Raw genomic sequence first — 57,157 nt, forward strand, 5'->3', positions numbered from 1 at the left:
ACGGCGCTGATCGCCGCCCTGCCCACGCGCCAGGACGGCGTGACCGTGCAGGCGGACTGGGACGCCTTCGGCCAGCGCCAGACGGACAGCGGCAATGTCCACTTTGAAGGAGTCGCCCTGCCGCGCGAGCTGGTGCTGCAGGCGCCCGCGCAGGCCGCCACGCCGCAAGCCACCGTGCGCTCGCAGATCGCGCAGCTGATCATGGCGAATCTCTACCTGGGCATCGCCGAAGGCGCGTTCGAGGCGGCGCGCCGCTACACGGGCGAGCAGGCGAAAGCCTGGTTTGCCTCGGGCGTGGCGCAAGCGACGGATGACCCTTTGATACAGCACCGCTACGGCCAGCTGTGGCTCTTGCTGCGCCCCGCGCAAGTGCTGGCCGACGCGGCGGCACAGGAACTGGAAAAGGTCTTCCGCAAGGGCGCGCTGGTGACGGCGCGCGAACGGGGCTTGCTGGCCGTGGCCGTGGCCGAAGCCAAATGCCTGTCGCACAAGGCGGGACTCGAGATCAGCAGCCAGATGTTCGAACTGACGGGCGCCCGTTCCACCTCGGCCCAATATGGTTTCGACCGCTACTGGCGCAACGTGCGCGTGCATACCCTGCATGACCCCATCGACTACAAGCTGCGCGACCTGGGACGCTTTGCCTTGACCGGCACGGTGCCTGAGCCGACGGCATATTCATAATTCACACACCAAGGAGCCACCATGACCATCGCCCGCCGCAGCATCGTCCTCACCGCCCTGGCCCTGGCCTTGACGGCCAGCTTCGCCCACGCCAAGGACCCGAAAGAGATCACCATCGGCACCAGCGCCGGGCCGTACGCGGACCAGATCAAGCTGGGCATCAAGCCTATCCTGGAAAAGCAGGGCTACAAGGTCAAGCTGGTGGAATTCAATGACTACATCCAGCCGAACTTCGCGCTGGCCGAGGGTTCGCTGGACGCCAACGTGTTCCAGCACATCGTCTACCTGAAGAAATTCGCGCAGGAGCACAAGCTGGCCCTGACGGACCTGATCACGATACCCACGGCGCCGATCGCCATCTACAGCAAGAAGCACAAGACCCTGGACGACGTGAAGGAAGGCACGACGGTGGGCTTGCCGAACGATCCGACCAACCAGGCGCGCGCGCTGGTACTGCTGGACCAGCTGGGATGGATCAAGCTGCGCGCCAGCTTCGACCCCGTGCGCGCGTCGGAAAAGGATATCGCCGTCAATACGAAGAAAATCAAGCTGCTGCCGCTGGAAGCGGCGCAGCTGCCACGCTCGCTGGGCGACACCGATTACTCCTTCATCAACGGCAATTACGCGCTGGCGTCGGGGCTGAAATTGACGGACGCGCTGGTGGCCGAGAAGATCTCGCCCAACTACATCAACCTGGTGGCCATCCGCACGGCGGACAAGGACAAGCCGTTCGCCAAGGACCTGGCGGCCGCCTACCGTTCGCGCGAATTCCTCGACATCACGAACAAACACTTTGCCGGCTACTCGAAGCCCGATTACCAGCAAGCCTTGCAGACGGCGGCAAAATAAGCCATGGCCAAGACGATACGCTTCAACGCCTTCCAGATGAATACCGTGGGCCACCAGTCGCCGGGACTGTGGACGCATGCGCGCGACCGCAGCCACCGCTACACGGATCCTGCGCACTGGACGGAACTGGCGCAGCTGCTGGAAGCGGGCCTGTTCGACGCGGTGTTCCTGGCCGACGTGCTGGGCGTGTACGACGTGTACCGGGGCAGCCTCGATGCGGCCCTGGAACACGGCGTGCAGGTACCGCTGAACGACCCGCTGGCCCTCGTGCCCATCATGGCGCAAGCCACCACGCACCTGGGCTTCGGCGTCACCTGCGCCCTCACCTACGAACACCCGTACACGTTTGCGCGGCGCATCTCCACCCTCGACCACCTGACCGACGGGCGCATCGGCTGGAATATCGTCACCGGCTACCTCGACAGCGCGGCGCGCAACCTGGGCTTGCAACAGCAGCTGGGCCACGACGAGCGCTACGACCTGGCCGACGAGTACCTGGACGTCGTCTACAAACTATGGGAAAAGAGCTGGGATGACGACGCCGTCGTCAACGACAAGGCACGCGGCATCTATGCCGATCCGGCCAAGGTCCATCCGATCAACCATGCCGGGCGCCACTACAAGGTGCCCGGCATCCATCTGTGCGAGCCGTCGCCGCAGCGCACGCCGCTGCTGTACCAGGCGGGCACCTCGCCGCGTGGCACGCGTTTCGCGGCGCGCCACGCGGAAGCGACGTTTGTCAGTGGCCCCAGCAAGACGGTGGTGAAGCGCTATGCGGACGACTTGCGCGCCGCCGTGCGGCAAGCGGGGCGCGATGGCGATGCGCTGCTGATCTACGCGCAGGCGCTGGTCATCACGGGCGCCACGGAAGCGGAAGCGCGCGCCAAGCACGCCGACTATCTGCGCCACGTGAACATCGAGGCGGCGCTGGTGCTGCTGTCGGGCTGGACGGGCGTCGATTTCAGCCGCTACCCGCTCGACGCCACCATCGACTACATCGATTCCCCGGCCGGCCGCTCGGCGCTGGCCTCGTTCAGCCAGGCCGACCCGGACCGGCAATGGACGGTGCGCGAGGCAGCCGAATACATCGGCCTGGGCGGGCGCGGCCCCGTCATCGTCGGCGATGCGCGCCAGGTGGCCGACCAGCTGGAAAGCTGGCTGGACGAAACGGACATCGACGGCTTCAACCTCGCCTTCGCCGTGGCCCACGACAGCATGGCCGACGTGGTGGCCCACATCGTGCCGGAACTGCAGCGGCGCGGCCGCTACCGCACCAGCTACGAGGAAGGCAGCCTGCGCCACAAGGTCTTCGGCCAGGGCCCGCGCCTGCCCGCCAGTCACGCAGGCCGCCAGGTCAGCATCGCGCCAGAAGAGGCCACGCTCGCCGCGGCCTGAACGCCGCCCGCGTCCCCGCGGGCATTTGCATCCAGGCCCGTTCCGTGTCAGCATACGCCACCTTGGCAACACGGATAAGGACTGCAATGCCCCCACTCCCCTACGCGCGCTGGCCCTGGGCCTGCTGCTGGCCGGTCATGGTTCACCGGCGCTGGGCACGCCGCCGACGCCTGGCTGCGAAGTCTGCGCCGCCTGGAACGCCGACCAGGCGCCGTTCCGCATCTTCGGCAATACCTATTACGTGGGCGTGAAGGGCCTCAGTTCCGTACTGGTGACGTCACCGCAGGGCCATGTGCTGATCGACGGCGGCTTGCCGGAGTCGGCGCCGAAGATCATCGCCAGTATCGGCGCGCTGGGCTTTCGCATCGAAGACGTGAAACTGATCCTCAATTCGCACGGCCATATCGACCATGCGGGCGGACTGGCCGAGCTGCAGCGGCGCAGCAATGCGCTGGTGGCCGCCAGCCCGTCGGCCGCGCTGGATCTGGCGTCGGGCGAAGTGGGGCCGGACGACCCGCAATACCATGCACTGCCCAAGTACCCGCCCGTGAAGGACATGCGTCTGGCGCGCGACGGCGGCCAGTTCGATGTCGGCCCCATTATAATGACGGCGCACGCCACGCCGGGCCACACGCCCGGAGGCCTGAGCTGGACGTGGCAGTCGTGCGACGGCCCCCGCTGCCTGAACATGGTCTACGCGGACAGCATCAACGCCGTCTCGCGCCCCGGCTTCAGGTTCAGCACCAGCAGCGAGTATCCGAACGCGGTGGCGGACCTGCGCCACAGCTTCGAGACCCTGGAAAAGCTGCCCTGCGACGTGCTCATTTCGGCGCATCCGGAAGCGTCGCAGCTGTGGGAACGCCTGGAAGCGAGCGCCACGGCCGGCAGCGAGGCCTTCGTCGACCCGCAGGCCTGCCGCGCCTACGTAGCGGCGGCGCGCACCCTGCTCGAGGCGCGACTGGAGCAGGAAAAGCAGCCGTGAACTTGTCAACCGTGCACGCCGGCGCGGCGCGTATCTGCTAATCTGGCGCCATTCATTTGAAGAAGGAAATGCCATGTTCAAGATCGCCAGACTGATCCCCCTCGCCGCCATCGTCGCCATCACGGCCGGCTGCGCGCAAACGCCCGTGCGCAGCGATGCTGCCGCCGCCGCGCCAGGCGCCACCTCGCCCGCCAAGCCGGCGCCGAAGCTGACGGGCACGCAGTGGAAACTGAAGGAATTGAAGGGCAAGAAGATCGTGCGCAAGGCGCCCGAGCAGCGCGAAGTCACGCTGCTGCTGGCCGAAGGCCGCGCCGCTGGCCACAGCGGCTGCAACCAGATGATGGGGGGCTATACCAGCGATGGCGTCAGCACCCTGGCCTTCTCGCAGCTGGCCGGCACCATGATGATGTGCCAGCCGCAGGACATGGACCTCGAACGCGAACTCCTGACCACCCTGGGCGAAGTCAATGGCTACCGCTACGCGGACCAGGAATTGCTGCTGCTGAAGGATGGCGTGCCCGTGGCGCGGTATGAAGCGCTGACGGTGAAGTAAGGTTTTTGCAAAGCCAGGCGCCACGCCCGGCTTGAAGAGTGCCCGAAAAACGTTCAGGGCAAGGCGCAGCGCCGCAGGCAGTACGCTAGTACGGCCAGGCGCTGTAACGCCGCCATGGACGTTTTCTCGGCCACTCTTCAATCGTTGCGCATCTGCGCCTGCGATACGTTACTCTCAGGCGGCACGCTCTGCGTCAGCCACACATTCCCCCCGATGGTCGATCCCGCACCGATGGTGATGCGCCCCAGCACGGTCGCGCCCGCGTAAATCACCACGTCGTCCTCGACGATGGGGTGGCGCGGCGTGCCCTTGATCAGCGCGCCGGAAGCGTCCGCAGGAAAGCGCTTGGCGCCCAGGGTGACGGCCTGGTACAGGCGCACCCGCTGGCCGATGATGGCCGTCTCGCCGATCACCACGCCCGTGCCATGGTCGATGAAGAACGATGCGCCGATGTGCGCGCCCGGGTGGATGTCGATGCCCGTCAGGGTGTGCGCGATGTCGGCAATCAGGCGCGCCAGGAACGGCGCACCGAGCGCGTGCAGCTGGTGGGCCAGGCGGTGGTACAAGATGGCGATGGTGCCCGGATAGCACAGCATGATCTCGGCCACCGAGGTGGCGGCCGGGTCGCCCGCATAGGCGGCCTGCACGTCCGACACCAGCAGGGCGCGGATGTCGGGCAGGCTGGCGGCGAAGGCGCGCGTGATGTCGCGCGCCTGCTGCGCCAGGGCCGCGTCGTCGCTGGCGCCCTCGCCCTCATCGCCGGCCGGCACGGCGTGCGCCGGAGCGGAGAACAGCAGTCCGCGCCGCACCTGTTCGCTGAGGCGGTTCAGGGTGGTGTTGAGCGTGTCGCCGACAAAATAGTCGATGCTTTCATCGGTCAGATTCGGACGCCCGTAATGCGTGGGGAACAGGGCCGCCGACAGGCCGTTGACGATGGTGGTGAGCGCTTCGCGCGACGGCAGTTCACGCACCCTGCCGTTATGGCGGATCTTGTGCTTGTCTTCGCGCGAGCTGCGCAAGGCCTGGATCACGGGTCCCAGGTTCCACTGGGCCGTGTCGTCGGCGGGCGCCGCCGGATAAATGCTGTGCATGGCGTATCACTTCCAAAAAAGCGGCAAACAGGCCGGGTCGCCCCAGCCTAACGGTGGCGCAGAACAAAACAAACGAAGGTTTTCGAGCTTGCATATGCGAAAAATGCATATGCAAGGCCAGCAGGGGCGTCGGCAAACCCGATTACGTCCACTAGCGTAAAATGACGGACTAACAAAAACACTCTTCAACATGACTAAATTATTAACCTGGATTTTGGCGGGCCTGGCGATGGTCGGACCGCTTGCAATTGATACCTATCTGCCGTCTTTCCCCGCCATCGCGCAAGATTTGAATGCCAGCCCCCTGCTGGTGCAGCAGACCCTGAGCTTTTTCCTGTTCACGTTCGCCTTCATGATGCTGTTTTACGGCACCCTGTCCGACTCGTTCGGCCGCCGTCCCGTGATTCTGGTCTCGCTGCTGCTGTATGTGATCGCCTCCGTGGGCGCCGCGCTGGCGCCGTCGCTGGGCTGGCTGCTGGCCTGGCGCGTGCTGCAGGGCCTCTCGGCCGGCGCCGGCTCCGTGATCGGCCGCGCCATCGTGCAAGACCGCTATGCGGGCGCCGCCGCGCAGAAAATCCTCTCGCACATCATGATGGTGTTCGCGCTGGCGCCGGCCATCGCCCCCGTGCTGGGCGGCTGGCTGCAGGTCAGCCTGGGCTGGCGGGCGATCTTCTGGTTCCTGACGGCTTTCGGCGTGCTGATGTTCGTCGTCGTCTGGCGCGCGCTGCCGGAAAGCCTGCCGAAGGAGCAGCGCCACGCCTTCCACCTGGGCGACATCGCCGTCAATTACTGGAAAGTGCTGTGCCACCGCCAGTTCCTGCTGCTGTCGACGGCCATCGGCGCCGCGTTTGGCGGCTTCGCCCTGTACATCGGCTCGGCCGCCTACTTCATCATCAACATCCTGCATTTGCCCGAAACGGCGTTTGCCTGGCTGTTCATTCCCCTGATCAGCGGCATGGTGTTCGGTTCGGCGCTGTCGGCGAAGATCGCCCACCGCTACAGCCAGCGCCAGATGATCTGGGCCGGCTTCATCTTGATGCTGGTCGCCGCGCTGGCCAATATCGGCTATAACTACTTCTTTGCCGCCGAAGTGCCGTGGGCCGTGCTGCCGCTGTTCTTCTACTCGTTCGCCCTGTCGATCGCCATGCCGCCGATGACCCTGATGGCCCTGAACTACTTCCCCAACAACAGCGGCCTGGCGTCGTCGATGCAGTCGTTCATCCAGATGCTGCTGTTCGCGCTGGTCTCGGGCCTGGTGGCGCCGCTGCTGTTCGACAGCGCCCTGAATCTGGCGTATGGCGTGATGGCGGGGCTGCTGGTGAGTCTGGTTTGCTGGGTGTTTGCACAGGGCAAAGCAGAAACGTAGGTCGGATTAGCGGGGCCGCCGAGGCGCGCAAGCGCGTAATCCGACTGCATCTGCCAACCATGTTGTCGGATTACGGCCCTTCGGTCCTAATCCGACCTACAACCAAGATAGAGGCACGATGACGGCCAAGGTTACGGCCACGGCGCAGGCGTCACATCCTGGTATTGCGCCCCGCCCTGCTCCGGCTCGGCCTCATCCTTCTGGGACGGCTGGTTCAAGGAACCGGCCGGCGAACGCAAACTCAATATCTCCTTGCGCGTCTCGACGAAGTCGGCGGAACTGAGGGGATGCTGCTGATCGGGCCAGTGGCTGACGGCCCATTCCTGCAAGGCTTCGAAACGCCGCCACAGTTCGGCGATGAATTCGCGGCGCGCCTCTTCCTCCTGCTGCGGCGTCTTTTCGGCGCCTTCCCCGATATGTACTTGCATGGCTGCTCCCTGGCTGATCAATCGTCCTGCCAGCCTACGCAGGGACCAGCCAGGCGTCTGTTCGCGAACGAACAAAGAGCTTATTCAGGCATCTTGCGGAAACCCACGGCCAGGCGGTTCCAGGTATTGATGGAGCCGATGGCCAGGGTGACGTTGACCATTTCCGCCGGCGTCAATTGCTCCGCCAGCGCCGCATACACGTCATCGGGCGCCTGGCTTTGCGGCAGCAGGGTCAGCGCCTCCGTCCAGGCCAGCACGGCCCGCTCGCGCGGCGTGAAGAACGGCGTCTCGCGCCAGACGGACACGGCATACAGGCGGCGCTCCGTTTCGCCCGCCTTGCGCGCATCGCTCGTGTGCATGTCCACGCAAAAGGCGCAGCCATTGATTTGCGACGCGCGCAGGCGGATCAGCTCGAGCAGTGCGTGTTCCACACCCAGTTTGGCGATCGCCGCTTCCAGCGCATACATGGCCTTGACGGCGTCCGGCGAAGCTTGTGTAAAATCGAGTCGTTGCTGTGTCATGATGCATTCCTTGATGTTGAGAGATGCATCATTGTAGAAGCGCGACAACAGCGCGCGGCAGGCCAATCTCCCCGAAAAACAGCAGACCACCAGCAGACACACCATGGAATTACATATCCTGATCGACGGCACGCGCGACCTGGGCGGCCAGCTGTACCGCCAGCTCAGCGAAGCCATCCGCTCGGGCCGGCTGACGGACGGCCAGCAGTTGCCGCCCTCGCGCCTGCTGGCCAGCCAGCTGGGCCTGTCGCGCAAGACGGTGTCCGATGTGTATGACAAGCTGGGCTATGAAAAGCTGCTGGTAGGAAAGATCGGGGTGGGCAGCTTCGTGCAGACGCCGCATGCCTCGCCGCAGCGCCGCCACGCCAGCGCGCCGCTGGCCAGCGCACAGCGCATCGCCCGCTGGGAAGCGACGCCCACGCCCCTGCGCCGCGCCAGCCAGGAAACGCCGGCACGCTACGCCTTCATCGGCGGACGCGCCACGCCCGCGCACTTCCCGCAGGATGAATGGCGCGCCTGCATGCTGCATGCACTGCGCCAGGGCGGTCAGGCGCGGGGACGCTATGGCCCCGCCGAAGGCTTGCCCGCCTTGCGCGCGGCGATCGCCGGCCATGCCGCCTTCAGCCGCGGCATCCATTGCACCGAGGAGCAAGTGCTCGTCACCAGCGGCGCGCAGCAAGCCTTGCACCTGCTCGCGCTGACCCTGCTCGAGCCGGGCGACACGGTTGCCGTGGAAGAACCCGGTTATCCCGTGGCACGCGCCGTGTTCGCCAGCCAGGGCGCGCGCGTGGTGGGCGTCGAAGTGGACGAGGATGGGATCATCGTCGCGCAAATCCCCGACGGCACGCGCTTGATCTATGTCACGCCCGCCCATCAATTTCCGCTCGGCATGCCGATGAGCATGGCGCGCCGCCATGCCCTGCTGGAACGGGCGCAGCAGCTGGGCGCCATCATCATCGAGGACGATTACGACAGCGCCTTCCGCTACGAGGGCCGGCCCGAGGATGCGCTGCAAAGCATGGACCGCTACGGCATCGTCGCGCACGTGGGCAGCTTTTCCAAGATCATGCTGCCGGAATTGCGCCTGGGCTATGTGGTGCTGCCGCAAGCCATCGTGGCCGCCATGCAGACGGTGAAATACCTGAGCGATTGCCATACGGCCAGCCTGGGCCAGCATGCGCTGGCCAAATTCATCGGCGATGGCCATTTGCTGCGCCATATCCGCCGCTGCCACGATATCTATGCGGGGCGGCGCGAGCGGCTGCAGCACTGGTTCAATGGCCCCTTGGCCCCATGGTTCCGCCTGGTGCCGGCCAGCGCCGGCTTCCACGTCGCGGCACTGGCGCAGGCGCCGCTCGATATCGCCGAATTGCTGCGCCGGGCGCGCCTGGCCGACGTCAGCCTGTATGCGCTGGCCAGCTTTTACCATGGCCCCGCCCGCCATGAAGGCCTGTTTCTCGGCTATGGCGCCATCGACAAGCTCGATATCGACACGGCGCTGGCCATCGTGCTGGCGATCCTGCAAGAGATCGCGCCCCTACCCCTCAACGGGGTTGCCAGCGATAGTGTCCCGTGATCGGATAGCTGAATAAAATATTCTCCTCGCGCGCGCCCTCGCCGATGTTGTGGATGATCAGCGGCACGCCGCTCCACGACTGCTTGTCGCTGACGATGCCGATATGGGTCAGGTTGCGCGGCAGGCGCCAGGTGACGATGTCGCCCGCGCGGTAAGCGTTCGCTTCCTTGCTTGGCGGCAAGCTGGTGCCGTGGCGGGCAAAGTAGGTACCCAGGTTCGGCACGCGGCGGTGGTCGATATTGCGGTCCGGCCCCTTCATCTGCCAGCGTCCCTGCTGCTGGTACACCTGCCATGCCTTGCGCATGTCTTCGTGCACCAGCACCTGCAAATCCTGCCCCAGCTGGCGGTAGGCGCGCACGACCACGTCCGTGCACACGCCGCGCTCGAGCGGCACGTCGCCGCCCGGATAGGCGAGGCGTTCGTAGCGCGGGTCGTACTGCAGGGTCACGCCCACCTGGCTGCGGGCGGCGGCGACGAGGGCTTGCGGGCCGGGTGCCGGCGCGGCGTGCAGCGCCAATGGCAACAAGGCAAATAACACAGTGGACAGCAGTTTGAACGGCATGACAGTCAAGTAATTGTGGCAATACAGCAAACTTTACCCTATGCGCGGGAAAAGCGCCGCTTCAGCGCCAGGCAATCGGCTTGGCGCTGAAACGTCAAGCCAGCGAACGCTGCGCCCGCTTGCAGATGCGTGCCGTGGCGGCAACGGGGCTGTCCTGCAGCCATTGCGCGCACAGGCTGCGCACCCAGTCCGGCCGGCTCTTGGCCGCATCGTTGAGCCAGTTGGCCACGGAATCCTGCACGTAGGCGGCCGGGTCGGCGCGCAAGGGCTGCAACAGGGGCAAGGCCAGCTGCGGCTCGGCTTTTAACCGGGCGATATGCGCGCACCACACGCCGCGCGGGCGCAGCGCCTCGCAGGCGAAGCGGCGCACTCTTTCCGACGGGTCCGCCGTCCATGGCGCCAGCAAGGCAATGGCTGCGTCAAGACGCGCCGCCAGATGGGGCCGCAGCGCCAGCCAGGTCCATTCGCGCACGCCGAAGTGGCCATCGTCGGCCAGCGGCCGCATGGCGGCCAGCTGCCGCGGCAAGGGCCAGCCCGCCTGGGCGGCGATGGCAAAGCAGGCCCAGCCCCGCACCGTGTCGGACGGGTGCGCTTGCAGCATCGCCAGGTCGGCGCCGGCTTCCAGCAGCAATTGCGCCGCCAAGGCCATGCGCCCGGTGATGCCGGCGGCGGCCTGGGCCCGCATCCGCTCCAGGCGGGCCACACCGATAGCGGGCACGGCCGCGGCCAGCAGCTGGGCGAAATCGATGGCCAGCCCTTCCGTCAGGGTGGCGCTGGCGACGCTGCCGCCATTCAGCAGGACCAGGCGGGCGGGCGCGATATCGGCGACGCCGCGGCTCATGCAGCCCCCGGTCCGTCTTGCGCCAGGCTTTTTCCAGCAATCCACTCAACAACTGCATCTCGTCCGGCGTGAAATCGGCAAACAGGCTGGCGATCCATTGCGCGTGCTCGTCGACCAGGGTGGCGGCCGCCGCTGCTCCCTTGGCGCTCAGGCGCACCAGCAGTTTGCGCCGGTCGAGCTGGTCCGCGTGGCGTGCCAGGAAGCCGTCGCGCTCGAGACCATCGAGCAAGCCCGTGATGGTGCCGCGCGTCACGCCGGCGCGCTCGGCCAGCTCGTGCGGCGAGAGTCCTTCGGGCACATTGCGCAGCAGGGCCAGCAGCACGAACTTGCCTTCCGACAAGCCATGCCGGCCCAGGCGCGCGGCGCAATCGCCATCGATGGCCGATGCCAGGCCCAGCATTTCAAAGCACAGGCGCAAGCGTCCGACGGATGCCGGCATGTCGGGGCCAAGCGCGCGGCGCTGCACGTCACCGAGCAAGGCCGTGTATTTCTGTTCGAGTTTTATCATATGGCGCAATATAATATGGCGCCATATTAAATGTCAAATGGAAAACCTGGACGGCTTTCCCGTGCGCTTAGAAACGCGCCTTCTCCCTCGCCCACGCGATGATGGCATTCGCATCGACGGCGCCCGGCTGGCGCGCCACTTCCACGCCGCGCAAAAACAGGGCCAGGGTGGGAATGCTGCGGATATTGAAACGGCTGCCCAGGTCCGGCGACGCTTCCGTATTCACCTTGACGACGCGGAACGCGGGCTCCAGCGTCCTGGCCGCTTGCACATAGAATGGCGCCATGCTGCGGCACGGACCGCACCACGGCGCCCAGAAGTCCACCAGCACGGGAATGTCGCTGCGCTCGATATGCTTGAGGAAACGGGCGCTGGCCAGGTCCACGGGCTGGCCCGTGAACAGCTCCTTCTGGCACTTGCCGCAGGTGGGCTGCTCCGTGAGCCGGGCGGCCGGCAGGCGGTTGACGGCGTCGCAATGGGGGCACACAATGTGCAGGGAGTCTGGCGTGGTCGGGGTCATGGCATTCCTGGAAAGCGTAGCGTCAAGTTGACGGACATTTTACGGCGTATCGCGCGGCAGCGCCGGCTCGCTGGCGGCACATTTGCACATACTCGCCTATAGTGCGCTGGAACGGTGCGCATATTGCCCGGCCAGCCAAGGAGAAACATGCCTGATGTCACCATAAACATGGCGCAGAACGCCGAACTGGCTGCCGCCCTGGCCTTGCAGCGCGCCGCCTGTCTGGCCCACCCCGTGCCGCCCCTGGCCGAGCGCAAGCGCGACCTGCAAACCTTGCAGCGCTACCTGCGCGACCACAAACAAGCGCTGTGCGCGGCGATCAGCGCCGACTATGGCAACCGTTCCCACCATGAAACCTTGCTGGCGGAGATATTCCCCGCCATCGACAGCATCGATCACGTACTGAAAAAGTTGAAGAAGTGGATGCAGCCGCAGCGCCGCAGTGTGGACTGGCGCAATTTCCCTGGCGCCCGCAACCGCGTGCTGCCTCAGCCGCTGGGCGTGGTGGGCGTCATCGTGCCGTGGAATTTCCCCGTCAACCTGAGTCTGGTGCCCCTGAGCTACATCTTTGCCGCCGGCAACCGCGCCATGGTCAAGATGAGCGAGAACTCGCGCCACCTGGCCCGGCTGCTGATCGAGACCATGCCCGCCTATTTCCCGCCGGAAAAGCTGCAGTTTGTTGACGAGACGGGCGGCGTAGGTATTGCGTTTTCACAACTGCCGTTCGACCACCTGCTGTTTACGGGGTCCGGCCAGACGGGCCGGGCCGTCATGGCGGCCGCCGCACAGAATCTGTGCCCCGTCACCCTGGAACTGGGCGGCAAGGCTCCCGCCATCGTCTGCGCCGATTTCGACCTGCGCACGGCTGCCGAGCGCATCCTGTTCGTCAAATACCTGAACGCGGGCCAGATCTGCACCAGCGTCGACCACGCCTGGCTGCCCGAGGCCGGCATCGCCGCCTTCGTCGAGCATGCGCGCCGGATCGTGCCCACGCGCTACCCACGGCTCGATACGCCCGACTATACTTCCATCATCGACGAAGCCGCCTTTGAGCGCCTGCTGCAGGCGCTGGACGAAGCGCGGGAACGGGGCGCGCAAGTCATTTCACTGCTGCCGGGACCCGCGTACGACCGCGCCACGCGCAAGATCGCGCCGCACATCGTGCTCGGCGCGCCCGAAGACAGCCTGCTGCTGACGCGGGAAATCTTCGGTCCCATCCTGCCGCTGCGCGGCTATACGAAGCTGGAGACCGTAGTCGCCAGCATCAACGGCGGGCCGCGCCCGCTGGCCATCTATCCTTTCAGCAACGATACGCAGACCGTGCAGATGCTGATCGACACGGTGATGTCGGGCGGCGTGTCCGTCAACGACGCGCTGTTCCACGTGGGCCAGCACGACCTGCCCTTCGGCGGCGTGGGCGAGTCCGGCATGGGCCACTACCACGGCGTCGAAGGTTTTCACACTTTCAGCAAGCTGCGGCCCGTGTTCTACCAGGCACGCTACAGCCCTTTGACGCTGCTGCGGCCGCCTTACGGCAAACTGGCCAGCCGGGTATTGAATTTCCTGACCCGCTGATTACAGGAACAGCGAGGCGGCGATGGCCCACATGACGAGGGCGATGATGCCGTCGAGCACGCGCCAGGCCATGGGCTTGGCAAACACGGGCGCCAGGTAGCGGGCGCCAAAGCCCAGCAGGAAGAACCACAGGGCCGAGGCCATGATGGCGCCGCCGGCGAAGTAGAAACGTCCCACGCCTTCATGCTGGCCGCCGATCGAGCCGAGCAGGATGACCGTGTCGAGGAAGGCGTGCGGGTTCAGCAGGCTGAACGCGAGCGCCGCGCCGATCACGGCCCAGTAGCCTTCCGGCGCCTTGGCGGCCGACACCGTCATGGCCGTCGGACGCCAGGCCGACTTGGCGGCGCGCAAGCCGTAGGCGATCAGGAAGGTGGCGCCGCCAGCCTTGGCCCACAGCAGGAAATTGGGGTTGTCGGCAATGAAGGTGCCCATGCCGGCCACGCCGGCCGTGATCAAAATCGCGTCGCACACCAGGCAGACCAGGATGCAGGTGAGCACGTAATGGCGCTTCAAGCCCTGCTTGAGCAAGAAGGCGTTTTGCGTGCCGATGGCCACGATCAGGCTCGCCCCGAGCCCCATGCCTTTCAAGAAAATTGCGCTGTCCATACCGATTCCTTTCCATTGCTTTCCATCACGCGCACGGCCGCCCACGCTCTGCCGGCAACGGCAAAGTCATCAGAGGTAGGTGGAGGGTGGTGCGGAACCTGGGGAACCGCGCGGGAGAGTGGAGTTGTTACCCTATTTCAACAGTGTAAAGAAAAAGTAAATATAAGTATAATGAATGATTCTAACCATATATAAGAGAAACTTATGCGCGTCGTCGATTACCGTGGATTGGCCGCCCTCGACGCCGTGATCGGCCTGGGCAGCTTTGAAAAGGCCGCGCAGGCGCTGGCGATCAGCCAGCCGGCCGTGTCGCAGCGCATCCGCACCCTGGAAAACCTGGAAGGCACTTTATTGATCATCCGCAGCCACCCGCCCCTGCCGACGGAAGCGGGCCAGCGCCTGATCGCCCACTACCGGCAAGTCAAGCTGCTCGAAGCGGCGCTCGATGCCCAGCCCGGACCCACGACGCAATTGCCGGCGCTGGCCATCGCCGTCAATGCCGACAGCGCCGCCACCTGGATCCCGGAAGCGCTGGGGCCGCTGCTCTCGCCTCCCTCGTGCCTGCTCGACATCCGCCTCGACGACCAGGACCATACCTTGAGCCAGCTGCGCGAAGGGCGCGTGTTTGCCTGCGTCACCAGCGCCAACGACCTGGTGGCCGGCACCACGGCCACGCCGCTGGGCGGCATGCGCTACCTGTGCGTGGCCTCGCCCGCATTCGCCCGGCAATGGTTTCCCCATGGTTTTACGGTGGAAGCCGTCAGCCAGGCGCCCGCCATCACGTTCGGCAGCAAGGATGCGCTGCACGAACGCTATCTGCAGCACCGCCTCGGCTACACGGGCCGCTATCCGCACCATGTGCTCGGTTCGGCGCGCGACTTCGTGCGTTTCATCGAAGCGGGCTATGCCTATGGCATGGTGCCCCTGCTGCAGGCGGAAACGGCGCTGGCCGCCGGCCGGCTGGTTGACGTGGCGGCCGGGCAAGCGCTCGACGTGCCCCTGACCTGGCATGCCTGGGATATCCAGACGCCGCTCACACGCACCCTGTCGGACGCCGTCATCGCCACGGCGCGCAAATGGCTGTTGCAGGATTGATTGACGCATGCGACAGTTATCTATGATAAAGAGCAACATCCCCATGTGCGCCCTGCCCAGCCTGGCCTACACTGCAAGCATCATCCACAAGAATCAGGAGCCCGCATGACGATCCTGCGCACCACCCTGCTCGGTTTGCTGGCGGCCATCCCGCTCGCTGCCGGCCTGGCCGCCTGCTCGCCCTTGACCGCCATCAATGCCTTGTCATCCGGCAACGCCTCGCACGTGACGCAGGGCCTGGCGTACGGCCCCCTGCCACGGCAAAAGCTCGATGTGTATGCTCCCAAGACCCGCACGGGACCCGTGCCCGTGGTGGTGTTCTTTTACGGCGGCAACTGGACGACGGGCGAGCGCGCCGACTATGCCTTCGTTGGCCACGCGCTCGCCGCGCGCGGCTACCTGGCCGTGATCGCCGACTACCGACTGTATCCGGACGTGCACTACCCCGAAATTTTGCAGGATGCGGCGCGCGCCGTGGCCTGGGCCGCGATGGAATCGAGCCGCCATGGCGGCGACCCCGCGCGTCTGTTCGTCATGGGCCATAGCGCCGGCGCCTACAATGCGGCGATGGTGGCGCTCGACGCCAGCCTGCTGGCGCGCCACGGCATGCGTCCGCAGGACTTGCGGGGCTGGATAGGCCTGGCCGGCCCCTATGATTTCCTGCCCATCGAAAACACTACCACCCGGCCCGTCTTCTTTTATCCGGACACGCCCGCCGCTTCGCAGCCCATCCACCACGTGACGGCCGATGCCCCGCCCGCCCTGCTGATCGCCCCCCAGCCCGGCCAGGACAAGCTGGTCGATCCGCGACGCAACACGGGTGGCCTGGCCAGCGCCTTGCGCGCGCTGCACCGGCCCGTGACGGAAACCTATTTCGACCACGTGGGCCACGCCACCCTGGTCGCCACGCTGGCTGCACCGTTGCGCAGGCTGGCACCCACGCTGGATGCCGTCAGCGCTTTCATCGATGCCAACAGCGGGAGCGGGAGCGGCGACGCCGTCTCGTCCGCGGACTTTTCCGATACGGCCTTGCCGGCAAGCATAGCCTTGCCGCCTCGCGCACCTAGCGCGGCCACACCGGCCCCAGAACTGCACGCATACGACAAAACGCCCGCCCCGTGAAGGGCGGGCGCTCTGCCCAAACCAGCCTGCATGATGCCGCATGACGCTGCTGGCCTTCCCCCGGAGCTCGGCCTCCGGGGTGGGCCATCAGCCGCAAGCAGCCTCGTGCTTACTCTTTACGGCTGGCGCTGCTGCTCTTGCTTTGTGCGGAGCCAGCTTGCGAGGCGCTGCCGCTGGCCGAGCTTTCGCTGCCGGACGACTGCTGGCTGCCCTGGTGGCTGGCGCTTTGCAGGCTTTGACCGTCGCGGCTTTGCGCACCACGCTGCTGGTCGCGGCTGGCGCCGTTTTGCTGGTAGGCCTGGAACGGTTCGGCCATGCGCTGCATCGCTTCCTGCTGCTTGCGCACGTTTTTCTCCGTTTCTTCCGACGCCGTACGGGCCACTTCTTCGGCCAGGGCCTTGGCGGTACGGCTCGTTTCATTCACATGACGCTCTGCCACATTGGCCAGTTCGACCTGCGTATCGGCCGCGAGGCGCGACACCTGTTGCTGGTATTTGCGCAATTGCTCGGCGGCAGGCTGGCCCGAGGCGGCAGCCACCTGGAACACATCTTCAGCGCGCTCGACCGTCAACAGGTTTTGGCTGGTGACCGTGCTTTCTTCCAGCAAGCCTTGCGCCAGCTGCATGTTCAGGTCACTGAAGTGCTGCATCGACTGAAACAGCGACTTCGACAGGCCATTGAAGAAAGCCAGTTGCGCTTCCAGGTGGTTCTTGGCGGCGGGGGTAACACTACGGGAATATGGATACATGGAGTTCCTCATTAAATAGCGGTTGGGTGGACATAAACAGATGGCGACACCACCGGCTGTCGAACGGTGAGGCAGACGGCCGGGCTACGCCACGAAACGCGAAAAAACATATCCGATTGGTGGGAAGATGCTTTGCAACGCGAGTCCCAAGGCTACGTGAGCACCGCAGGTGAGGCATGATCTGGATCAAAGGTGCGCGAGGCTGCGCAAAAAGTTTGGGCTGGACGGCTTGCTCTTGGCAAACGTCAGTAACGGAAAGGAAAATCTGTGCCAGGCAGGCTCAGCCAGCGGCGCCCGTGCCCGGCACAACAGGCTTGTAGCCATGGCTGCGCAGCGACGCTTCCAGCCAGCGGTTGCCGTACCAGCCGCGCGCCAGCAGGTAACTGAGTTCCGCACCGGCCATCAGCAGCATCATCGGGCCGATGCGCAATTCGCTGGCCAGATGGCTGCCAAACCACAGGCACGCATCCATCGCCAGCATGAGCAGCAACAGCCACCAGCGGCGCTTGGCGACGGCCCAGAACGAGCCCAGGAACAGGGCCGGCCAGGAAAACCCGCTTTGACGTAGGCATAGCGGCCGGCATCGTCGGCAAACAGGGTGGCGCTGTGCTTCATGCTGCTCTCTTCAGGTAATGACCGGCCTCAAGGCTCGGGGTGGTGGCAAACGGCTTCGACATTGTGGCCATCCGGTCCCAGCACGAAGGCGCCGTAGTAATTCGGGTGGTACAGGGCGCGGATGCCGGGGGCGCCGTTATCCTTGCCGCCCGCGTCCAGCGCGGCCTGGTAAAACGCATCGACCTGGGCGCGGTTGTCCGCCGCGAAGGCGAGATGCATGCCGGCATGCGGCGTGCCGCCCACGCCGAACCAGAAATCGGGCTTGCCATCCTTGCCCATGCCGATCCAGCCCTGCTCTTCCATCACCACCGATACGCCCAGGGGCGCCAGGGCGGCCGAAAAGAAGGCCTTGCTGGCCTGTGCATCGCTGACATTCAAACCGATGTGATCAAGAATCATGATGGCGCTCCCTGGAGGTCGTGAAATAGAAAATGCAGTATGCACCAACATTGCCTTTTAGGCAATCATCGCTGCATATCCGGCCCACTTGCTCCAGGGAGCGCCATGCGGATGTCTAGCGCAGGTTGCCTGTATGCCCCAGCGAATAACGGCCCGGCTGCGGCCAGACGGTCAAGCCGTGCGGTTCCTGGCCAACTTTCACTTTGGACACGTCGCCGCTGTTCGTATCGATGCGGTAGACCACATCGTCGAAGCGGCCGGACAGCCACAGATACTTGCCATCGGCGCTCACATTGCCCATATCGGGGCTGCCGCCGCCGGGAATCGGCCAGTTCGACACGACTTTTTCCGTGGCGAAATCGATCACGCTGACGCTGCCCTTGCCCTTCGGCTTGCCGTGGATGCGGTGCGTGCCGCGGTTGGCCACGTACAATTTCTTGCCATCGCGGCTCGGATACAGGCCGTGTGCGCCCACGCCCGTCTGGATGAAGCCGATTTCCTTCAGGGTGGCGCCATCGACGATGTGCACGCCGTCCGCGTCCATGTCGGCGATAAAGAATTTCTTGCCGTCCGGCGAGATGCGTATGTCTTGCGGCATGCCCTTCTTGACGCTGCAGATTTCATTCGCCGGACCGCCCACAGGGCCGGACTCGGCAAAGCGCTTGGCCGGCATCTGCAGTTTCAGGTAGCCGTCGACCTTGCGGCCCACCAGGTCGATCTTGGCGATGGTGCCGTCGAACTCGCAGGTGAACATGGCGTAGCGGCCGTCATTCGAGAAATCCGCATGGTTGATGCCGCCGCACTGGGGCGTGTCGATCGAATACTGCACGGCCATGGTCTTCGGATCGCGGAAATCGAGGCGGTGGCGCGCTTCGGCCACGACGATGGCCGACTTGCCGTCCGGCGTGTAATACATATTGTAGGGATCGTCGACGGGCACTTCCTTGCCCGGTTTGCCCGTCAAGGGGTCGACCGGCGTCAGGCTGCCCTTGTCCGTGCGCTCGGCATTGTTCGCCACCCACAGGGTGCGCAAGTCCCACGATGGCACCACGTGCTGCGGGCCGCTGCCGACCTTGAACTTGTCGACCACTTTCAGGGTCTCCTGGTCGATCACGTAGACGTCGTTCGAGCGCAAATTGGGCACGTAGACGCGGCGCAAGTGATCCTTGACGACGGGGCTCATGTTACTGCTGCCGATGCTGCCGTACACGTTTTTCGGGTCCGCCAGCGGCGGCATGCCCGGCAGCGGAGAATAGGCGGCCGCCGGCGCCGCGGCGACAGCGGCCGGGGCCGGCGTGCTGGCGCCGATGACCTGGCTGGCCACGCCCAGGCCGGCCAGTGCGGCAGCCAGGGCAGACAAGGTGACGATGGTGCGTCGTTGAGATGTTTTCATGTGTTTTCGCGTCATTTCGTTGCAAAAGCCGGAAGTTCGACACTCCCAGCGGAAGATTTACTTATTTCGTTGCAGCAATTGCTTGATGGCGGCCACCGAGGTGTCCACCTGCAGCTTGATACCGATCTGGCCCAGCTCCTTTGTTGCCCGCGTGGCGTCGCCGCGCACGCCGTCCGCCACGCCGGGCTTCGCTCCGTGGGCCATGGCCTCGCTGCGCACCAGCGACGGGTCCGTCGCCAGCATCAAGGCGGCATCCGCCAAGCCCGCATGGAGGCCGATCTCGGCGCTGCTGTGGCCGCGCTTTTGCAGTTCGGCAATATAGGCCGATTGCGTGATGTCATAGTAGTCGAGCAAGGCGTAGGCGCGCGCTTCCTTGCCCGCAGGTGTCTTGCCCCAGGCGCGGTTGAGTTTATTCGCCACGTTCTGCTCGTTCTTCTGGTAACCACCGTGATCGCCGAGGAAGATGATGTCGCGGAAACCGTGCTGGCGCAGGCTGGCGGCGGCCCCTTCCAGCACGGCTTCGAAGGCGGCGGGCGGTATCGAAATCGTGCCGGCAAAGCGCATGTGGCCGGCCGGCGGCGAAATCGCGCCTTCCGGCACGTAGGAAACGACGGGCGCGACGATGGTATTGCCCAGCTTTTGCGCAATCTGCCGCGCCAGCAAGCCGGCGCGCACATTGTGCTTGCCCAGCGCGATATACGGCCCGCTCTGCTCGACGCCGCCGATCGGCACCAGCACGGTCGTGGCGCCATGGTCGATACGGCTGCGCAGCTCCGTGCTGGTCAGTTCTTCCAGCATGACGCTGCTGCTGGCAGGCGCGGCAGCCATGACGGGCGCCGTGAGCAGCAGAGCCGAAAACGTCAGGACGAACAGGGAAACGAGGGGCTTGCGTGAAAGGTGGAGCGTGGATGGCGCGCAGGGCGCCGTTCGCTGGGGGAACTGCAGAGTCATAAGCCAACATCTTTCCGAGGTCAAAACGTGACGCCGTGCCCGGCCTTGCCAGGCAAGCTGGCTGCCACGCAAGAATTGTATTCCATCATGACGGGAACGGCACGTTAATTTGACGCGGTGCTTTGCAAGGAATTGACTAAGGGAAACTATCTGTCAGGCGGTGCTCACCTTCGCCCCGCCCGCCTCGCCATCATGGAGCGTTTCGTTGCGCTTCTCGGCATAGGCCTTGAGCGAGCGCATCGTTTTCGGAAGGCCTTCCCGAACTTGTCTGGCAACGCCTGGGCCGAACAGAAAGGCAAGCGCTCCAGTGAACCACACGCGGTGAACCACTTCCGATCCGCCATCTGCGGCAGTAACCGTGTGCTCGAAGTGGATGCGGAACAGCGGGATGTAGCCCTCGACGGTGAACGAGCGGCCTGCGGAGCGCTCCGTGACCAGCAGCGGAATCCCCATCCCCTTGCTGGGAACTATCCTGCCGTGTGTGCCAACTGCGAACGGCCCATCGAGCCGGGCTTGCTTTGTATCCGGATCCCACAGGTGCCATCGGTCGACTTCGCTCCAGATTTGATCGATAACCGTGGGCGGGACGGCAATGTGGATGGTTTCTTCAATTTGCCTCAATTGCTGGATCTCCCTATCATTTTGACGAAAGTAACTGGGGCAGCTATCCGGCGCCGCGCAGTGCCCGGATATTGGTCGGCTGCATGGCATTCAATCATGCAGAATCTCCATGACAATTGCGACAATGGACGATTCTTCCAGCAGGAACACATCGCTGCTTTTCCATTGTATCGACAAAAACATACCTGCCGAGATTGCAGAATACACTGTTTTTTTGTCAAATAAATATAATTAAATTCTAGTTATAAGCTGGGCCATAATGGCGGCCTTCTTTGGAGTCTAGCTTGATTGAGGCATGCGCCAATAAGCAAGGGCGCGCTTGATAAGACAAGCAACGAGCCATGTATTTTTACACCGATTGAGTCCGCAGTTGCGGAGCAGACATTCGGCTATTCGGGCGCGTTCCTCAATGCGATTTTCATCTTGAGCCGCTCCCGACTCCTTCCAACCGCACCTGTATGAATTCCAGCAAAGCCCGAACCCGCGCAGTCACGGAATGCCGATGGCTGTACGCGCCAAGCAATTGCAGCGGCGCAGGGCACAGGTCCAACGGCACTTCCCGCAATCGGCCCGCTGCAAGATCTTCCTGGCATGGGTAGGCCGCTACTATCGCGAAGCCGATGCCTTGTCGCGCGCCCGCCAATGCCAGTTCTCCGCTGTTAACACGATAGCGGCTACGCACAGCTACCTTCACGATTTCGCCTGTGGCGTCGAGAAACTGCCAAGGCTGGCCCTTTAACGCGCTCAAGGTGGTAATGCAAGGCAATGACCTAAGTTCGCGCACTTGGCGCGGCATTCCAGTTTTGGCCAGCAGGGCGGGCGCCGCGACCACGATGCTGGGCAGCGTAGCGAGTTCGCGGGTGATGAAGTTACTGTCATCTTGGCGCCCACGATGAAAGACGATGGACAGGTCCATGTCTTCTCGGAGAGCTTCCAGACCGGTCAGGCGCGTGTCGCATTCCAGTTCGACGCCGGGATGGAGGCTACAGAATTCGGCCAGGATAGGAGCTAGCAGCCTTGGAGCTTCGCCTGGCATGCACATCCTTAAGGGGCCACGCAGTTCACCCTGTACTGCGCCAAGCTCTTCCTCGGTGGAGAGTAAGGCGTCGAGCAAGGGTTTTGCGCGTTCGTAGAGTAGCCTGCCAGCTTCCGTCATGCGCAGGTGGCGCGTGCTGCGTTCCAGCAAGCGGACGCCCAGCATGCGTTCCAGCGAGGCGACGTGGCGGCTGACGTTAGAAGATGGCAGGGTCAGCAGGCGTGCCGCGCCGGCAAAGCTTTGTTCATCGACGACCGCCACGTAGACACGGACTGTATTCAGGTCGAGGGCATTGCGCATTATTATCCCGATTAAGGTATGAAAGCCGCCCATTTTCACATACTAGTACTCCGCAGTGGCGGAATTTAAGATGCCGTCTCGTCCGATGGATCGCCGTCGGCGGCGCGTCGGGACGAATTGAATAGGAGAGCTTCAGCATGGAAATCGGAATACTTGGCGGCGGTATTGCAGGGTTGAGCGTGGCGCTTGCCTTGAGCAAGCAGGGGTACAGTCCCCGGGTATATGAGCGCCGGGCGGAGCCTGCGACTATGGGGGCTGGCGTTACGCTCTGGCCCAACGCCGGCTTTGTGCTGGAGGAACTAGGGCTGCTGCAAGACATAGCTGCAGTGGGAGGCCGGCCAGTGGCCATGCACCGTCAAGATGCCGCGGGCAATTCTTTGGGGGCATCGATATTGCGCTGCTAGACCAGATTATGGGACATCCGACCCATACGATTTTGCGCCGGGACTTGCAGGCGGTACTGCTGGATCATGCGGCACAGGCCGGGATCCCGGTTGAATTCGGGCATCGGGCTGTGGCGATCGACCTCGATGCTAGCGGCAAAGCCGTGGCGCGGTTCGAAAACGGGGTAAGCATTCGTCCAGATCTGCTTATCGGCGCCGATGGCCGCATGGACTCGGTGGCACGCCGGTTCGTCGCGGGGGACAACACGCCAGTTTATCAGGGCTTCGTGAACTGGGTGGGTGTGGCGCAGGGGGAGAGTGCATTAGTGGGCGATATCGCGATTCGGGATTATTGGGGCTCGGGTGATCGCTTCGGTTGCGTGGCGGTCCGGCCGGATTTGGTCTACTGGGCGGCTGCGCAGGCACGGCCATTGCCGGGGGCGGCGCCCGCAGAGGATATGCGTAAGGAGATTGAGGATCTGTTCGCGGGATGGCCGGAGCCTGTCACCCGCATCATCCAGGCGACACCGGCGCATGCCGTCCGACTGATCGCCGTGCACGACCTGGAGCCGTTGCACACGTGGAGCCGGGCGAATGTGCTGCTCGTGGGGGATGCGGTGCACGCGCCGTTGCCGACATCTGGCCAGGGCGCCTGTCAGGCGCTGGAAGACGCCTGGCATCTGGCTCGGTGTCTGGTTGGGACGAACGGCTGCCTCGATGAAGCCTTGCTGCGCTTCGCGGAGCTGCGCGGGCCGAAGACCGCGAAGCTGGCCGAGCAGGGTCGCGTTTTCGCGCGCGGGCTGTTTGCCACTGATCCTGAAACCTGCCGCATTCGCAATGAGCGGGCCAAGGCGTCCGATCCCTTGCGTGACGTGCATGCCTTGGCAGCAGGATGGGCGCAGGATTTGCCGATGGCCGGCTGCACGGACGGCACGCCGGTGGACAGCGTTGGCTCCGGCAGTCTGTACCGCTTCTGAAAGACTGTGCCAATGTAGACACCGCATGGCGTCTCCGGCCGCGAGACGCCTCACTATTGAGCGAGCCCGGCATTTTCGGACACTTTCATTTGATAAGCTTGTGAATGGGAGTGAAGTCAAGGCTTCTGTCACCCGTTCGTATGTCTGCAATGGGGCGACTCGGAACATCCACGCTCCCGCACGAGACAGTGACATCACCAAAGAAAAACCCCGGCGTACCGGGGCGGTTACAACGATCAAGCGCGGGCACTGCGGCCCGGCAGCGCCAGGCGCCGGCTGGCGGCACCTGAAGCCGGGGCCGGCAAGCCGCCCGCCACCTTCAATGATTTTTCCTTGGCATCGCCGCGCAGGCGGAATACGGCCACCACGTCGACCAGTTCCACGGCGCGGTCTTGCAGCGAGGATGCCGCTGCGGCGGCCTCTTCCACCAGGGCCGCGTTTTGCTGGGTGACCTGGTCCATTTGCGAAATGGCCTGGTTCACCTGCTCGATGCCGGCGCTTTGCTCGTGGCTGGCGTTGGCGATGTCGCCCATGATGTCCGTCACGCGGCGGATGCTGGCGACGATTTCTTCCATCGTCGCGCCCGCCTGGTCGACCAGCGCGCTGCCCGTGTTGACTTTATCCACCGAATCCTCGATCAAGCCCTTGATTTCCTTGGCGGCCGCTGCCGAACGCTGCGCCAGGTTGCGCACTTCCGTTGCCACCACGGCGAAGCCGCGGCCCTGCTCGCCCGCGCGGGCCGCTTCGACGGCCGCATTCAGCGCCAAAATGTTGGTTTGGAAGGCAATGCCGTCGATCACGCCGATAATGTCGGCGATCTTCTTCGCCGATTCGTTGATCGAGCCCATCGTGCCCACTACTTGCGCCACCACGGCGCCGCCCTTGCGGGCCACGTCCGAGGCGGACACGGCCAGGGTATTCGCCTGGCGCGCATTGTCCGTATTCTGGCGCACGGCCGAGGTCAGCTCTTCCAGGCTGGAGGCCGTTTCTTCCAGCGACGACGCCTGCTGCTCCGTGCGCACGGACAAGTCCGCGTTGCCGGCGGAAATCTGCGCCGCCGCCACGCTGACCGTATCGGCCGAGGCGCGTACGGTGGCGATCACGCCGACTATACGCTCCAGAAACTTGTTGAAGGCGGTGGCCGTGCGGCCCACTTCATCCATGCGCTCGACGGGCATGGCGGCGGACAGGTCCAGCGAGGCGCTGACCCTCTCCAGCGTATGTTCGATATTGCCCAGGCCGCCGCTGATGGTGCGGTAGATATGCCAGGCCAGCGCGCCCGTCAGCAGCACGGCCACGCCCAGCACGGCCAGCATGGTGTTGAACGCCGTGTCGTAGGCGGCCAGGCTTTCCGCTTTTACATCATCGACCAGCTTGTTGTTGTAGGCGATATGGTCATCCATGCTCTTTTTCGCCGCGGCGGCCGTGATGGCCAGCGGCGTGCCGGCCAGCAAGGTGGCGCGCACGCCATCCATGTCGCCCGCGTAGGCGGCGGCAAAGAATGGCACGAGCGCGCGGCGGTACGCTTCCATGGCGGCCTGGTCGGCGTCGAGCATCTTGCTGTCCGTCGCATCGTACAGGCGCTCGGCGCGGTAGGTGGCGATCACCTTGTCGAAATTCGTGTTGGCGTCGGCCACGGCCTTGTCCAGTGCCGTCTTGTCGGCCAGATTCGAGAACACGGACAGGCGGTAGCCGGCCAGGCGCGAATCGGCCAGGAAACCCTTGGCCGCATTCAAGCCCTGGATGCTGGGAATGATGCGGTTTTGCACGGTGTCGAAACGCTCCTGGGCGCGCTGCAGTTGGATGGCGCCGCCGGCGCCCAGCAATAGCAGGGCCAGCAAGGCGATGGTGAGGGTCAGGATTAATTGCTTGGTGATATTCATGGTGTTTCACAGTAAAGGGTGGCCTGGCAAGGCCAGGCGGGATGAGTAGCTGCCGATCAGGTGGCCGGGACCGGTTGCAGGCGGCGCGGGCTTAGGCCGCCAGCGGGGCAGCATCAGGCGTGCGGCGCAGCAAGTCGCCATGCTGGCGGCAAAACGCCAGGCCCGCCTTGTGGCCCACGTCGAACAGCAGCTGCATGTTCGAGCTGGACCAGTCCAGGGTGTCGGGCCAGTGCTGTTCCGGAATGCCGCCCATCAAGTCGAGTTTCAGCAGACGCCGCTTGGGCTGGCCCGTACTTCTGTCCGTGTTGTGCTCGAGTTCAAACAGGCGCAGTTCGCTCTTGGAAATCTTCACCAGCGGCGTGATGATGGAGCGTACCCAGGCGTCGTACAGGTTGCGCGGCTTGCGCAGCAGGCGCTCGTCGCCGAGGATGTCGAGGATGACCAGGGTATCGGCGTCATGGTGCTCGCCCTTGCCTTCGATAAAGGGGTCGAAATTGAGCGTGTCGAGCGCCGCGCCCTCGATGTAGTCGTCGCCGGCGATGGTCGTCGGTGCATACAGGAAAGGAAACGACAGCGCGGCGCGCACGTGGATGGCTTCAATCTCGTGCTTGCCCCAGATTTGCATGCGGTGCTCGCTGAGGTTGTAGGCATTGATGTAGAAATCGGGACGCATGCGCGCCACGCCCGAGAAATCGACGGCTTTTTCCAGGAAGGGCAAATGCGCGCACAGCCCCAGGCTTTTCGCCGACAGGTCCGATGGCGACAGCGATGACACCATCAGCTTGCCCCAGTCCGACCAGGCCGAGGGAATGCCCGCAAACGTTTGCTGGAAGGCCTGAAAAAAGGATTGTTGGCCGGCGGCTGGAAGGCGTCGCGGAAGGTGCTCGCGTGCATGCCCGGCTTCTGGAACACCTTGTAGTTGATCGGGATCATCTTGTAGATGCTGTCGGCCACGCCCGTGTCGGCCCAGCTTTGCAAGGCCTGGCGCGGCGTGGCTTCATGCGGCGTCGTGTAAAGCAAACCCATCAGCACACCGGCGCCGGAGGCGGAAATGACGTCGAACTCGATGCCTTCATCGAGGAAAGCGGCCAGGGCACCGGCGATCAGGGTGGAATTTGGTGCGCCGCCACCCAGCAGCAAACCCGTTTTGCGTGCCGGTTTCGCGGTCGCGGCTGGCGCCGGATTCGGCGGCGTCGTCATCACTGTCTTCATGCACACTCCCTGAACGGAACGGGGTTACCATCCCTTAATTGTTGGTTACTACACGCTTATGGCGCCTAATCCTGCACATGTCCCGGCAACGGCCGAAGCGATGCAATGTTGCAGAAACAGATATGAAATTAACATAAATAAATTCCTTATGGCAATTTCCATAACGAATAACCGGTATTCAGGAAGGGTATAAGCTGATGCTGTGCGGCATAGACTGATGCAGCGCAGCAAATATAAATCCAGCAGCACTAGGATTAATCTCTTTGGGGTAGGAATATTCCGCAACCAGCCGCCAGCGCGGCAGCCAGCGGTATCAAGGGAAGGACGCAGGGTCCGGAGGGGATGAGGAAAAATGCAGGTGGGTACACAAATGGTCAACAAAGACGCGAATCTTGGGCGAGAGGTGGCGGCTTGACGGCCACAGCACCCAGAACTTGCTGGAGTACAGCAAGCAGTCGGCCAGCACGGCTTGCAGTTCGCCGCGCGCGATGGCGTCGCGCACGATAAAGTCCGGTAAATAAGCGAGGCCCACGCCCTGTGTGGCGGCACCGATCAAGGCTTCGATATTGTTGCAGGTCAAGGCGGTCGGCAAGCGCAGCTCGCCGCCGCTGTCGCCCTCGGCGCGCTGCAGCGCCCATTCCTGCAACTTGCCCGTGGTGGGAAACTTGTAGCGCACGCAGGCGTGCTCTTCCAGCGCGCGCGGCGTGGCCGGCACGCCGTGGCGGGCAAAATACGCTGGAGAACCGACGATGGCAAAGGCAAACGGCCCCAGTTCGCGCGCCATCAGCCGCGAATCCGTGAGCGTTCCGCTGCGCACGGCCACGTCGACGCCCTCGGCCACCACGTCGACCAGGCGGTCGTTGAAATCGAGGTCGAGCTCGATCTCCGGGTACTGGCGCGTAAAATCCGCCAGCAGGGGCAGGATGATGCGGTAGCCGATCACGGGCAAGCTGACGCGCAGCTTGCCGCGCGGCGCCTCGGCCAGGTGCGACAGTTCCGCCTCGGCATCGCCCAGGTCGGCCAGGATGCGCTGGCAGCGCTCGTAAAACAGCGCGCCCTCGTTGCTCAGGCTGATGCGCCGCGTGCTGCGGTTGAGCAGGCGCACGCCCAGCTTTTCTTCCAGCCGCGCCACGCTCTTGCCTACGGCCGAGGCCGACACGCCGAGCAGCCGCCCGGCCGCCACATAACTGCGCGTTTCCGCCGCGCGCACGAAGGCGGCAATGCCATTCAGATTATCCATGTCTTCACGATTAAGGAATATTTGTCCGCTATGAGTGGATTTTCAGCCACTTTTTCATGGATTGCATCCATATTATCATCAGATTCCCTCTTTCTGGAATCATTCCCATGGATACGAATCTTCCCGCGCATGCCCCGGACCAAGCGACTCTACGGCGTATGCTGGTCCTGGCCGCCGTCTGCCTGGCCGCGCTGTGCATGCCGCTCAGTTTCACGGGGCCAGCCATCGCCATTCCCGCCATCGCCGCCGACCTGCACGGCTCGCCGCTGGCGCTGGCCTGGATCACGAATGCCTTCATGCTCAGCTTTGGCGGCTGTCTGATGGTGGCCGGCGCGCTGGCCGACCGCTATGGCCGCAAGCGCGTGTTCTTGCTGGGCATGGGCGTGTTTTCCGCCGCCGCGCTGGCCCTGGCGGCCGCGCCCGGCATCCTGTGGCTCGACGTGCTGCGCGCCGTCCAGGGCCTGGGCTGCGCCATGGCCCTGTCGAGCGGACTGGCGGCCCTGGCGCAGGAATTCGACGGCCCGGCCCGCGCGCGGGCCTTCAGCCTGATCGGTACGGCCTTCGGCGCGGGCCTGGCCTTCGGCCCCTTCCTGGCCGGCACCTTGATCACGCATACGGGCTGGCGCGCCATCTTTGTCTGCACGGCCGTGGCCGGCCTGGCCGCCCTGCTGGCCGCCGCGCGCGCCATGCGCGAATCGCGCGATCCGCAGGCGCAAGGCGTCGACTGGCCCGGCGCCCTGACGTTTACGGGTGCGCTCTCCCTGTTTACCTATGGCTTGCTGCAGGCGCCGCACAAAGGCTGGGGCAGCGCCGCCAGCCTGGGGTTGTTCGGCGGCGCGGCCTTGCTGCTGGCCGCGTTCATCCGCGTGGAGCGGCGCGCCGCGCGGCCCATGCTGGACTTGACCCTGTTCCGCCTGCCCGCCTTTGCCGGCGTTCAATTGCTGGCGGCCGCGCCCGCGTTTTCATTCGTCGTGCTGCTGGTGCTGCTGCCGGCCCGCTTCATCGGCATCGAAGGCTACAGCGCGCTGGAAGCGGGACGCATGATGATCGCCCTGTCCGCGCCCATGCTGGTGCTGCCGGTCCTGGCCGGCATGGCGGCGCAGCGCCTTGCCGCCGCGCACATTTGCGCCAGCGGCCTGCTGCTGGCGGCGGGCGGCTTGCTGTGGCTCTCCACCTGCGCGCCAGGGCAAGCGCCCGCTACCGTGATCGGGCCGCTGCTGCTGATCGGCTGCGGCATCAGCCTGCCGTGGGGCTTGATGGATGGCCTGGCCATCAGCGTCGTGCCCGTCGAACGGGCCGGCATGGCGGCCGGCATCTTCAATACGACGCGGGTGGCGGGCGAAGGCCTGGCGCTGGCCATCGTCAGCGCGCTGCTGGGCACGTTTATTGTCGCAGCGCTGGGCGGCGCCGGCATTGCCGGCATCGGCGCGGAGCAGGCGGCGCGCGCGGGCCCGTTCCTGGCCCTCGGCGAGCTGCGCCATGCAGCGACCCTGTTGCCGCAAACCGGCGCCGCTGAACTGGCGCAAGCGTATGGCACGGCCTTCCGCCACTTGCTGTATGTGCTGGCCAGCATCACGATGGCGTCGGCCTTGCTGATCCTGGTCTTTTGCGCCATCCGGCCCCTGCGGCAACGGACACGACCGCCCTGCCCGCCTGCGACGCTCCCTCCTGATTCCCTCTTGCCGTACCCGGCGGCGCCCATGTGCCGCCGCCCTCCCTGATGTTTCTCCGCAACACCTCAAAAGTTTCAAGGATTAAAACTAGTTTACTGATCAAAGCGCTTTGAACTATACTCAAAGCGCTTTGAAACATAACTAAAGCGCTTTGGCTGCGCAAAGTGATGCGCGCCGATCCCACACCTATAAAAACACTGGAGACGCAATGAACCAACATTTCTTGAAAACTTTGCCTGCCGCCGTGGCGTTGGCCTTGAGCGCTTCGGCCGCCCAGGCCGCCCTGCCGATCGATTTCGGCGGCTACATCCGTTCGGGCTTCGGCACCAGCAGCGAAGGCGGCAAGGAAGCGTGTTTCGGCCTGGCCGGCGCCTCGTCCAAGTATCGCTTGGGCAATGAGTGCGAAACCTACGGCGAGCTGAAATTCGGCGGCGAAGCCTTCAAGGCAGCCAACGGCACCACGTTCCGCATCAATACCCTGGTGGCGTTCTCCGTCAACCAGAACCAGGACTGGGAACAATCGGACCCGTCGTGGCGCGAAATGAACGTCGTCGCCGACAAGATCGGCACGGGCGCCTTCGCCGAAGCGCGCGCCTGGGTCGGCAAGCGCTATTACGACCGCCAGGACGTGCACATCACCGATTACTACTTCTGGAATAACAGCGGCCCTGGCGCCGGCCTGGAAAACATCGACCTGGGCGCCGCCAAGCTGGCCTACGCCATCGTGCGCACGGCAGACGACAAGGACAGCAATCGCATGGGCCTGTCCCACGACCTGCGCTTCTCCGGCATCAAGGTCAACCCGGACGGCGAACTGACCCTGGGCCTGCAGTTCAACCAGAAACGCAATGCGCAAGGCGCGGCGCCCGTCGCCAGCGGCCACTTGCTGACCGTCATGCATACGCAAGGCAACTTGCTGGGCGGCTTCAACAAGGTGGCATTGCAGTACGGCAAAGGCAGCGCCGCCAACACGGGCGGCTTCAGCCTGGGCGCCGGCAAGGATGACAAGGTCGTGCGCCTGACGGAACAGATCATGATCCAGCCCAAAGGCGCCTGGTCGGGCATGGGCACTTTCGTCTACGAAGACAAGGAAACGGCGGGCGTGAGCAGCAAGTGGACGTCGATCGGCGCGCGTCCCGTCTACCACTTCACGGACAACTACAGCCTGGCCGTGGAACTGGGCCACGACATCGTCAAGCCGGAAGGCGGCGAGAGCCGCAACCTGACCAAGCTGACCTTCGCGCCGCAACTGTCGGCCGGCAACAGCTTCTGGTCGCGCCCCGTGCTGCGCGCCTTCTACACCTACGCCAAATGGAACAAGGCAGCCCAGTCGGCCGCCGCGGCCGAATCGGCGCTGTCGTCGACGGGCGTGTTTGGTGGCAAGACCAACGGCAGCTCCGTCGGTTTCCAAGTGGAAAGCTGGTGGTAATCGCCGGCATCTAGAACGTTGGCAGGCGTCCCCGGACGCTTGCCGGTGGCAGCAACACCGCCCGCTATCAAAGGGGTACGCATTACCCGGACCCACCATTTCGCCGCTGCACGCGATGGCCGGCAGCTTCAATGTAGTGATTCAGCAGTATCCTCTTTTAGCGCGGGCGCCCCTGGGTTTGCCCGCGTATTTTTGGGCACTGCCGCCGCTGGCCATACCCCTGATCATTCCGGCATTTATCAGATAAACTACCCGTCATCGCACCGCATCGCTCCCGACTCACCCTGGATAGACCCCGACTGCAGCATTCATGAACCTCAAAAATCTCGCCAAAACGCTAGGAATATCCGAAACCACCGTCAGCCGCGCCTTGAATGGCTATCCGGAAGTGAGCGAACGCACGCGCGAGCGGGTGCTGGCTGCCGCGCAGGCGGCCGGCTACCGCCCCAATCCCATGGCGCGCAGCCTGGCCGTGGGACGCACGAACATCGTCGGCATCATCTACCCGCTGATGCCGAACGACCTGGCCGACCCCATGTTCATCGACATCGTCGGCGGCATGTCCGAAGCGCTGGAAGCGCAGCAGATGGACATGATGATCGCGCCCGCCTCGGCCACCAATGAATTCCACACCTATGAACGCATGGTCAAGGGCCGCCGCATCGATGGCCTGATCGTCGGGCGCACGAAACCGTTCGACGAGCGCATCGCCTATCTGGCGCAGCAGGGCATGCCGTTCGTCGCGCATGGCCGCACGCAGCTGAACCAGCCGCACGCGTGGTTCGACTACGACAACGAGGCGGGCATGCGCCTGGCCGTCGAACGCCTGGCGCAGCTGGGCCACCAGCGCATCGGCCTGATCAGCGCCACGCCGGACCTGAACTTCGTGCGCCAGCGCGTCGAGAGTTTCCAGCACGCCATGCAGGCGGGCGGCCTCGCCGTCGATCCCGACAATCTGGTCGACAATGCGCACGACCGCCGCGCCGGCTACCAGGCCATGCAGCGCCTGCTGGCCCGCTCGCCCCGCCCCACCGCCGTCATCGTCGACAACCACATGTCGGGCGTGGGCGCCGTGCGCGCCCTGCTCGACGCGGGCATCGCCATCGGCAGCGAAATGTCGCTGATCGTCTGGGGCGTGATGGAAGATTCCCTGGCCGGCCACAACGTCACCACCGTCGTCCAGCCCGACCCGCGCGGCGCCGGCGCGAAGATGATCCACATGCTGCTGGCCCTGATGGACGGCACGCCCGTCACCGACCTGCAGGAACTGTGGCCGTGCGAACTGTTGCCAGGGGAGTCGGCGGGGCAGGTGCCGAACTAGGCGATTTCCGCCCATCCATGCCGCCGGCCGCCTGGCCGGCGGTGCCATCTTGTTGTCCTGAATCACCCTCATAAAAAAATCGTATGTCTGGCGCGTGTATCGCTTTACTTTTCAAAGCGCTTTGAACTATACTCATTTCATACCCAAAGCGCTTTGAATTTTAAAATAAGACGTTCGCCTACCAACCAGCAGCGCGCCCTGATAGCCACGGCTACAGGCAACTTTTAAGAAATCATTCATGCCGACCATCCAGAACAATCTCGCCCACCTGCCCGCCGACTGGTGGCGCAGCGCCGTCATCTACCAGGTCTATCCACGCAGCTTCCTCGACAGCAATGGCGACGGCATCGGCGACTTGCCCGGCATCACCTCCAAGCTCGATTACATCGCAGCCCTGGGCGCCGATATCGTCTGGATCTCGCCCTTCTTTACATCGCCGATGAAAGACTTCGGCTACGACGTGGCCGATTTCTGCGACGTCGACCCCATGTTCGGCACCCTGGCCGATTTCGACCGCCTGGTGGCGCGCGCCCATGAGCTGGGCTTGAAAGTGATGATCGACCAGGTGCTGTCGCACTCGTCCGACGTCCACCCGTGGTTCGTGGAAAGCCGCTCCAGCCGCGACAATCCCAAGGCCGACTGGTATGTATGGGCCGACCAGAAACCGGACGGCACGCCGCCGAACAACTGGCTGTCCGTGTTCGGCGGTTCCGCCTGGCAATGGGAGCCGCGCCGCGGCCAGTACTACCTGCACGATTTTCTCGTCAGCCAGCCCGACCTGAACTTCCACAACCCGGCCGTGCAGCAGGCGCAGCTGGACAACCTGCGTTTCTGGCTCGAGCGCGGCGTCGACGGTTTCCGCTTCGATTCCTGCAATTTCCCCTACCACGACCAGTTGCTGCGCGACAATCCGCCCGCCGCGCAGCGCGATGCGAGCAGCGTGTCGGCCATCAATCCGTACGGCATGCAGGCGCATATGTACGACAAGACGCAGCCGGAAAACATCGCCTATCTGCAGCGCGTGCGCGCCATCCTTGATGAATACCAGGCCATTTCCATCGGCGAAGTGGGTGACGACAATGCGCTGGCCACGATGGCCGCCTACACGGGCGCCGACAAGCTGCACATGGCCTACAGTTTCAACCTGCTGACGGCCGAGTTTTCCGCCGCGCACATCCGCACCCAGGTGGAAGAATTCGAGGCGCAAGTGGCCGACGGCTGGGCTTCCTGGTCCGTGGGCAACCACGACAGCGTGCGCGTCATGACGCGCTGGGGCGGCCAGAACCCGTCGCCATCGCTGGCCAAGGTGGTGCTGGCCGTGCAGGCGGCCTTGAAAGGCACGCCGTGCCTGTACCAGGGCGACGAGCTGGCCCTGACGGAAGCGGACATTCCTTTCGAGGCGCTGCAAGACCCGTACGGCATCCCGTTCTGGCCCCAGTTCAAGGGCCGCGACGGCTGCCGCACGCCGATGCCATGGGTGGCCGATGCGCCGCATGGCGGCTTCAGTAATGCCAAACCTTGGCTGCCCGTGCCGCCCGAACACCTGGCGCGCGCGGTGGATGTCGAAGAAAACGATTCCGCTTCACCCCTGCAGTTTGCGCAAAATATCCTCGCCTGGCGCCGCACCTTGCCGCAATTGCTGCGCGGCGACATCGTCTTCTTCGATGCGCCGGAACCCGTGCTGGCCCTGCGCCGCGACTTGCCGGGCCAACCGTCCGTGCTGGCCGCCTTCAACCTGGGCACGCAAGCCGTCACCTTCGCCTGGCCCGCTGCGGCGTCTGCGGCCGACCTGGGCGGTCACGGCTTGCCAGGCAGTAAAGATGGCCAACAGATCAGCCTGCCCCCGCATGGCGGCTGGTTCGGCACCCTGGCGTAAATCGCAGGCATTGGCGGCCATGCCGCCAATTACAATAACGAGCCCCGCGCATCAGCAGGGACGGATAGACACAGTGAGGACGACATGGCAGGACTGAAATTAGCAGGGCTGAAGAAGGCATATGGCGACGTGCAAACCCTGCACGGTATCGACCTGGAGATCGCCGATGGCGAATTCATGGTCTTCGTGGGCCCGTCGGGTTGCGGCAAATCCACCTTGCTGCGCAGCATCTGCGGCCTGGAAGAAATCAGCGGCGGCGACTTATTCATCGGCAAGACGCGCATGAACGACGTGCCGCCCGCCAAGCGCGGCATCGCCATGGTATTCCAGAGCTACGCTCTGTACCCGCACATGAGCGTGGCACAGAACATGGCCTTCGGCTTGAAACTGGCCGGCATGAGCAAGGTCCAGATTGCCGACGCCGTGCAGCGCGCCGCGCAGATCCTGCGCATCGAACCTTTGCTGGAACGCAAACCGAAAGACTTGTCGGGCGGCCAACGCCAGCGCGTGGCCATCGGCCGCGCCATCGTGCGCAAGCCCGACGTCTTCCTGTTCGACGAGCCGCTGTCGAACCTGGATGCCTCGCTGCGCGTGCAGATGCGCATCGAACTGGCGAATCTGCACCGTGAATTGCGCTCGACCATGATCTACGTCACGCATGACCAGGTCGAAGCGATGACCCTGGCCGACCGCATCGTCGTGCTCAACGCGGGACGCATCGAGCAGGTGGGCGCGCCGCTGGAGTTGTACCACCATCCCGCCAACCTGTTCGTGGCCGGCTTCCTCGGTTCGCCCCGCATGAACTTCCTCAAAGGCAAGATCCACAGCTATGTCGACGGCGTGGCCACCGTCGCCACGAATGCGGGCGGCATGCTGCAGGCGGCGTTGACGCAGCCGCTGGCCAGCGGTATGCCCGTCACCGTCGGCGCGCGCCCCGAGCACGTGCAGGCGTGCGCGCCCGGCGCCGCTGCCGCCATCACGGCCACCGTGCAGGCGGTGGAAAAGCTGGGCGACATCAGCTATCTGTATGTGCAGGTACCCGGCGGCGACGAGCCGCTGGTGGTGCGCGCCGATGCGGATACGGACTGGGCGATTGGCCAGTCCGTATCTCTGCAGGTGGCGCCCGCCCGTGTCCACGTGTTCGACGAACACGGCCAGACCCGCACCTGATCTATCCGCTTTAGGGGCCAGGCGCTACAGGCGCCGCCTGGCCTGGTTGCATCGTTTCAGCCTTGATACTCAACATAAACTTAGCATAAAAAAAGATACTGGAGATTGACATGTCCTTCACGCACCCGAAACGCAGCTTCATCAAAACCACCCTGATCGCCGCCGCCCTGGCCGGCATCGGCAACCTGGCCGCCGTCAGCATGGCGAACGCGGCCGAAGCAGGCACCCTGTTGATCTGGATCAATGGCGACAAAGGCTACAAGGGCCTGGCCAAGGTCGGTGAGGAATTCACCAAGAAGACGGGCATCAAGGTCGTCGTCGAGCATCCGGAAGATGCGCCGAACAAATTCCAGCAAGCGGCGGCCGCCGGCAAGGGCCCGGACATCTGGATCTGGCCGCATGACCGCATCGGCACCTGGATCGACGCCGGCTTGCTGCAACCAGTGACGCCAAGTAAGGAAGCGCGCGCCGCCATTCTGCCGCTGGCCTGGAACGCCTTTACCGTGGGCGGCAAGACCTGGGGCTACCCGATCTCGATCGAAGCCGTCGCCCTCGTCTACAACAAGGACCTGGTGCCGACCCCGCCTAAGACCTTCGAGGAAATCGCCGCGCTGGACAAGAAACTCTCCGCGCAAGGCAAGAAAGCCATCCTGTGGGATTACACGAATACCTATTTCACGTGGCCGCTGCTGGGCGCGGGCGGCGGCTTCCCGTTTGAAGTCAAGTCCGACGGCCGCTACGATGCAGCCAAGACGGGCGTGAACAATGCCGGTTCGCAAGCCGGCGTGAACGCGTTGATGACCCTGATCAACAGCGGCGCGATGCCGAAGGGCGCCGGCTACGCGGAAATGGAAGCGGGTTTCAACCAGGGCAAGATCGCCATGATGATCAACGGTCCATGGTCGTGGGACAATGCGCGCAAATCGAAGATCAATTACGGCGTGGCAACGATTCCTACCGTGGCAGGCAAAACGGCCACCCCATTCGTGGGCGTGCTGGGCGCGATGATTTCCAAGGCCAGCCCGAACAAGGATCTGGCGACGGAATTCCTGGAAAACCAGATGCTGCAACTCAATGGCCTGAAAACCATCAATGCCGACGTCCCGCTGGGCACGCCGGCGAACAAGGTGCTGTTCGCGGAATTGAAAGCCAATCCGAACATCCAGGCGACGATGGAAAGCGCGCAAGCGGGCCGCCCGATGCCGAACAACCCGGAAATGGGCCGCTTCTGGTCGTCGATGCAATCGGCGCTGGAAAACATCACCCAAGGCCGTCAGAGCACCAAGGATGGCCTGGATGCGGCGGCGAAGCGGATTACGACCGCCAATTAAGCCATATTTTGATTGAGCGTAGGTCGGATTAGCGTGTAGCGCGTAATCCGACATGTGCCGCCAACAATGTTGTCGGATTACGGCCCTTTGGGCCTAATCCGACCTACGTATCACTACAGGTATCCCATCGTGCGCAAGTTTATCGGCCCTACGGTATTGACCATCAGCATGGCGCTGGGTCTGTATCTGCTCTTCATGTTGTACATTTCCGGCCAGACCATGCTGGCCGCCGTTTTCCTCGGCTTGCTGACCTTGACGACGTTTGTCTTCACGTCGCCGCGCGCCTATGCCTACCGTTATCTGTTTCCCGGCATCACGGCGGTGATCGTCTTCGTGCTGTTGCCGATGGTGTACACGGTGTCGATCGGCTTTACCAATTTCAGCTCGCGCAACCTGCTCACCTACGACAGGGCCACGCAATACCTGCTCGACGAGACGCAGCGCGTGGAAAGCGCCGGCTATGCCATGACCGTGCATGCCGACAACAAGGAATACCGCTTGCGCCTGGAAAGCCCGGACACGGGCGAAGTGCTCTTGACGCCGCCGCTGGCCCTGAAGCGCGCCGTCCCGCTGAAGGTGGACGTGGCGCCGGCTGACCCCGTGCAGGCGCCCGTGCTGGCCCCGCCGCTGCCCATCAAGGACATCATCGCCCTGCAAAAGGATCTGAAGCTGCTCACCCTCATCCTGCCGAACAGGATCGAGCTGCGCATGGTGGGCTTGCGCGAATTCGGTCCCGTCGCGCATGTCTACAAGCAACTGCCGGACAAGACCCTCAAAAAAGTCGCCACGGGCGAACTCGTGACGCCGAACTTCAAGACGGGCTTTTATGAAATGCCGGATGGCACCAAGCTGGAACCGGGCTTCAAGGTCAATGTCGGTTTCGCCAACTTCGTCAAGATTTTCTCCGATGAAGCGTTCCGCGGCCCCTTCCTGCGTATTTTCGTCTGGACCATCGTCTTCGCCCTGATCAGCGTGGCCACCACGACGGGCCTGGGCATGGTGCTGGCCGTGCTCTTGAACTGGGATGCGCTGCGCTTCCGCGGCCTGTACCGCACCCTGCTGTTCCTGCCGTACGCCGTGCCCGGTTTCATTTCCATCCTGGTCTTCAAGGGGCTGTTCAATAACAACTTCGGCGAAATCAACCTGGTGCTCGACGCCCTGTTCGGCATCAAGCCCGCCTGGTTCTCGGACACCACCCTGGCCAAGGCGATGATCCTGATCGTCAACACCTGGCTCGGCTATCCCTACATGATGGTCGTGTGTATGGGCTTGATCAAGGCGATCCCGTCGGACCTGTACGAAGCGTCGGCCCTGGCTGGCGCGGGACCGCTGACGAATTTCTTCAAGATCACCTTGCCGCTGATCATCAAACCGCTGACGCCGCTGATGGTGGCCAGCCTGGGTTTCAACTTCAATAATTTCGTGCTGATCAGCTTGCTGACGGGCGGTCGTCCCGATTTCCTCGACACGACCTTACCGGCCGGCACGACGGACTTGCTCGTGTCCTACACCTACCGCATCGCGTTCGAGGATTCCGGCCAGAACTTTGGCCTGGCCGCCGCCATCTCGACCCTGATCTTCTTCCTCGTGGCCGCGATTTCGCTGGTCAACATGCGCCTGACGCGCATGAACAAAGCATAAAGGACAGCATATGGCTATCGTTGTCGACCGTTCCAACCGCTGGCGCATCCTGGCGGCCCACGTCGCCGTGATCGCGCTGATCGCGCTGGTGATGTTCCCCTTCCTGATGATCCTGTCGATTTCATTACGCCCAGGCAACTTCGCCTCGGGCAGTTTGATACCGCCCGAGATCAGCTTCGAGCATTGGCGATTGGCGCTGGGCATGTCCTACCAGGCGCCCAACGGCGCCCTCGTCGAGCCGGACTTCCCCGTGCTGCTGTGGCTGTGGAATTCCATCAAGGTGGCCAGCATGAGCGCCACCGTCACCGTGCTGCTGTCGACCACCTGCGCGTATGCGTTCGCGCGCATGCAATTCCGCTTCAAGGCGCAGACGCTGTCCGCGCTGATGCTGCTGCAGATGTTCCCCGCCGTGCTGGCCCTGGTGGCCATCTACGCCATCTTCGACGTGCTGGGCAGCTACGTGCCGTGGCTGGGCATCGACCACCACGGCAGCCTGGTACTGGCCTACACGGGCGGCATCGCGCTGCATATCTGGACCATCAAGGGCTATTATCAAACCATCCCCGTCGAGATCGAGGAAGCGGCCAAGGTCGACGGCGCCACGCAGTGGCAGGCCTTCGTCTACGTGCTGCTGCCGATGACGGTGCCCATCCTGATGGTGGTGTTTTTGTTGTCCTTCATCGGCGCCATCATCGAATACCCGATCGCGTCCGTGCTGCTGCATGAACAGAACAACCTGACCCTGGCCGTCGGCTCGAAACTGTTCCTGTACGAGCAAAAATACCTGTGGGGCGACTTCGCCGCGGCGGCCATCCTGTCCGGCTTGCCCATCACGGCAGTGTTCCTGCTGGCGCAAAAATGGATGATCTCCGGCCTGACGGCTGGCGGCGTGAAGGGCTGACCATGCGACGCTCCCTGACTACGCTGGCCGCCCTGTTACTCAGCGCTTCGGCGCAGGCAGGCAGCTTCAGCTTCAGCTTCGCTGACAACCCCATCGTCTACTTTGCCGTGACGGACCGTTTCGCCAACGGCAATCCCGGCAACGACAATTCTTACGGCCGCGCCGCCGACCCGCAAGGCGGCGACGTGGGCAGCTTTCACGGCGGCGACATCGCCGGCATCACGCAGCAGCTGAAAGCCGGCTATTTCCGCGACCTGGGCGTCAACGCGCTATGGATCACGGCGCCCTACGAGCAGATCCACGGCTGGGTGGTGGGCGGCAAGCAGCAATTCCAGCACTACGCCTACCACGGCTACTGGGCGCTCGATTACACCACGATGGACGCCAACATGGGCACGCGAGACGAGCTGCGCGAGATGATCGCCACCGCCCACGCGCAAGGCATCCGCGTGCTGTTCGATGTGGTGCTGAACCATCCCGGCTACGCGGACTTGCGCACCCTGGCGCAATACAAGGTGCCCGTGCTGTGGCCCGGCCATGACAAGGCCACCCTGCGCGATTATCACAGCTTCATCGACTACAACAACTTCGAATTCAAGCAGTGGTGGGGCCCGGACTGGGTGCGCGCCGGCTTGCCCGGCTACCAAGATGGCGGCAAGGACGACTACACGATGCAGCTGGCCTACCTGCCCGACTTCCGCACGGAGAGCGGCAAGGCCGTGGGCTTGCCGCCCATCCTGCAACGTAAAAGCGACACGCGCGCCGTGGCCCTGCCCGGCACCACGGTGCGCGGCTACCTGGTCCACTGGCTGGCGGACTGGGTGCGCGAATTCGGCGTCGACGGTTTCAGGGCCGACACCGTCAAGCACGTGGAGCCGGCCAGCTGGCTGGCCCTGCGCGCGGCCGCCACGGAGGCATTACAAGATTGGAAAACGCGCCATCCGGAACAGAAGATCGACGACGCACCGTTCTGGATGACGGGCGAAGCGTGGGGCCATGGCCCCGAGCGCAGCAGCTGGTTTGATGCCGGCTTCGATTCGATGATCAATTTCGACTTTCAACACCGCGCCGGCGGCGACTGGAAAAGCATCGACGGCGTGTACCGCCAGTACGCGGGGCTGCTGGCCAAGCGCATTGGCAATGAGCCCCATTACGACATCCTGTCGTACATCTCCTCGCACGACACCAGCCTGTTCCCGCGCGATCAATTGAAGCACGGCTTGTCCGCGCTGCTGCTGGCGCCGGGCGGCGTGCAGCTGTTCTATGGCGACGAAAGCGCCCGCCAGCCTGGCGCGGCGCCCATCGGCGACGAACAGCAGGCCACGCGGTCAAGCATGAACTGGGGCTCGCACGATGCGGCGACGCTGGCGCATGCACGCAAGCTGGGCCAGTTCCGCCTGCGCCACCCTGCCCTGGCGCGCGGCGCGCATCGCCTGATCGATGAAAAACCGTATGCGTTCGCCCGCGTGACGCAGGATGACGCCGTCATCGCCGCGCCCGAGGCGCAGGGCCTCGTCTCGTTGAAAGTCCACGGTGTCTTCGCCGATGGCGCCCTGCTGCGCGACGCGTACACGCATCAAACATACTTAGTCAAAGATGGCGCCGTCGCGGTGAACGCGGCCGGCACCGTCCTGTTGGAAAAGGCGGCACCATGAGTACCTATGATATTTTAGTGGTCGGCGGCGCCGGCATCGACACCATCGTGCGCGTCCCCGACCTGCAATTGCCCGTGGCCGATTCGCTGCACGTGCCCCCCATCCGCGACTACGTGGCGCACACCGGCAATGGCGTGGCGCTCGGCTGCCACGCGCTGGGCCTGCGCTGCAAGTTCATCGATTTCATCGGCGACGATGCGCAAGGCGCGGCCATCCTGCAGCGTTATAAAGATGCCAGACTCGATTTTTCACACATCGTCGAACCCTCGGGCACGCGGCGCAGCGTCAACCTGGTCGACCCGCAAGGGCGCAGGCTGTCGCTGTACGACGGCCGCCACCCGGAAGACGTGCGCATGCCCGCCGCTTTTTATCTTCCCTACCTCGGGCCGGCGCGCCACGCGCACTTTTCCATCATGGGCTGGGTGGCCGAACTGTTTGACGATGCGCTGACGTGCGGCACGACGGTATCGACCGACCTGCACGACTGGGATGGCGTCAACCCGCACCACAAGGTCTTCGCGCTGCGCGCCGACCTGGTCTTCCTCAGCACGGCCGCGCTGGGCGAACATCGCGACGACGTTATGCGCGCCATTATTTCGGAAGGCCGCGCGCAAGCCGTCATCGCCATGGCCGGCGCGCACGGCGCCTACCTGCTGGAACGGGGCAGCGCGTCCGTGCGACACACTCCGGCGGCGGGCTTGAAGCTGCCCGTGCTGGACACGAACGGCGCCGGCGACTCGTTCGTGGCCGCCTTTTTACACGCCTGGCTGGCAGGACTGCCGCTGGAGGACGCCATGCGCCGCGGCGCCATCGGCGGAGCATTCGCCTGCGCACAGCATGGCACGCATGAACGGTTTATCGGCCAGACGGAGCTGCATGACTTATATCAAGACCGCACTAGCTTATGACTTAATATTCTATCAAGCGTAGCAAGCAGTTAACGGGGGCATGGCACAATGGCTGCGAATTTCAAACGCTTCACCATCGCAGACCAATCGAACCGGAGACCACATGAGAATCGAAACCCTGGCCGTGCACGCCGGCTACACCCCCGACCCGACCACCAAGGCCGCCGCCGTCCCCATCTACCAGACCGTGGCATACGCCTTCGACAATGCCCAGCATGGCGCCGACCTGTTCGACCTCAAGGTCGCCGGAAATATCTACACGCGCATCATGAACCCCACGCAGGACGTGCTGGAAAAGCGGGTCGCGGCGCTGGAAGGCGGCGTGGCCGCGCTGGCCGTCGCGTCGGGCATGGCGGCGATTACCTACGCGATCCAGACCATCGCCGAAGCGGGCGACAATTTCATCTCCGCCAGCCAGCTGTATGGCGGCACCTACAACCTGTTTGCCCACACTCTGCCGCAGATCGGCATCGAAGTGCGCTTCGCCGATGCGCGTCAGCCCGAGAGCTTCGCCGCCCTGATCGACGCGCGCACCAAGGCCATCTTCTGCGAATCGATCGGCAACCCGCTGGGCAACGTGACGGACGTGGCGAAACTGGCCGAGATCGCGCATGCGCACGGTATCCCGCTGATCGTCGATAACACCGTGCCGAGCCCCTATCTGTTCCGTCCCATCGAGCATGGCGCCGACATCGTCGTCCATTCGCTGACCAAGTACCTGGGCGGCCACGGCACCACCGTGGGCGGCGCCATCGTCGACAGCGGCAAGTTCCCCTGGGCCGAGCACAAACAGCGCTTCAAGCGCCTGAACGAACCGGACGTGTCGTACCACGGCGTGGTCTACACGGAAGCGTTCGGCCCCGCCGCCTTCATCGGCCGCGCGCGCGTCGTCCCGCTGCGCAACATGGGCGCGGCCATTTCACCGCTCTCCGCCTTCCAGCTGATCCAGGGCATCGAGACGCTGGCCCTGCGCATGGACCGCATCTGCGACAATACGCTGGCCCTGGCCAAGCACCTGAAGCAGCATCCGAAAGTCGCGTGGGTCAATTACGCGGGCCTGGAAGACCACCCGGACCACGCGCTGGTGAAAAAATACATGCACGGCCGCGCCTCGGGCATCCTGTCTTTCGGCCTGAAACTGGCGGCAAGCGAAGACCCGCGCGCGGCCGGCGCCCGCGTGCTCGACGCCCTGCAGCTGTTTACGCGCCTGGTCAACATCGGCGACGCCAAGTCGCTGGCCACCCACCCGGCGTCCACCACGCACCGCCAGCTCAATCCCGAGGAACTGGCCAAGGCGGGCGTGTCCGAAGACATGCTGCGCCTGTCCGTCGGCATCGAGCATATCGACGACTTGCGCGAAGACCTGGAACAGGCCTTGAACGCGGCCTGAGACCCACGCCGCCTGGAGGGGACTTCATGCCATAACCGGTGCCATCTCCAGTCAGGCGGCCGCGCCAGCATCACCAACCTGCCCGGCGGGCGCTATAGCAATGTCGTCGGATTACACGGCATGCGCCGCTAATCCGACCTACGCTGCGGTATCCGCGTGCGCCGCCGTGGCAACAACGTAGGTCGGATTAGCGCAGCGTAATCCGACACCGCCGCGCATCCGTCATTAAGATCCCGCCAGCACTTTTTCCACATGCCTGATCCTGTCGTCCACCGAACCAGACACATTGATAAAGGCGATCCCCCGCCGCGCCAGTTCGGCCTGGTACCACGCATGCTGGCGCGCGCGAAAATCCTCGTCGCGGCGGGTGCCGTCCTGGATGAAGGGAAAGTCGGGGGCGCACAGCAGCACCAGGTCGTAGCGGTGTTCGGCCAGCCGGGCCAGTTCCTGCTCGGCCCTGCCGAACATCTCGACACAGTAAAAATACGTGGTCATGGGCGACGTGTCGCAAAACAGCCAGCGCCGCGCAGCCAACAGCGCCTGCGCTTCGCGGCGCAGCTGTTCCCGGCCGATCTTCAGCAAATCATCATAGGCCAGCACGCCATCCTGGCTTTCCCATAACTCTCGGCCATATTCGGCCACCCAGGCCGTCTCGAAATGCCGCGCCAGCGCTTGCGCCAGGGTCGTCTTGCCGCTCGATTCGCCGCCCAGCACGCACACGCGCGTGACGAAATCGGCGCGCACAATGGACGACAGGAAGGCGCCGTGCGCCTGCGGGTCTTGCCGCACGAGGGTGCCGGACACGGGTACCAGACTCCTCGCCTGGTCCACGCTCACGTGCGCCACCGCGCCAGCTGCATAATGCCGTTCCAGCACCTGCGCGAAGCCGGGACCATACTCTTCGCTGGTGAAGACGGCATCGACGGGCAAGTCCAGCACCGTCCAGCACAGCCAGCCCATGAAATGGCGATGTTCGTCGCCATCGGCGTCGTTGTGCGGCAGCGCGCGCGCCGGCATGCCGCGCGCCGCGCACAGGGCGGCCAGGCGCGCATCGTCGAGCACGACGAGGTGCGCCTGCGGGAATTGCGCGCGCAGCCACCTTTCCCGGCGCGCCGGTTCCAGGCCGGGAAATTCCGGCTTGGTGTAGCTGACCACCAGCAGCTCTTCGCAAGCGTCTTGCGCACGGTTGATCAACAACTCGTGGCCCAGGTGCAGCGGGCAGAATTTGCCGACCACGAGGCCGCGCTTATAAAGGTTCATGCTGCCGCTTCCCGCAAATCCGAGGTGTATTGAATGATCTTGTCTTCCGCCAGCAAGGTCTCGACCGTGATGGCGCCGAAAAAGGGCGCCATCAAGGCGCGCGCACGGTCAGCCTGCGGCATGGCGCCCGGCGTCAGGCGCAGCGCGACGGCACCGTCGCCATGCTGATGCACGCCGAACAAGGCGATGGCCAGCGGTTTCAAGGCATGCGTGATGTCGATATTGTTGATCCATGCGCCGTTGACCGTCCTGTAGCGCAGGGGGCTGCGTCCCGCCAGCCCCACCAGCACGGGGCCATCGGGGCCATGCGCCAGCGAGGCGTAGTCGCCCGTGCGGTAGCGCACGAGGGGCAGGCAAAAATTGAAACCGCCCGTCACGGTGATCTCGCCCCGCGCGCCATCTGGCACGGGACGGCCATCCGCGTCGAGGATTTCCACGTACAGCCGGTGCTGCAGCAGCACGTGGCCGCCCGCCCGCTCGTCGTACACGGCCACCGGCCCCACCTCGTTGAGCGAATAGATGTCGAGCACGGGGCAGCCGAACGCCGCTTCCAGGCGCGCGCGCATGCCGGGCAACAGCATCATCGAGACGGACAGCAGCGCGGCCGGCTTGTGCGTCATGGACAAGGTCAGCAGCTCGGCGAACGAGATGGGGTCGCCCGCGATCAGCTCGGGCGCCATGGCATCGAGGTAGCGCGCGCGGTCTTCAGGCTGGCGCCAGTCATCCGGGTGCAGGTTGATCTTCGCCAGGCCCGATTCGTTCATCGTCGGCGTGACGGAGACATAGGTGAAGCAGCGGCGCTGGTGCCCCAGCAGCATCACGCCCACCTGGCCCGCGCCATGGCGCAGGGTCACGCCGAAGCGATGCAGCGCGCGCTTGTGGAAGGCCAGGTAGCACCCCGCCACCAGCGGATGCGAGGCGATCAGCAGCGGATGGCCCGTGGTGCCCGTCGTCTGGAAATTGATCATGCGCGCCAGGTCCGCCTCGTCGGGCACGAAGGCGGCGATATCGTGCGCCAGCTCGGCGCGGCTGACGGGTGCCACGTCCGCAAGGCGCGCGGGGGCGAGCCGCAGGCACGGTAATACGGCACAGTGGCGTAGGTCGTCCTGAGAAACTCCGCCAGCCAGGTCGGCGGCGCGGCGGCGCTCCAGCCGATCGCCGCCTGCATGACTTCCTGCTCGTAAGCGCGCAATGCCGCCACTTCCCCGGCCTGCAGCTTATTGCCGCTGCGGTTGCGGTACCGGGGCGCGCAAGGATGGCTGCGCAGTTTGTCCAGCATGCGCGCGCCCGCCGGCGTCAGGGTGGGACAATAGTCGCGGTCCGATTCCCACACGCCGCCGGGCAGGTTGACGTCAGGTTTGCCAGCGAGCGTCATTCGCGCGACCACTTGTCGGCCGACTCCTCGGCCGCCTTCTTCGCCAGCGCCTCGCGGATCTCTCGCGCGCGCTGCTCGGCCAGGCGGCTCGCTTCGAGCAGGCGGCGGCGCTCCGTGCCGCTGATGGCGGACAATCGGTCCGTGGCCTGCGCCACGCTTTCGTCGCGGGGCCGAAAGCCCAGGCGTGCCAGCACGATGCGCGCCAGTTCCTCGCGCCGCTCCGGGTCTTGCGTGAACTGGTGGGCCGGCGTACTGGCGGCCAGTTCGCGCGCCGCCTCGCCCAGCACCTGCAGCAGATCATGCTGCGGCAACCGCTGTGCGATGAACCACTCGTCGGCCAGCAGCCAGCAGACGATCATGGCCAGCGCCAGCCGGTTGCGGTCCGCCTTGACCTGCGCGCCGACAAAACCCTGCAGTGACGCTGCCGGCGCGCGCGCGCCATGCAGCAGCAGGATATCGTTGACCAGCGCGGCCACCGCCACGGCCTGCGCATTGGCGACGCCGGCGATACGCGGTTCGCCGAGGAATTCGACGGGCGTGTCGGCCAGGCGGTGGGTTAATATTTCGAGGTGGGGACCGGGAGTATGCATGTCATTGTTGTCTATAGTGGCGCCGGCTGAACGCCCGCGCAAAGTCCAGCAAGTCCTCGTAGCGCTCGACGGCATGGATATCCCAGCCCTGCTCGCGGCGCGCACGTTTTAAATCGTCATAGGTCTGCTGCAGCCACTTGTTGGCCGCCGTGCCATCCCAGTCGCGCGCCAGGTTCAGGGCCATGGTGCCGCCCGCGCCGCCCCGGGCCAGCGCTTTCGCCGAGATATCCCAGCCGCTGTTGCCCAGTTCATCCTTGTCGAACATGGTGGTGATGCCGTCGTCGGAAATCATCAGGATGTGCGCGGGCCGTTCGCGCCTGGCCGCATAGGTCTGGCGCAGGCGGTGGATGGGGAAACAGGTACCGCCGCCAAAGAATTCCGTCAGCACGCCCAGGATCAGGTCTTCATCGCGCACGAAACCGGGCGTCTGCATCACCTGGTTCTTGCCGCTCCACAGGGTCACCTGCACTTTCGCGCCGGCGCGCAGGGCGGACAGGGCGATGACGGCGCCGGCCAGTGTCAAAAACGAGGTGTGCGCCTGCGGGTTCGGCATGGAGCCGGAACTGTCCACGTACATGTCCAGGTCGACGGGCACGGCGTCGATGGCGCGCGCCGGTTCGCGGCCGTACACGCGGCGCACGGTGGTCACGCCCGGCACTGGGCGCGGCGACTGCATCACGGACTGCAGCCAGTCGATGTCTTCCAGTGGATCGCCGATCTCCCACGCTTCCAGCCCCTCCATCTGCGGCTCCTGCGACTCGGGCGCGGGGCGGCTGGGAAACGCCACCAGGTGCGGTAAGGCCCGCTCGCGGTAGTAGCGGATGGCGATTTCATGGTCGCTCAGATCGATGCCCGAGGCTTTTAAAATGTCGCCCAGCTCGAACGGTTCGCGCAGCTGGCCGCCGCCCTGCCTGGCCGGCGCCTCGCCTTGAGGCTCCTCGCCATCGAGGCCGGAAATGCGCTTGTCGTGCACCGGGTGGATGGCGCCGCCCTCCTCGTCATCCTCGATCTGCTGCGCGCCATACGTCTGGCAGCCACGGGCCGCGTCGCGCGTGTCCTGCAGATAGCGGCTCGGGCTCAGAGCGTCCGTATCGTCGACCAGATAGGGCAGCAGCAAGGTGGCGAAGCGCCCCGCCGCCACCATCCAGTCGTTCGCATACACGCGTATCAGGCGCGCGCCCAGCCAGGCATCCGTGTCCAGGCGCTCATCCGCCTGGTTCTCAGCCCCTGCGCCGCCCAGCTCTCCCTTTTCCAGCTGCCACAGGTTTTCATAGATGCGCATGTAAAGGGTCCACACGCCGCCGCTCTTGGCGTCAGCTTGCGCCGTGCGCCCCTGCTGCAGCTTGCGGTAGATGTCGGCCATGCGCAGATTCGCCTGGCGCTGCAGGCGGTCGTTGATGAACAGGTCCGTGTACAGATTGGCCACCATGGGCGCGTGCTGCTCCAGGGTGGGCAAGGCGCGGCGCATGCGCGCCAGCAAACGGAACTGGTCGCCGGCGCTGCCCGGCGCGAGGATATGGTGGCCGATTTCATGCGCGAGGATTTCCAGCGCGTAGCCGTCCAGCCCCAGCTCCGTCACCAGCGGCAAGTCCACCACCACGCTCTGGTCCAGCAGGCGGATCATGGCGAAGCTGCCGGACAGTCCCTGCTTGCTGGCCTCGACGCGGCTGGCGCACAGGCTGGGGTCGCGCAGGCGCGTGAACTTGCTCCACACGGCCAGGGCCTCGGGCCAGGCGGCGCGCCAGGCGTCGATCAGCGCGGTGTCGGCATCCTTCTTCATGCGAGCGGCAGCAGGCGGATGGCGTGCGTCCACGGCGACGTGATGGCGATAGTGTGCGCATTGGCGGCGATGGCGATGTCGCCGGCCGGTACATCGAGTTCGATGCGGCGCGCGCCGATCTGCAGGATCGTCCCGTCGAGGCGCACGGCCGATGGCGTGCCGGTTTGCGCCTGCTCGAACTCCTGCGCCGTGGCGCTGTGCAGCACGGCGCCATAGGCGTCGGCCACCAGCAGGTAATGGCGCTCGGCGCTGCGCACGACAAATCCGTCTGCCGCAGCGCGCACCTGCGGCGGCGTGCCGAAGTCGCCACCGAGGCCTGTGAAGCTGCCGAACTCGCGGCCCTCCGCATTGCCGCGCCACGGATACTCCATCAGCTGCGCATGCACCTGCGGCCATTGCGCGCCGGGTTCGCCAAAGGCAGCCAGCGCCAAGGCGGGCGGCAAGGTATCGGCGGCGGCCAGCGCGCCCTGGCGGAAATGCGCGACGCCCGCGCGCCAGGCCAGCACCTGGCCCACGGCGCGCAGCTGCGCCAGCGTGGTGATCTGCGCCGCCAGCGCGGCCAGCTCGCGCTGCCACTGCGCGGGCCGCGCGCCCGCCACGGAGGCGATGTGGATGGCGGCGTTGCTGAGCATGCCCAGCACGTCGACCGGGGCAGTGGCCAGCAGCGGCGCAAACGATGGCGCCAGCTCGCGCCAGACGGTATTGAGGAAGGGATTTTTCGCGGCCGGACCGGCCAGCCCATGGCCCACCAGTTCCAGGGCCATGTCGTAGGCGGCCAGGGTCACGCCGCCCGCGCGCTCGGGCGCGGCGGCGGCCACGGCGACCACCAGCGGATCGACGCCGTCGTGCAAGAAGACGCCGAAGGCGGCCATGTCGAGCGAGGGAAAGCGCCGGCGCGCTTCCGCCGCGCGCGCATTGAACTGGGCGCGGCCGCTGGCAAGTACCGAGGCAAAGGCGGGAGAGATCATCGTTGCCCCTCAGTCGCTGTGCGAAAAGTGCAGCAAATAACGCTCGCCAGCGCGCTCGAACGCGATCTCGTCCCAGTGGATCGCGTACCAGAAACCGGCGGGCGGCGTCATCCTCACGGCGTACGGGGAAAAACCGCCCAGCGCCTCATCGAGCAACTCCAGGAACCTTGCCACCGGCTGGGCGCGAAAGCGTCCCGGCGGCGCCGCCTGCATGTGCCGGGACGAGAAAAACCAGCGCTGGCACACCTGCTCCAGCTGCGCGCGCCCGCACGGCGCCAGCTTGATGTGCCATAAGGGGGCCGGCAAGTCGCGTGCGGGTGCGATGACGTGCAAGGCATGGTCTTCCACGCGCAGGCCCAGCGCCGTGGCAAGGTCCGGCGCGTCGGGCAGGCGTGACAATTCGTAGCTCGCGCACAGGTCGCTGGCTTCACTATTCAGTAGAGCCAGCGCTTCCAGGAAGCCTTGACAGTGCAGCACGCTCATTGCGAACGCAGCCAGCTGCGGTAGTTGGTATAGCGCTGATGCAGGTATTTGAGCTTGAGCAGGTCGTCGTACAGGGGGCCGTACAGCTTGCGCCCCTTCGTGCGTTCGCCGATCAGCTTTTCGATGCGGTTCAGGCGCGCCAGAGTCTCGCGCTCGCTGACGCCATCGAGGCCCAGGTCGAATTCGGCCGACAGCACGCCCACGGGATCGTCGCGGTCCAGGTCCAGGCGGTTGAATTCATCGTTGGACAGGTCGAACAGGCGGCGCAGCCAGCCCAGCCTGTCGCTGCGGTAGGCGGCGTTTTCCGGCAGCGCGAAAAACGGCGCGTCCGGGTCCGGCTGCAGCTTGTTATGCAGGACGAAGGGCAGCACCTGGCGCAAGTCTTCCAGCTCCACCTCGCCATTGCCGCGAAAATACGCCATGGCCTTGGCGTAGATCATAAGCGCCATCAGGGTGCGCACGGAGATGCCGTTCAAGGTCTGGCAACCGAGATCCTTCAAACGGTCGCGCCCATTGTCGGCCGCCTGCGCGGCGCCCCGGTCGGCGCCGGCCAAACGGGCCGTGTCCTTGGTCATGTATTCGAACTGGCCGCCGGCCGTCTCGAACAGCTCGAACTGGCTGGCAAAAAATTCCAGGCGGCGGCGCACGGCGTCCGGTATGCCCACCTGGCGGATCGCTACACCGATCTGGTCTACCTCCCCTTCCGTGAAGATGATATCGGGCGGCACCAGCTCTTCGGGACGCACGTTTTCTTCCACGCGCAGCAGCAATTCGTTCAGGAAGCGGGGATTGAAGGCCAGCGCCTGCACCGTCACGTCGACCCGGTCGCGCAGCGCCTCGATCACCTGATAGGTGCCGCCGCCCTGGTCGTCGTTGGCCGTCAGGTACCAGGCCGCTTCCGGGCATTCGTAGATATGGTTCAGCACTTCCGCGTAATTGTCGCCCATCACGGTGAGCAGCGCGCTTTGCGTGCGCGTGGGGATGCGGTTGTATTCATCGACGATCTTCACGCGCATGCCCAGCCAGGCGCGCCAGGCGATGCGGATATCGTCCATGCTTTGCGCGTTGACCAGGTCGGCAGGCAAGGGATTACCCAGCAAGTCGGCCACCGTCATCTGCGGGTGGCCATGCTGCATCGCGCGTTTCACCTCTTTCACCGTCGAGCCGGCCAGCACGCCCATCAGCAGCGCGCTGGCCGTCTTGCCCCGCCCCGGCCCGCCCACGAACAGGCATTTGCGGCGCGTGGCGAACGTCAGCAGGGGCAGCAAAATAAAACTCGAATAGCTTTGCGCCGACGGCAAATTCAATGTGCGGCGGCTGTCGCCCACGGAATACGTCTGCGACGGGCCGTCGTTGTACTCGATGTCGTAGTGGGGGCTGATGATGGCGTGGTTGACGATCCAGAAATACGCCTGGCGCAGCTTTTCATCGAAAGGCCGTGCTTGCGCCTCGCCTTCTGCACCCAGCGCGATGGGTCCCTGGTACAGATCCGCCACGTCGAACTGGCGCGCGGCGGGCGCGGCCTTGGGCTTGGTGGGGGCTTGGGACAGGCGCTGGAACAAATTGAATGCAGACATTTTGGTTAACGCCTGTCAAAACCTACTGCGCGTCGTAATTTGCGGCCTGCGATGCTCACTGTACCTTCGTACAGTTGCGCTTCTCGACCACAACTTCCTTCCGCTCGCTACGGTTTTGTCAGGCGTTGTTATTTAATGTGGAAATGAAATTATTACATATCAAGTGCCTTCGGCCTTGTTCAAATCGACAACCGTTTCCTCCAGCTTGCGCCAGCGCCACCAGCCCAGCGCCACGCAGGCCAGCAGCAAGGCCAGCAAGCCCGCCACTTCATGGCGGATTTCATACAGCGAGGCACCCATCTGGTTGAGCGCGACAAAGCCCTGGATGCCGGCCGTCGATGGCAGCAGCCAGCGCAGCCATTGCAGCACGACGGGCATGGACGACACGGGCCAGGTCAGGCCCGCGAGGAACAGCACGGGCATCGAGGTGGCGATCATCAGCTGCGTACCCCGTTCGCGCGTGCGGAACAGCATGCCCAGCAGCATGCCGAAGGCCGCTTCCGCCAGGGAAAACAACACCAGCAGCAAGAGCATGCCGCCAAAGTTGCCGCCACGGGGGTAATCCTGGAACCAGAAGACAAAGCCGAAGAAATAGCAGCAGTTCAAGAAGGCCACGCAGGCGAACGCCAGCAGCATGCCCGCATAGCCGCCCGCCGTGCGCTTGCCTGCCAGCGGGAAGCTCTTGCGCTGATACCAGGTACCGAACAGCATGGTCATGCCGATCAGCAAGGTCTGCTGCACAATGAGCGTCGCCACGCCGGGCACGACATAGGCGCCATAGCCTTCCTTGACGTTAAACAGGGGCACGGCGTCAAACACAATGGGCGAGCGCTGCTGGTTGGCCTGCACGGTCGACGGCGTGCCTGCGCCCAGGCGCTTGAGCTCGATGCCGGCCGACACCGTGCCCACCACTTCCGCCAGGCCGTTCAGGGCCACCTTGTTCAGCATCAAATACAAGCCATTGCCCGCCACCTGCGCATGCGCGGCGCGGCCGGCCAGCACGTCCGTCTGCAAACCTTCGGGAAGGATCAGCACGCCCATGACCTGGTCGCGCCACAATAAATCCTGCGCGACGGGCAAGTCCGGCGTGACGGCCACGACTTGCAATGAGGGATGGGCCATGGCGAAGCGCGTGAGCTGGCGCGACATGGCGCTGCGGTCCTGGTCGACGACGGCCACGGGCACGCGCTGGACGATTTCCGTCGAGTATGGCAGCGGATAGAAGAAGGAATAGATGATGCCGCCGATAAACAGCAAGGTCAGCGCGCCCTTGTCCGTCAGCATGGCGCGCCAGGTGGCGATAAAAGCCAGCCAGATCATGCGCGCCCCCAGGCGGCCGGTGCATGCGCGCGGCGCGCCAGCAGGAATACGCCCACGGCGCCGCAGCCGATGGCAAAGCCGGCCAAGATCAGCATTTCCTGCACGCCATAACGCCACGGTGCGCCGGCCAGCCAGTATTTCGTTTGCAATTGCAGATAATGCGTGAGCGGCAAGGCTTCCGCCCAGGCGCGCGCGGGCGCCGGCATGGCCATCAGGGGAAAGGCCTGGCCCGCGAACGCGAAGGCCGGCGCGGTAATAAATGCCGCGCCCGACAGGGCCAGGCGCAGGGACAGGGTGGCGGCGATCAGCAAGGTCGCCAGGCCGCAATACGCGAGCACCAGCAGCAGCATGCTCAGCAGCAAGGCCGGCAAGCTGCCCGCCACGGCCCAGTCCCGCGCCAGGCTGAAGAACAGCAAGTACAGCAGCGCCAGCGCGCAGTAGGCGATCACGGGAAACAGCAGCTTGACTCCCACGGCGCGCAGCCAGCTGCCGTTGGCCGAGGCCAGCCATTGGGGCACCGTGCCGTCGCGCAACTCGCGTCCGATGGACGTGACGACGGCGACGACGATGAAAATCTGCAGCATGGCCGGCATCAGGGCCAGGGTCAGAAACGCTTCATAGCTGATGTTCTCGTTATATAAACTGTTCAGTGTCGTGCGTATCGGTTCGAACTGGGCCGCCGCCTGCACGCCCGACATACCCTTCTTGACGCGCGCCGTCATCTCGATGCCGGCCGACAAGGTCGTGCTGACCGTGCGCACGTCGCGCAGCAAGGCGCCCGCGTGCGAGGAAAACTGCGCGTTGTACAGCCATTGCACGGTGGCTTGCCGGCCGCCCAGCAGTTTCTGTTCGAAATCGTTCGGAATCAGCAGGTAGCCGTACGCCGTGCGCTCGCGCAGCCGGTGCAGGGCTTCGTCGCTGGACGCCACTTTCGCCGCCACGGCGATGCCGGGCGACGCGTCGAGCCAGCGCGTGAGCTGGCGCGACAAGGTGGAGTTGTCGTTATCGATGACGACGATGGGCAAGTCGCGTGCGATGCCGGCGGAAAACACCAGCCACAGCATGCCGCACAGCACCACCGGAATCCAGCTGAGCATGCCGAAGTCCCAGACATCGCCGCGCAAGCGCCGCCACTCGCGCGCCAGCGCTGAATCCGGCCCCTTATCCGCTTCGTTCATCGCGTATCAGAGCGGGGGAAACACGACCGACATGCCAGGACGCAAGCCCTCGACCTTGATGGCGGGACGCAGCCGGATTTCAAACGTGCGCAAATCCGTGCCGCCCGGGCGCGCCGCGCGCCACGTGGCGAAATCGGGCAGCACGGCGACTGAGCTGACCTTGAAGCTCACTTGCTGTTTCAGCGCCGGCACATTGGCCGTATGCGTGCTGCCCATGGCAAACGCGGCCATTTCATCTTCGCGCACCTGCAGCACGGCCCAGGCGTCGTCGAGGTTCACCAGAGTAATCACGGGGAAACCTTGCGGCGCCAGTTCGCCCGGCTGTATCTGTATCTTGCTGACCTGCCCCGCCACGGGCGCGGCGATCTTCGTTTCCGCCAGGGCGACCTGCGCTTCCGTCAGCACGGCGCCCACCTGGCGCGCCTGGGCGGCGGCGGCCGTCTTGTCTTCCGGACGGGCGCCTTTTTGCGCCATGTCATATTGCGCGCGGGCCGCTTGCGCCAGCTGGTCGGCGGCGCGCCATTGCGCCTGCGCCTCGTCGCGTTTCTGCTGGGCAATCACGCCTTGCTCGTACATATTGTTGACGCGGGTGTACGTGGTCTTGGCGATGGTGGCGCCCGTTTGCGCCCGCTCCCAGTTGGCTTTGGCGGCGGCGATTTCTTCGGGACGCGCACCGGCTTGCGCCTTTTGCGCCACGGCATCGGCTGCCTGCGTGGCGGCCGTCGCTTGCGCAACCTTGGCATCCACTTCCGGACTCGTCAGCTGGAACAGCAACTCGCCTTTCGGCACCGTCTGGCCCAGCTTGACGTACAGTTCGCCCACCCTGCCCGGCACTTTCGACGACACATTGACTTCCTGCGCATCCATCTGCCCCTGCAAAGGCAGGCGCTGCGGCTGGAACGCCTGGTACAAGCCCCAGCCCACGAAAGCCAGGACGATGACGGCGGCGACTATGGCCAATGGTTTTTTGGATGTGCTCATTATTATTTGTCCACAGGTAATTGAATATCGGCCGCGGCGGCCAGGCTGCCCAGGCGCTGCGTCTCGCCCGTCGCTTCCAGCAATTGCGCCAGCCCCATCACATAGTTATACGCCGTCTGCGCGCGCTGGGTCTCGACCTTGGCCAGGTTCAGGCGCGCGTCGACCACTTCCAGCGACGTCACTTGCCCTTGCTGGAAGGCGACCGTTTGCAAACGGATATTTTCGCGCGCCAACTCCACCGACGACGCCGTGGACAGGTACTGGATGCGGGCGTTTTCCAGCGCGCGCCAATTCTTTTCGATCAGAGTGGGAATGTCGCGCTCGGCCTGGCGCGCCACCACTTCCACGCGCTCCTGGTCCAGCTTGGCGGCGGCGATCATCTTGCCCGTGTTGATGCGGTGCACCAGCGGCACAGCCACGACGAGGCCGATGGCCCAGTTCGAGCGCACGAGTTTTTCGTTACCGCGATTCAGGTTGTAGTTACCGATGGCAAAGACGGTGGGCGCATATTCCTTGCCGTGCAGCTTCAAGGCTTGCTCGGCCTGCACGCGCTTGCTGTCGATCTTTTTCCAGTTCGCATTTTCGCGCATGCCCGTGCTGATGAACGATTGCAAGGTCCCCACCGGCAAGCTGTTGACGAACAACGGCGTGCTGGGCCGCACTTGCGTATTGACGGCGAGTAAACGGTCGAGCGCCACCTGGGCGATTTCCTCGTCGCTGCGCGCCTGCGCCTCGTCGCTGCGGGCGCTGTCCAGGGCCACGTCGGCACGCAGGCGTTCCGCGCGCGAAATCAGGCCGCCCTTTTCCAGCCTGGCCGCATCGCGCTGGTGCTGCGTCACGCCGGCCGTCACTTCGGCCCGCACAGCCACCACGCGCTTGGCCAGCAATAATTGAAAATAGCGCTGCGCCACCAGGGTGGCCAGCTGTTCTTCCGCTTCCGTGCGCTCCGCCTGCGCGGCCAGGGTCAGGCTCGAAGCGAGGCCCTTGACGGCGTCCAGGCGCCCGCCCGTGTAGATGGGCCACATGCCCAGCAAGCCGAACGAGGTCAGGTCCGTCACCACTTCGCGGCTCAGGGAGTTGGGAATCTGTGGCTTGGGTAAGCCGGGAATCGACGGCAGCACGGACTCGATGCCGCCCACCACGCCGGACAAGCCGCTCGTATCGATATTCAAGTCCGTCGACAGGCGGCCGCGAAACGCCGTCAGGTCCACGGAGGGACCATCGATATTCGACAGCGCCTCGGCCTTGAGGGTTTTCGCGCGCACGTCGAGGGCCGCGCCCTGCACGGCGCCCGAAGCCTTGGCCGCTTGCTGCAGCGCTTCATTAAATGTAAGAGGTTCCGCCAGGGCGGGCATGGCCGCGCCCAGCGCGCTCGCCAGCAATAATGATAAGTGTCCTTGCAATCTGCCCATGTAGCGTCCAGTCAATGAATGAGGGGAAAGCACGGGGTTGCCATGTTTATACTTTCACAATAGCAATTATATCCACGGATGTCCATTCCAGCCTGCACTATTGGTTACGCAAGCTGACAGACAAAAACGGGCGCCTCATGCGGGGCGCCCGTCTTGCTCAAACTAGGCGGCTTACTTCTTCGCCTTCTTGCCGCCCTTCTCCTTTTCCTTTTCAAACACGGCGAAGAACTCGGACGCCATGCCGCGGATGGCGCGGCCGATATTCGCGTAGTCGTATTCGTTCAGGTTGGCCAGCGAGACGCGGCCGGACGGATGCGTAGTACCGAAGCCGCGGCCCGGCAACAGGATGACGCCCGTTTCCTCGGCCAGGCGGAACAGCGCTTCGTTCGGTTTCAGTTTTTTCAGCAGCCACTGCGAAAACTCCACGCCGTGCATCTGCGCGGCCAGCGATTCCATGTCCAGCAGATGGTAATAGCGCACCGAATTGGCGTCGTGCACCATCGGCAAGCCCAGTTCGCGGTACAGCGCTTCCTTGCGGCGCAGCACGATGCGCTTCATCGACTGCTTGTACTTTTGCTCTTCATCCATCAGCGAGAACAGCGAGAACAGGGTCATCTGCGCCTGCACGGGCGTGGACAGGCCGGCCGTGTGGTTCAGCGCCACGGTGCGGCTGTCGGCCACCAGGCGGTCGATGAATTTCAGCTGGCGCGGCTCCGTCGTGATGGAGTGATAACGGGCATCGAGCTGTTTCTTGATGGTTTCCGGCAACTTGGCGATCTTGTCGTCGAGCACATTGTTTTCATGCGTGGCCACCACGCCCATGCGCCATCCCGTCGCGCCGAAGTATTTCGAGAACGAATACACGAGGATGGTGTTGAACGGGCAAATGGCGAACAGCGAGACGAA

General features: G+C 64.5%; 52 protein-coding genes and 2 pseudogenes (2 of these 54 running past the window's edge). 22 read left to right on the forward strand and 32 right to left on the reverse strand.

Annotation, left to right across the window (positions count from 1 at the left end):
• The 5 genes from ACRHIG_RS23010 to ACRHIG_RS23030 all read left to right on the forward strand — a co-directional run.
• Positions 1-684, forward strand: partial view of an acyl-CoA dehydrogenase family protein gene (locus ACRHIG_RS23010; RefSeq protein ID WP_489630861.1) — the 3' portion only. It extends 459 nt beyond the left edge of the window; 684 of the gene's 1,143 nt are visible here — the last part of the coding sequence; its start codon lies beyond the left edge, outside the window; it ends in the stop codon at positions 682-684.
• 21 nt (positions 685-705) lie between these two features.
• The gene (locus ACRHIG_RS23015; RefSeq protein ID WP_475416271.1) at positions 706-1,533 is read left to right on the forward strand and encodes a MetQ/NlpA family ABC transporter substrate-binding protein; all 828 of its coding nucleotides are present in this window, start codon (positions 706-708) and stop codon (positions 1,531-1,533) included.
• A gap of 3 nt (positions 1,534-1,536) precedes the next feature.
• Complete coding sequence (locus ACRHIG_RS23020; RefSeq protein WP_489628029.1) at positions 1,537-2,928, forward strand: LLM class flavin-dependent oxidoreductase; 1,392 nt, start codon at positions 1,537-1,539, stop codon at positions 2,926-2,928.
• Between the two features lie 25 nt (positions 2,929-2,953).
• Positions 2,954-3,910: a subclass B3 metallo-beta-lactamase gene (gene bla, locus ACRHIG_RS23025; RefSeq protein ID WP_489628030.1), complete on the forward strand. Its 957-nt coding sequence runs from the start codon at positions 2,954-2,956 to the stop codon at positions 3,908-3,910.
• Positions 3,911-3,983: 73 nt separating this feature from the next.
• Positions 3,984-4,463, forward strand: a complete 480-nt coding sequence (locus ACRHIG_RS23030) for an META domain-containing protein (RefSeq protein ID WP_489628031.1) — start codon at positions 3,984-3,986, stop codon at positions 4,461-4,463.
• A gap of 137 nt (positions 4,464-4,600) precedes the next feature.
• On the opposite strand, the gene epsC is transcribed toward ACRHIG_RS23030, so the two are convergent.
• Positions 4,601-5,554, reverse strand: a complete 954-nt coding sequence (epsC, locus tag ACRHIG_RS23035) for a serine O-acetyltransferase EpsC (protein ID WP_489628032.1) — start codon at positions 5,552-5,554, stop codon at positions 4,601-4,603.
• Between the two features lie 190 nt (positions 5,555-5,744).
• On the opposite strand from epsC, the gene ACRHIG_RS23040 reads away from it, so the two are divergent.
• Positions 5,745-6,920, forward strand: a complete 1,176-nt coding sequence (locus ACRHIG_RS23040; protein ID WP_489628033.1) for a multidrug effflux MFS transporter — start codon at positions 5,745-5,747, stop codon at positions 6,918-6,920.
• A 131-nt stretch (positions 6,921-7,051) separates the two neighbouring features.
• Here ACRHIG_RS23040 and ACRHIG_RS23045 read toward each other — a convergent pair whose 3' ends face one another.
• Complete coding sequence (locus ACRHIG_RS23045; RefSeq protein WP_070312374.1) at positions 7,052-7,348, reverse strand: hypothetical protein; 297 nt, start codon at positions 7,346-7,348, stop codon at positions 7,052-7,054.
• Positions 7,349-7,428: 80 nt separating this feature from the next.
• Positions 7,429-7,869: a carboxymuconolactone decarboxylase family protein gene (locus tag ACRHIG_RS23050; protein ID WP_070312373.1), complete on the reverse strand. Its 441-nt coding sequence runs from the start codon at positions 7,867-7,869 to the stop codon at positions 7,429-7,431.
• Between the two features lie 103 nt (positions 7,870-7,972).
• On the opposite strand from ACRHIG_RS23050, the gene pdxR reads away from it, so the two are divergent.
• On the forward strand, positions 7,973-9,445 hold the full coding sequence (gene pdxR, locus ACRHIG_RS23055; RefSeq protein WP_489628034.1) for a MocR-like pyridoxine biosynthesis transcription factor PdxR: 1,473 nt from the start codon (positions 7,973-7,975) through the stop codon (positions 9,443-9,445).
• Here pdxR and ACRHIG_RS23060 read toward each other — a convergent pair.
• The 4 genes and pseudogenes from ACRHIG_RS23060 to trxC all read right to left on the reverse strand — a co-directional run bounded on the left by ACRHIG_RS23060 (position 9,414) and on the right by trxC (position 11,876).
• Complete coding sequence (locus ACRHIG_RS23060) at positions 9,414-10,007, reverse strand: DUF1287 domain-containing protein (protein ID WP_475416277.1); 594 nt, start codon at positions 10,005-10,007, stop codon at positions 9,414-9,416. The two genes, pdxR and ACRHIG_RS23060, sit on opposite strands and share 32 nt — an antisense overlap.
• A 94-nt stretch (positions 10,008-10,101) precedes the next feature.
• Positions 10,102-10,848, reverse strand: a complete 747-nt coding sequence (locus ACRHIG_RS23065) for a HEAT repeat domain-containing protein (protein WP_489628035.1) — start codon at positions 10,846-10,848, stop codon at positions 10,102-10,104.
• Between the two features lie 223 nt (positions 10,849-11,071).
• Positions 11,072-11,356, reverse strand: a pseudogene (locus ACRHIG_RS23070) (MarR family transcriptional regulator); the annotation flags it as partial.
• Positions 11,357-11,423: 67 nt separating this feature from the next.
• Positions 11,424-11,876, reverse strand: coding sequence for a thioredoxin TrxC (gene trxC, locus ACRHIG_RS23075; RefSeq protein WP_489628036.1), 453 nt, complete (start codon positions 11,874-11,876; stop codon positions 11,424-11,426).
• A 147-nt stretch (positions 11,877-12,023) separates the two neighbouring features.
• On the opposite strand from trxC, the gene ACRHIG_RS23080 reads away from it, so the two are divergent.
• Positions 12,024-13,451 (forward strand): coniferyl aldehyde dehydrogenase, encoded by a 1,428-nt coding sequence (locus ACRHIG_RS23080; RefSeq protein WP_489628037.1) that lies wholly within the window; start codon positions 12,024-12,026, stop codon positions 13,449-13,451.
• Here ACRHIG_RS23080 and ACRHIG_RS23085 read toward each other — a convergent pair whose 3' ends face one another.
• Positions 13,452-14,057, reverse strand: a complete 606-nt coding sequence (locus ACRHIG_RS23085) for a LysE/ArgO family amino acid transporter (RefSeq protein ID WP_475416281.1) — start codon at positions 14,055-14,057, stop codon at positions 13,452-13,454. It abuts the gene before it with no gap.
• 204 nt (positions 14,058-14,261) lie between these two features.
• Here ACRHIG_RS23085 and ACRHIG_RS23090 point away from each other — a divergent pair, with 204 nt between their 5' ends.
• Positions 14,262-15,152 carry a LysR family transcriptional regulator ArgP gene (locus ACRHIG_RS23090; protein WP_489628038.1) on the forward strand — a complete coding sequence of 297 codons (891 nt, stop codon included), beginning with the start codon at positions 14,262-14,264 and terminating at the stop codon, positions 15,150-15,152.
• Between the two features lie 105 nt (positions 15,153-15,257).
• The gene (locus ACRHIG_RS23095) at positions 15,258-16,274 is read left to right on the forward strand and encodes an alpha/beta hydrolase (protein ID WP_489628039.1); all 1,017 of its coding nucleotides are present in this window, start codon (positions 15,258-15,260) and stop codon (positions 16,272-16,274) included.
• Positions 16,275-16,383: 109 nt separating this feature from the next.
• Here the strand turns inward: ACRHIG_RS23095 and ACRHIG_RS23100 are convergent, their stop codons facing one another.
• From ACRHIG_RS23100 to ACRHIG_RS23130, 7 genes are all read right to left on the reverse strand, one after another.
• On the reverse strand, positions 16,384-17,022 hold the full coding sequence (locus ACRHIG_RS23100; protein ID WP_475416284.1) for a phasin family protein: 639 nt from the start codon (positions 17,020-17,022) through the stop codon (positions 16,384-16,386).
• A 280-nt stretch (positions 17,023-17,302) separates the two neighbouring features.
• A complete protein-coding gene (locus tag ACRHIG_RS23105) occupies positions 17,303-17,512 on the reverse strand; it encodes a hypothetical protein (RefSeq protein ID WP_489628040.1) in 210 nt (69 codons plus the stop codon).
• A 152-nt stretch (positions 17,513-17,664) separates the two neighbouring features.
• Positions 17,665-18,036 (reverse strand): VOC family protein, encoded by a 372-nt coding sequence (locus ACRHIG_RS23110; protein ID WP_489628041.1) that lies wholly within the window; start codon positions 18,034-18,036, stop codon positions 17,665-17,667.
• A gap of 115 nt (positions 18,037-18,151) precedes the next feature.
• Entirely contained in the window at positions 18,152-19,429 is a 1,278-nt protein-coding gene (locus tag ACRHIG_RS23115) for a YncE family protein (protein ID WP_489628042.1), read from the reverse strand.
• A gap of 57 nt (positions 19,430-19,486) precedes the next feature.
• A complete protein-coding gene (locus ACRHIG_RS23120; protein WP_489628043.1) occupies positions 19,487-20,380 on the reverse strand; it encodes a creatininase family protein in 894 nt (297 codons plus the stop codon).
• Positions 20,381-20,533: 153 nt separating this feature from the next.
• Positions 20,534-21,001 (reverse strand): SRPBCC family protein, encoded by a 468-nt coding sequence (locus tag ACRHIG_RS23125; RefSeq protein WP_489628044.1) that lies wholly within the window; start codon positions 20,999-21,001, stop codon positions 20,534-20,536.
• Between the two features lie 418 nt (positions 21,002-21,419).
• Positions 21,420-22,337, reverse strand: coding sequence for a LysR family transcriptional regulator (locus tag ACRHIG_RS23130; protein WP_489628045.1), 918 nt, complete (start codon positions 22,335-22,337; stop codon positions 21,420-21,422).
• Between the two features lie 137 nt (positions 22,338-22,474).
• Here ACRHIG_RS23130 and ACRHIG_RS23135 point away from each other — a divergent pair.
• Positions 22,475-23,697: pseudogene (locus ACRHIG_RS23135) on the forward strand (FAD-dependent monooxygenase).
• Positions 23,698-23,933: 236 nt separating this feature from the next.
• On the opposite strand, the gene ACRHIG_RS23140 reads toward ACRHIG_RS23135, so the two are convergent.
• The 4 genes from ACRHIG_RS23140 to ACRHIG_RS23155 all read right to left on the reverse strand — a co-directional run bounded on the left by ACRHIG_RS23140 (position 23,934) and on the right by ACRHIG_RS23155 (position 28,032).
• On the reverse strand, positions 23,934-25,580 hold the full coding sequence (locus ACRHIG_RS23140; RefSeq protein WP_475416483.1) for a methyl-accepting chemotaxis protein: 1,647 nt from the start codon (positions 25,578-25,580) through the stop codon (positions 23,934-23,936).
• A 91-nt stretch (positions 25,581-25,671) separates the two neighbouring features.
• Entirely contained in the window at positions 25,672-26,358 is a 687-nt protein-coding gene (locus tag ACRHIG_RS23145) for a hypothetical protein (RefSeq protein ID WP_489628046.1), read from the reverse strand.
• The gene (locus tag ACRHIG_RS23150; RefSeq protein WP_489628047.1) at positions 26,358-26,792 is read right to left on the reverse strand and encodes a patatin-like phospholipase family protein; all 435 of its coding nucleotides are present in this window, start codon (positions 26,790-26,792) and stop codon (positions 26,358-26,360) included. The genes ACRHIG_RS23145 and ACRHIG_RS23150 overlap by 1 nt, the downstream gene beginning before the upstream one ends.
• Before the next feature lie 313 nt (positions 26,793-27,105).
• Positions 27,106-28,032, reverse strand: coding sequence for a LysR family transcriptional regulator (locus ACRHIG_RS23155; protein ID WP_489628048.1), 927 nt, complete (start codon positions 28,030-28,032; stop codon positions 27,106-27,108).
• Between the two features lie 107 nt (positions 28,033-28,139).
• Between ACRHIG_RS23155 and ACRHIG_RS23160 the strand changes: the two genes are divergently transcribed.
• The 11 genes from ACRHIG_RS23160 (at position 28,140) to ACRHIG_RS23210 (ending at position 43,327) form a co-directional block, all read left to right on the forward strand.
• Positions 28,140-29,753, forward strand: a complete 1,614-nt coding sequence (locus ACRHIG_RS23160; RefSeq protein ID WP_489628049.1) for an MFS transporter — start codon at positions 28,140-28,142, stop codon at positions 29,751-29,753.
• Between the two features lie 160 nt (positions 29,754-29,913).
• Positions 29,914-31,134 (forward strand): maltoporin, encoded by a 1,221-nt coding sequence (locus ACRHIG_RS23165; protein ID WP_489628050.1) that lies wholly within the window; start codon positions 29,914-29,916, stop codon positions 31,132-31,134.
• Positions 31,135-31,444: 310 nt separating this feature from the next.
• A complete protein-coding gene (locus ACRHIG_RS23170) occupies positions 31,445-32,455 on the forward strand; it encodes a substrate-binding domain-containing protein (RefSeq protein WP_475416488.1) in 1,011 nt (336 codons plus the stop codon).
• Positions 32,456-32,693: 238 nt separating this feature from the next.
• Entirely contained in the window at positions 32,694-34,331 is a 1,638-nt protein-coding gene (locus ACRHIG_RS23175) for an alpha-amylase family glycosyl hydrolase (protein WP_489628051.1), read from the forward strand.
• A gap of 84 nt (positions 34,332-34,415) precedes the next feature.
• Positions 34,416-35,501: an ABC transporter ATP-binding protein gene (locus ACRHIG_RS23180; protein ID WP_475416490.1), complete on the forward strand. Its 1,086-nt coding sequence runs from the start codon at positions 34,416-34,418 to the stop codon at positions 35,499-35,501.
• A gap of 110 nt (positions 35,502-35,611) precedes the next feature.
• Complete coding sequence (malE, locus tag ACRHIG_RS23185; RefSeq protein WP_475416491.1) at positions 35,612-36,832, forward strand: maltose/maltodextrin ABC transporter substrate-binding protein MalE; 1,221 nt, start codon at positions 35,612-35,614, stop codon at positions 36,830-36,832.
• A gap of 129 nt (positions 36,833-36,961) precedes the next feature.
• Positions 36,962-38,473, forward strand: coding sequence for a maltose ABC transporter permease MalF (gene malF, locus ACRHIG_RS23190; protein ID WP_489628052.1), 1,512 nt, complete (start codon positions 36,962-36,964; stop codon positions 38,471-38,473).
• Between the two features lie 10 nt (positions 38,474-38,483).
• The gene (gene malG / locus ACRHIG_RS23195) at positions 38,484-39,374 is read left to right on the forward strand and encodes a maltose ABC transporter permease MalG (protein WP_489628053.1); all 891 of its coding nucleotides are present in this window, start codon (positions 38,484-38,486) and stop codon (positions 39,372-39,374) included.
• Between the two features lie 2 nt (positions 39,375-39,376).
• Positions 39,377-41,029, forward strand: a complete 1,653-nt coding sequence (locus ACRHIG_RS23200; protein ID WP_489628054.1) for an alpha-amylase family glycosyl hydrolase — start codon at positions 39,377-39,379, stop codon at positions 41,027-41,029.
• A complete protein-coding gene (locus ACRHIG_RS23205) occupies positions 41,026-41,937 on the forward strand; it encodes a carbohydrate kinase family protein (RefSeq protein WP_489628055.1) in 912 nt (303 codons plus the stop codon). The genes ACRHIG_RS23200 and ACRHIG_RS23205 overlap by 4 nt, the downstream gene beginning before the upstream one ends.
• Before the next feature lie 103 nt (positions 41,938-42,040).
• On the forward strand, positions 42,041-43,327 hold the full coding sequence (locus ACRHIG_RS23210) for an O-acetylhomoserine aminocarboxypropyltransferase/cysteine synthase family protein (RefSeq protein ID WP_489628056.1): 1,287 nt from the start codon (positions 42,041-42,043) through the stop codon (positions 43,325-43,327).
• A gap of 225 nt (positions 43,328-43,552) precedes the next feature.
• Here the strand turns inward: ACRHIG_RS23210 and ACRHIG_RS23215 are convergent, their stop codons facing one another.
• The 13 genes from ACRHIG_RS23215 to ACRHIG_RS23275 form a co-directional block, all read right to left on the reverse strand.
• Positions 43,553-44,587: an AAA family ATPase gene (locus ACRHIG_RS23215; RefSeq protein WP_489628057.1), complete on the reverse strand. Its 1,035-nt coding sequence runs from the start codon at positions 44,585-44,587 to the stop codon at positions 43,553-43,555.
• Positions 44,584-45,630, reverse strand: coding sequence for an AMP-binding protein (locus ACRHIG_RS23220; protein WP_489628058.1), 1,047 nt, complete (start codon positions 45,628-45,630; stop codon positions 44,584-44,586). Before ACRHIG_RS23220 ends, ACRHIG_RS23215 begins: the two co-directional genes overlap by 4 nt.
• The gene (locus tag ACRHIG_RS23225; protein ID WP_489628059.1) at positions 45,552-45,962 is read right to left on the reverse strand and encodes a hypothetical protein; all 411 of its coding nucleotides are present in this window, start codon (positions 45,960-45,962) and stop codon (positions 45,552-45,554) included. Before ACRHIG_RS23225 ends, ACRHIG_RS23220 begins: the two co-directional genes overlap by 79 nt.
• The gene (locus tag ACRHIG_RS23230; protein ID WP_489628060.1) at positions 45,959-46,552 is read right to left on the reverse strand and encodes a hypothetical protein; all 594 of its coding nucleotides are present in this window, start codon (positions 46,550-46,552) and stop codon (positions 45,959-45,961) included. The genes ACRHIG_RS23225 and ACRHIG_RS23230 overlap by 4 nt, the downstream gene beginning before the upstream one ends.
• Before the next feature lies 1 nt (position 46,553).
• Positions 46,554-48,332, reverse strand: a complete 1,779-nt coding sequence (locus ACRHIG_RS23235) for a VWA domain-containing protein (RefSeq protein ID WP_489628061.1) — start codon at positions 48,330-48,332, stop codon at positions 46,554-46,556.
• Positions 48,329-49,300: a hypothetical protein gene (locus ACRHIG_RS23240; protein WP_489628062.1), complete on the reverse strand. Its 972-nt coding sequence runs from the start codon at positions 49,298-49,300 to the stop codon at positions 48,329-48,331. The genes ACRHIG_RS23235 and ACRHIG_RS23240 overlap by 4 nt, the downstream gene beginning before the upstream one ends.
• Before the next feature lie 9 nt (positions 49,301-49,309).
• The gene (locus ACRHIG_RS23245) at positions 49,310-49,783 is read right to left on the reverse strand and encodes a hypothetical protein (RefSeq protein WP_489628063.1); all 474 of its coding nucleotides are present in this window, start codon (positions 49,781-49,783) and stop codon (positions 49,310-49,312) included.
• Complete coding sequence (locus ACRHIG_RS23250) at positions 49,780-51,360, reverse strand: AAA family ATPase (protein WP_489628064.1); 1,581 nt, start codon at positions 51,358-51,360, stop codon at positions 49,780-49,782. The genes ACRHIG_RS23245 and ACRHIG_RS23250 overlap by 4 nt, the downstream gene beginning before the upstream one ends.
• A gap of 159 nt (positions 51,361-51,519) precedes the next feature.
• Positions 51,520-52,680, reverse strand: coding sequence for an ABC transporter permease (locus ACRHIG_RS23255; protein WP_489628065.1), 1,161 nt, complete (start codon positions 52,678-52,680; stop codon positions 51,520-51,522).
• Positions 52,677-53,858, reverse strand: coding sequence for an ABC transporter permease (locus ACRHIG_RS23260; RefSeq protein WP_489628066.1), 1,182 nt, complete (start codon positions 53,856-53,858; stop codon positions 52,677-52,679). The genes ACRHIG_RS23255 and ACRHIG_RS23260 overlap by 4 nt, the downstream gene beginning before the upstream one ends.
• 6 nt (positions 53,859-53,864) lie before the next feature.
• Entirely contained in the window at positions 53,865-54,839 is a 975-nt protein-coding gene (locus ACRHIG_RS23265) for an HlyD family secretion protein (RefSeq protein ID WP_489628067.1), read from the reverse strand.
• A 2-nt stretch (positions 54,840-54,841) separates the two neighbouring features.
• A complete protein-coding gene (locus ACRHIG_RS23270; RefSeq protein ID WP_489628068.1) occupies positions 54,842-56,251 on the reverse strand; it encodes a TolC family protein in 1,410 nt (469 codons plus the stop codon).
• Positions 56,252-56,422: 171 nt separating this feature from the next.
• Positions 56,423-57,157: the 3' portion of a bifunctional aspartate transaminase/aspartate 4-decarboxylase gene (locus ACRHIG_RS23275; protein ID WP_489628069.1), read on the reverse strand. Its footprint extends 876 nt past the window's final position; 735 of the gene's 1,611 nt are visible here — the last part of the coding sequence; its start codon lies beyond the right edge, outside the window; the stop codon is at positions 56,423-56,425.

It is taken from the genome of Janthinobacterium sp. C22 (assembly GCF_057919405.1).

Bases quoted from the DNA above. Each gene is read 5' to 3' on its own strand.
- ACRHIG_RS23015 (WP_475416271.1), top strand. From the start codon at position 706: ATGACCATCGCCCGCCGCAGCATCGTCCTCACCGCCCTGGCCCTGGCC.
- ACRHIG_RS23020 (WP_489628029.1), top strand. From the start codon at position 1,537: ATGGCCAAGACGATACGCTTCAACGCCTTCCAGATGAATACCGTGGGC.
- ACRHIG_RS23030 (WP_489628031.1), top strand. From the start codon at position 3,984: ATGTTCAAGATCGCCAGACTGATCCCCCTCGCCGCCATCGTCGCCATC.
- epsC (WP_489628032.1), bottom strand. From the start codon at position 5,554: ATGCACAGCATTTATCCGGCGGCGCCCGCCGACGACACGGCCCAGTGG.
- ACRHIG_RS23040 (WP_489628033.1), top strand. From the start codon at position 5,745: ATGACTAAATTATTAACCTGGATTTTGGCGGGCCTGGCGATGGTCGGA.
- ACRHIG_RS23045 (WP_070312374.1), bottom strand. From the start codon at position 7,348: ATGCAAGTACATATCGGGGAAGGCGCCGAAAAGACGCCGCAGCAGGAG.
- ACRHIG_RS23050 (WP_070312373.1), bottom strand. From the start codon at position 7,869: ATGACACAGCAACGACTCGATTTTACACAAGCTTCGCCGGACGCCGTC.
- pdxR (WP_489628034.1), top strand. From the start codon at position 7,973: ATGGAATTACATATCCTGATCGACGGCACGCGCGACCTGGGCGGCCAG.
- ACRHIG_RS23060 (WP_475416277.1), bottom strand. From the start codon at position 10,007: ATGCCGTTCAAACTGCTGTCCACTGTGTTATTTGCCTTGTTGCCATTG.
- ACRHIG_RS23065 (WP_489628035.1), bottom strand. From the start codon at position 10,848: ATGAGCCGCGGCGTCGCCGATATCGCGCCCGCCCGCCTGGTCCTGCTG.
- trxC (WP_489628036.1), bottom strand. From the start codon at position 11,876: ATGACCCCGACCACGCCAGACTCCCTGCACATTGTGTGCCCCCATTGC.
- ACRHIG_RS23080 (WP_489628037.1), top strand. From the start codon at position 12,024: ATGCCTGATGTCACCATAAACATGGCGCAGAACGCCGAACTGGCTGCC.
- ACRHIG_RS23085 (WP_475416281.1), bottom strand. From the start codon at position 14,057: ATGGACAGCGCAATTTTCTTGAAAGGCATGGGGCTCGGGGCGAGCCTG.
- ACRHIG_RS23090 (WP_489628038.1), top strand. From the start codon at position 14,262: ATGCGCGTCGTCGATTACCGTGGATTGGCCGCCCTCGACGCCGTGATC.
- ACRHIG_RS23095 (WP_489628039.1), top strand. From the start codon at position 15,258: ATGACGATCCTGCGCACCACCCTGCTCGGTTTGCTGGCGGCCATCCCG.
- ACRHIG_RS23100 (WP_475416284.1), bottom strand. From the start codon at position 17,022: ATGTATCCATATTCCCGTAGTGTTACCCCCGCCGCCAAGAACCACCTG.
- ACRHIG_RS23110 (WP_489628041.1), bottom strand. From the start codon at position 18,036: ATGATTCTTGATCACATCGGTTTGAATGTCAGCGATGCACAGGCCAGC.
- ACRHIG_RS23115 (WP_489628042.1), bottom strand. From the start codon at position 19,429: ATGAAAACATCTCAACGACGCACCATCGTCACCTTGTCTGCCCTGGCT.
- ACRHIG_RS23120 (WP_489628043.1), bottom strand. From the start codon at position 20,380: ATGACTCTGCAGTTCCCCCAGCGAACGGCGCCCTGCGCGCCATCCACG.
- ACRHIG_RS23130 (WP_489628045.1), bottom strand. From the start codon at position 22,337: ATGCGCAATGCCCTCGACCTGAATACAGTCCGTGTCTACGTGGCGGTC.
- ACRHIG_RS23140 (WP_475416483.1), bottom strand. From the start codon at position 25,580: ATGAATATCACCAAGCAATTAATCCTGACCCTCACCATCGCCTTGCTG.
- ACRHIG_RS23145 (WP_489628046.1), bottom strand. From the start codon at position 26,358: ATGGTGTCATCGCTGTCGCCATCGGACCTGTCGGCGAAAAGCCTGGGG.
- ACRHIG_RS23150 (WP_489628047.1), bottom strand. From the start codon at position 26,792: ATGAAGACAGTGATGACGACGCCGCCGAATCCGGCGCCAGCCGCGACC.
- ACRHIG_RS23155 (WP_489628048.1), bottom strand. From the start codon at position 28,032: ATGGATAATCTGAATGGCATTGCCGCCTTCGTGCGCGCGGCGGAAACG.
- ACRHIG_RS23160 (WP_489628049.1), top strand. From the start codon at position 28,140: ATGGATACGAATCTTCCCGCGCATGCCCCGGACCAAGCGACTCTACGG.
- ACRHIG_RS23165 (WP_489628050.1), top strand. From the start codon at position 29,914: ATGAACCAACATTTCTTGAAAACTTTGCCTGCCGCCGTGGCGTTGGCC.
- ACRHIG_RS23170 (WP_475416488.1), top strand. From the start codon at position 31,445: ATGAACCTCAAAAATCTCGCCAAAACGCTAGGAATATCCGAAACCACC.
- ACRHIG_RS23175 (WP_489628051.1), top strand. From the start codon at position 32,694: ATGCCGACCATCCAGAACAATCTCGCCCACCTGCCCGCCGACTGGTGG.
- ACRHIG_RS23180 (WP_475416490.1), top strand. From the start codon at position 34,416: ATGGCAGGACTGAAATTAGCAGGGCTGAAGAAGGCATATGGCGACGTG.
- malE (WP_475416491.1), top strand. From the start codon at position 35,612: ATGTCCTTCACGCACCCGAAACGCAGCTTCATCAAAACCACCCTGATC.
- malG (WP_489628053.1), top strand. From the start codon at position 38,484: ATGGCTATCGTTGTCGACCGTTCCAACCGCTGGCGCATCCTGGCGGCC.
- ACRHIG_RS23200 (WP_489628054.1), top strand. From the start codon at position 39,377: ATGCGACGCTCCCTGACTACGCTGGCCGCCCTGTTACTCAGCGCTTCG.
- ACRHIG_RS23205 (WP_489628055.1), top strand. From the start codon at position 41,026: ATGAGTACCTATGATATTTTAGTGGTCGGCGGCGCCGGCATCGACACC.
- ACRHIG_RS23210 (WP_489628056.1), top strand. From the start codon at position 42,041: ATGAGAATCGAAACCCTGGCCGTGCACGCCGGCTACACCCCCGACCCG.
- ACRHIG_RS23215 (WP_489628057.1), bottom strand. From the start codon at position 44,587: ATGAACCTTTATAAGCGCGGCCTCGTGGTCGGCAAATTCTGCCCGCTG.
- ACRHIG_RS23225 (WP_489628059.1), bottom strand. From the start codon at position 45,962: ATGACGCTCGCTGGCAAACCTGACGTCAACCTGCCCGGCGGCGTGTGG.
- ACRHIG_RS23230 (WP_489628060.1), bottom strand. From the start codon at position 46,552: ATGCATACTCCCGGTCCCCACCTCGAAATATTAACCCACCGCCTGGCC.
- ACRHIG_RS23235 (WP_489628061.1), bottom strand. From the start codon at position 48,332: ATGAAGAAGGATGCCGACACCGCGCTGATCGACGCCTGGCGCGCCGCC.
- ACRHIG_RS23240 (WP_489628062.1), bottom strand. From the start codon at position 49,300: ATGATCTCTCCCGCCTTTGCCTCGGTACTTGCCAGCGGCCGCGCCCAG.
- ACRHIG_RS23245 (WP_489628063.1), bottom strand. From the start codon at position 49,783: ATGAGCGTGCTGCACTGTCAAGGCTTCCTGGAAGCGCTGGCTCTACTG.
- ACRHIG_RS23250 (WP_489628064.1), bottom strand. From the start codon at position 51,360: ATGTCTGCATTCAATTTGTTCCAGCGCCTGTCCCAAGCCCCCACCAAG.
- ACRHIG_RS23255 (WP_489628065.1), bottom strand. From the start codon at position 52,680: ATGATCTGGCTGGCTTTTATCGCCACCTGGCGCGCCATGCTGACGGAC.
- ACRHIG_RS23260 (WP_489628066.1), bottom strand. From the start codon at position 53,858: ATGAACGAAGCGGATAAGGGGCCGGATTCAGCGCTGGCGCGCGAGTGG.
- ACRHIG_RS23265 (WP_489628067.1), bottom strand. From the start codon at position 54,839: ATGAGCACATCCAAAAAACCATTGGCCATAGTCGCCGCCGTCATCGTC.
- ACRHIG_RS23270 (WP_489628068.1), bottom strand. From the start codon at position 56,251: ATGGGCAGATTGCAAGGACACTTATCATTATTGCTGGCGAGCGCGCTG.